Source organism: Dactylosporangium sp. NPDC049742 (assembly GCF_040674675.1).
In the GTDB taxonomy this organism is placed as follows: domain Bacteria; phylum Actinomycetota; class Actinomycetes; order Mycobacteriales; family Micromonosporaceae; genus Dactylosporangium; species Dactylosporangium maewongense.
The window spans coordinates 1-56,578 of the sequence record NZ_JBFANF010000071.1 but is presented as its reverse complement, the minus strand read 5'-3'; the positions used below and the strand labels follow the sequence as shown (position 1 = coordinate 56,578).

Below are 56,578 nucleotides of genomic sequence, written 5' to 3'. Positions count from 1 at the left end.
CTCGGCGGCGGCGTGCACGGGTTCAACTTCGGCGGCGCCTGCCCGGACTGCATGTTCGCCACGGCGTGGCCGATGATCTGGGCATCCGGGTCGAAGGTCCTCAACGAGGACGGCACCGCCGCGATGCTCAACAGCGCCGACGCGACGCGGGTCTTCCAGTTCTACCGCGGCATGTACGCCGACGGCCTCGTCCCCCGGTCGGCGAAGAACGAGAGCGGCCCGTCGTGGACACAGGCGTTCAGCGAGGGGCTGATCGGCATCCAGCCGATGGGCGCCACCGCCCTGCGCAACATCGAGGAGGCGTCGCGGCTGCAGGTCGGCGTCGCCGCGATCCCGGGCCTCGAAGGCGGCGCGTCGTCGTTCGTCGGCGGGGACGTGCTCGGCATCGGCTCCAACAGCCGGCACGCGGACCAGGCGTGGGACTTCATCGCCTGGACCCTGTCGGAGCAGGCGCAGGTCGACGTCGTGGCGAAGAACCGCTACGTGCCCGTCCGCAGCGACCTCGACAACAACGTCCACGCCCAGCAGGACCCGCGGCTGGTGACGTTCACGGCGATCGCGCGGAGGGGCCAGACACCGTACGCCGTCGCGTTCGGCAAGACGTTCAACGACCCCAACGGCCCGTGGATCGAAGCGGTCGCCGACGCGGTGTTCGGCCCCGGTGACGTCGGCGCCGCCCTCGACCGGCACAACGGAAGCATCACCACCTCACTGAGCGGGGGCTGAGCGTGCGGCGGTCGTCCGGATTCCTCTACGCCGTGCCGATGGCGCTGCTGGTGGCGGTGCTGTTCGTCGGACCGCTCGGCCTGATGGCGTGGATGTCGCTCAACGACTGGCCGCTGCTGGGCGCTTCGGCCCCGAACGGTGTGGCGAACTACGAGGCGCTGCGCGAGCCCCTGTTCACCCGGGCGATCGTCTTCAGCATCAAGTACACCCTGGTCGCCACCGTGCTCGTCGGGCTGATGGCGTTCGGGCTCGCCCTGCTCGTGCAGCGCCCCGGGCCGGCCGTGACCGTGTTCCGGACCGTGTTCTTCCTGCCCGCCGCGGTCGGGCTGGCCTCGGCGAGCCTGCTGTTCTACGGCATGTTCAACCACGACGCGTCGCCGCTCAACGCGTTCGCCGCGCTGCTCGGCAGCGACGGCGTCGACTGGCTCGGCGACGGCGACAACGCGCTCTACTCGACCGCGGTCATGATCACGTGGAAGTTCGCGGGCTACTACATGGTCATCATCATGGCCGGACTTCAATCGATCAATCCGCTCCTGTACGAGGCGGCGACCATCGAGGGCGCGACCCGCTGGCAGATGATGAGGCGGATCACGCTGCCGCTGCTGCGCCCCACCATGGCCCTCGTCCTCGTGCTGCTGGTGACCAGCTCGCTGCTCGCGTTCGACCAGTTCTTCATCCTCACCGGCGGCCGCCACGGCACGGCGACCGTCGTCATCGGCATCTACCGCGAGGCGTTCACCTCCCAGGACCTCGGCCGCGCCGCCGCCATCTCCGTGGGGATCCTCGCCGTCCTGTACGCCGTCAACGGCGCACAGGTCCGATTCCTCAGGAGCGCCCGATGAAGGCCCGCATCACCACCTGCGCCGCGCTCGCCGTGCTGTTCCTGACCCCGATGCTGTGGGCGCTCTGGGCGTCGGTGCACGGCCGCACCGGCACCGGGCAGCTGGGGCTCGACAACTATCGGCGGCTGCTGGTGTACGGCAGCGGCCTGCCCGTCTACATGCGCAACACCGCGTTCGTCGCCCTCGTGACGGTCGCCGTCACCGTGGTGGCCACGACCCTGGGCGGCTACGCGATCGCCCGCTTCTCGTTCCGCGGCAGGAACCTGCTCTTCATGGCCACCCTGACCATCCTCATGGTGCCGCACAGCACGATCCTGATCCCGCTGTACATCATGCTCGACTGGCTCGGCCTGCAGAACTCGCTGGTCGGCCTGGCGCTCGTGCTCGCCATGTTCCAGCTGCCGTTCGGGCTGTTCATGATGCGCAACTCGTTCGAGGCGCTGCCCGTCGAGCTCGACGAGGCGGCCCTCATCGACGGCTGCGGCCCGGCCGGCGTCCTGCGCCACGTCCTGCTCCGCGGCGTCGTCCCCGGCATCGTGACGGTCGCGCTGTTCTCGTTCCTCGCCTCGTGGAACGAGTTCGTCGCCCCGCTCATCTTCATCACCGACGACGAGAAGTTCACGCTGCCGGTCGCCCTGTTCAACCTGCAGTCCGGCAGCCTCGGCGCCGTCGACCACGGCACCCTGCTCTCCGGCGTCGTCACCGCCGCGGTGCCGTGCGTGCTCCTGTTCCTGTTGCTGCAGCGGTACTACGTGCGCGGCTTCGTCAAGGGTGCCCTGAAGGGCTGACCGGGGTACCATGGCGCATCGGTGCCGCGGCGCTCAGCCGGTCTCGTCGACGCTCGCCGGCGTGGTGACGCCGCCGAATCAACCGACACTCCAACCGCTGGCCCCCTGCACGACACGACCGGGAAGCTGGGCGGCTTCGGTCATGCCGCCCAGCTGGCGCTGATCGCGGCCCGGCTCCACGACCGCCGACGGCCGGTCACCGATGCAACCCGTTCGTCCCACCGCACGGCCCCGGGTCTACCGCGGCAGCATGGAACACACCGGTTCGACGAACCGGTGTTTCAATCCGTCGACGCCGGCGGATACAGCCGAGTCATCGCCCGGAGCGTTGCGGTGATGCGCGCGACCAGTTCAGGAGGGGCGAGTGCCTGCGCGTCCGCGCCGAGTCGGAGCAGGCCGGCGGCGGCGTGGTCCACGCTTTCCAGCGGGATGGTGACGCGTCGCCAGCCGTCCGGGTCGGCGGGTGTGAGGGTGCGCGCCGCCAGCCGGCCGGCCCGCGGGCCGAGGATGTCGGGTAGGGCGGCGATCCCCGCGGGCGACAGACGCACCACGGCGACCTCGGTCGTTTCGGCCCGCTCGTACCGTTCGACATGTGCCTGCCAGAATCTGGTCAGGTCGAAGCCGTCCGGGCGGATGAATTTCTCCGGCAGCCGCCGCAGTTCAACGATGGCGGAGACCCGGTAGGTGCGCGGCTCACCGCGCCCGGCGGCGATCACATACCAGACTCCCGCCTTGAGGACGAGCCCCAGCGGGTGCAGCCGCCGGCCGACCACGCCGGGCTGAGGCGCCCAGCGACGGTACCGGACCTCGATGACCTGGTCCTGCCAGAGCGCCTCCGCGACGGCGAGCAGGTGCGGCACCGCGTCCGGCTCCCGGTACCAGCCCGGCGCGTCGAGGTGGAAGCGCTGCCGGATTCGAATCGACGCCTCCCGGTACGGGGTGGGCAACGCCGCCATCAACTTGAGCTCGGCGGCGGCCACCTGAGCACCGAGTCCCAGCTCGGCGGCCGGCTGCGGCATGCCGGTCAGGAACAACGACTCGGCCTCGTCGGCGGTCAGGCCGGTCAACTGGGTGCGGTAGCCGTCCATCAGCTGGTACCCACCGGCGGGTCCCTGCTCGGCGTAGATCGGCACGCCCGCCGCGGCCAGCGCCTCGACGTCGCGGTAGACGGTCCGGGCGGTGATGCCGAGCTCCCTGGCAAGCTGTGCGGCGCTCATCCGCCCGCGATTCTGCAACAACAGCAGCAGGGACAGCAATCGGCTCGCACGCACCGAGACAGTCTTCCAGATCACTGACAGAAGATGTCAGGGGTCATGACTCATGATCGCCGCATGAACGACTTCGACTTCATCATCGGCTCGTGGGACGTGGTCAACCGGCGCCTCAGGACACTCTTCGCCGGCAGCGACGAGTGGGACCACTTCCCGAGCAGCGTGACCAGCCAGAGCATCTTCAACGGTGCCGGCAACACCGAGGAGATCGTCTTCCCGACGCTGGGCAGCCGCGGCTTCTCGCTGCGACTGTTCGACGTCGAACGCAAGGAATGGTCGATCTACTGGGCGAGCAGCACCACCGGCCTGCTCTACCCGCCGGTGGTGGGCACCTTCACCGACGGCCGCGGCGACTTCTACGGCGACGACACGCACGAAGGAAGACCGATCAAGGCGCACTTCATCTGGTCGGACATCACCCCCACGTCGGCGCGCTGGGAACAGGAGTTCTCGGCCGACGGTGGACACACGTGGGAGTCCAACTGGATCATGGAGTTCAACCGCGCCTGACAGAGCGGCTCGGCTCCCCGGCATCGGGATGGCCGGTGCCACCACAGTGGACAGTCGACGGACTCGGTTCCTCATCACCGGCGACTCCACCACCCAGGCCGATGCCGGGCAACGGCCCCGGATCATGTGGCGCGGCCGCCAGACCGGCCAGGACGACGGCATCGGCAGGGAGGTGGACCGGGCGGCGGTCGCGGACCAAACCGGACCGGGAGACCTTCCAACGCACCCGCTGCTCCGCCATCGACGTGACCTGTCTGCGTACTTCGGGACAGGACGGCCATTGACCCGGAATATCATTGACCATGGACTCGCAACCATCGGGTTTCGTCCGCGCCGGCAGCGCTGCGACCTACCTGCAGGCGTTCGTGCTCTGCGGCATCAGCACGGTCCTACTCACCCGGGCTTATCTGGCGGCGACCGGATATCCCAAGATCGGCGGCGGGGGGCTGCACATCGCCCACGTGCTCTGGGGCGGCCTGCTCATGATGGCAGCCGTCGGCGTTGCGCTGGTCTTCCTGGGCCGGGCCGCGCGGATCTGCAGCGCAATGCTCGGCGGGGCGGGATTCGGGCTGTTCATCGACGAGGTGGGCAAATTCATCACCGAGGAGACGGACTACTTCTACCGGCCTGCCGCCGGCATCATCTACCTCACGTTCGCCGTGCTGGTCGTCATCACACAGTGGTTACATGGGCCGGCCGAACGCACGGCGGACGAGCGGCGCGCCGACGCGGCCGACGCCGCGCTGACCGGAGTCATTTCGGGCCTGACGACACGGCAGCGGGTGGAGGCCATCGAGCTGGTGACAGGATCGGAGCGCGAAGTCGACCGCGCGCTGGTCCGGCTGCTCAACGCGATACCCGACGCCGAATCGGGACGCGTCGACCGCTCGCGTGCCGCAGCTGGTCGGCTTCGCGCTCGACTGGATGCCCTGCTTCGGCCATCGTGGACCCTGACAGCGGCGTCGTGGTATCTCATCATGCTGCCCACCTTGACGATCGTCGGCGCGCTGGCCGAATCCGTCACCGGCGACTTCGACCACGCCGGGGAGCAGCGAGCTGACCTGGTGGTCGTCGGTGCGGCGGCGTGCACGGCGCTGTTGAGCATCCGCGGCGCGGCGGCGCTGAGTGTCGACCACGCAACCGGCATCCGGTGGCTGAGACTCGCGTTGCTGGCCGACCTGCTCGTCGGACAGGTCTTCAAGTTCACTGTCAACCAGTTCGCCGCGGTATCGGCCCTTGCGGTAGACCTGGTGGTGTTGTGGGTGTTGGCCCGATGGAGCCGGCGCGTCTCACGGTGACCACGTCCTCCGTCGCAGGCGCGACCGGCGCTGATCGTCCACCCGACCGGCGTGTCGGCGGATACCCGCACTCCGCACGTCCGGCTGCCCGGCGACGGGGCTCGACGTCCCGGCGTCGTCGCCGAGCCGGACCCGGGCTGCGCGCATGCGGACGACGTCGTCGCCGGGCCACTGGCGGTCACCGTACGTTCGGCCGCACCTGTCCGGGCCGGGCCGCGGTCACCTGTTCAGGGCGCCGGCCGTGCCGATCTTCTGCGCGTAGAGGGCCGTCACGATGAGGGCCGTCTCGTCGTAGCCGAGGATGAGCACGGCGTCGGGGGCGGCGGACCGGACACGGGCGGCCAGGCCGGCGAAGTCCTGGCTGGTGCCCGGGTAGGTCACGAGTTGGACGGCATCCTCGGGCACGCCGGCGGTGACCAGGTTCGCCTTCACGTTCTTCTGCAGGCCGAGGCCGTAGGCGTCCTCGCGGGCCAGGATCATCACCTTGTGGGGGCCGTCGCGCATGATGACGTCGGTGAGGGCACGGGCCTGCAGGGTGTCGGCCGGGGCGGTGCGGAAGAACAGGCCGTTGTCCGCGACGGTGCTCAGCTCGTCCGAGGTGGACGACGGGGAGATGAGGATCCGGCCGGCCGCGGCGATCTTCGGGATGACGGCCTTCGTCACGCTGGAGGACGACGCGCCGATGATGACCTGCACGCCCAGGCCGACGAACCGGTCCACGGTGGCGGCGGCGACGGTGGCGTCCGTGCCGTCGTCGCCGTCGACCCACTCGACCGGCTGCCCCAGCACGCCGCCGGCGGCGTTGATGTCCATGACGGCGAGCTTGGCGGCGGCGAAGCGCGGCGGGCTGCGGAAGGCGAGCCGGCCGGTGTGCGGCATGAGCCCGCCGACCTTCAGCGGGGCCGGCCGCTTCGCGCCCGCCCCGAAGTTCGGGTAGGGGGTGAACGGCGGGGCGGGGGTGGTGGAGGCGAGCGACTCGTCGCCGGCGCCGATGAACTCGGTCATGTTGGCGTTGATGGTGTTGTCCCGGCCGAAGTGCAGGGTGCCGTAGGAGGCCGAGGACGGCTCGCCGCTGTCGCTGAGGCCGCTGCGGCGCATCGACACGCCACGGTAGGCGAAGTCCTTGCCGGCCTTGGCCAGCGCCAGGCAGGCCGCGGCGGAGTCGCAGGTCGTGCCGGAGGTCGAGGCGCCCACGACGTACTTCGCGACGGTCAGGGGCTGGGTGGTGCGGGCCGACTCGGCGGCGAGGGCGGCGAGCATGACCGCGTCGTAGGCCTCGGCGGCGTACCCGTAGTCGACCAGCGACGGGTCGACCCCGCGCAGCCGCCCCTGGAACGATTCGGGCAGCGCGAGCAGCGGCGTGGTGCCGACCATTCCGGAAAGTATCCCGGGATTTCCGGCGAGCTTGTCCTTGAGGGAGTTGGTCATGTTCGCGTCGGACCCGTAAAGCCGCACGACGAGTGGCCGGCCCGCGTCGGCGGCGGGGGTCGTGCCGCAGCCCGCCGCGAGGGCGACCACCCCGGCCAATGCCACGACCGTCCGGATCGTCCTGGATCCCACGACATCTGCCTCTCGTCCGCCTACGGGCCCCGCAGACCATAAGCAGTTCGCGGCGCCCGCCCGAGCACAGGAAACGGACCTTGAGGAAAACTTGCGCTAGGCGGGCGTCGCATTACCAGAGAGTGGCCAGTGATATTACTAATCGTCAATATGAAATTCCCGTGACGATTTCGCTACGCGGATACCCGCCGGTCGCCGCGCTCAGGGAGCGAACTGCTGCACGCCGAACGCGATCGCCGCGGCGATGTCGTCGTCGCTGGTGCCCCAGGCGGCCTGGATCGCCGCGCCCCAGGCGTGGCAGGCGCGGACCCCGAACTCCTTCGCCTCGGGCGAGCCCTCCCAGGTGGCGGGGTCCAGCTCGATGCCGCGCAGGTGCAGGTCGAGGCCGAGCAGCGCGAGGTCCCAGCCGCCGCCGACGCCGATCGTGCCGCCGGGGCCGTACTGGCGGACGAGCTCGTCCACGACCTCCGCGGGCGAGGAGTGCTCCAGCTCCAGCACGGTGCCGCCGCCGGGCCCGGGCGCGAGCCGCAGCTCGACCTCGGTGTCCATGCCGCCGCCGAAGGACCAGGTCACCGCGAGCAGGCGCGGCTCCTCGCAGCGCACGATCCGGCCGCCGGCGTTGTCCTTGATCTGGAACGTGCCGCCCAGGCGCAGGTCGCCGTCGACCTGCCCGAGCCACCGGCCGAGCCGCCCGGGATCGGTGCAGGCGTCCCACACGTCCGCGACGTCGGCGTCGTACGTGCGGCGCAGCAACAGCGAACGCCCCTCGCCGGTGCTGACCGGGTGGTTGCCGACCTCGCGGTGGACGGCGTTGATCTGGTTGACGATGTCGATCACGACGAAGGCCTTTCTGTTGAAGATCGCGAGCGCTTGCCCCGGGCGAGCTCGGTGCCGAGCGCGTCCAGGCGCTGCTCCCAGAAGCCACGGAACCGCTCCAGCCAGGCGTCGACCTCGCGCAGCGGCGCGGCGTCGACGGCGTACAGGCGCCGGGTGCCGTCGGCCCGGACGGTCGCGAACCCCGACTCGCGCAGCACCTTCAGGTGCTGCGACACCGCCGGCTGCGAGATCCCGAACTCGGCCCGCACGGTCTCGCTGACCGCACCGGCGGGCTGTTCCCCGTCGGCGAGCAGCTCCAGGATTCGGCGCCGCACGGGGTCGCCGAGCACATCGAACGCATGCACGGCACGTACAATGTCATCTGCTGCTTATATAAGTCAAGCCTTAAACAGGTCGCTGTGGACCGTCGCCGCACCGGCCGCGGTGACGCTCACGTCGAGCGAACCGCCGGCGATCCGCAGGCCGCGCACGTGGTAGGCGCCGACCGGGGACGGAGCCAGGGGGTCGAGCGTCAACCGGCCCGAAGGGGCGTCGACGTCGAGGCCGAGCAGGGCGGTCACCAGCGCGGGACCGGCGGCGGCGGCCCAGGCCTGGGGGCGGCAGGAGGCCGGGTACGGCGTCGGCGCGTCGTCGCCGCCGAAGAGCTCAGGCAGCCGGGCGTCGAAGCGTTCGCCGGCGGCGAGCAGGGCGCGGATCACCTCGGCCGCCTCGGCGCGGTGGCCGTCGCGGACCAGGCCGAGCAGGGCGATCGCGGTGTCGTGCGGCCACACCGAGCCGAGGTGGTAGGACAGGAAGTTGTACCCGCCCGACGAGGGCGCGATGGTCCGGATGCCGAACGGTGAGCGCAGCTCGGCGAGGTGGCCGGCGACCCGGGCGCTCTCCTCCGTCGAGAGCAGGCCGGTGCCGAGCAGGTGGCCGATGTTGGACGTGAGGCTGCCGACCTGCTCGCCGTCGCCGTCGAGGGCGACCGCGGGGTAGCCACCGGGGCACCAGAACGCCGCCCGGAACCGCGCCGCGAGCGCCGAGGCCAGGTCGCGCCAGTGCGCGGCGCCGTCGCGGCCGAACGACTCCAGGAGCCAGGCACCGTCCAGGAAGGCGCGGTAGGCGTACGCCTGCACCTCGGCGAGCGCGAGCGGCCCGCGCGCGATGCGCCCGTCGGCGTGCTGGATGCCGTCGCCGGAGTCCTTCCAGCCGTGGTTGGCCAGGCCCTTCGCGCTGGACCGGTAGGCGATGAAGCCGTCGTGCCCGGCCAGCCACAGCAGCGCCCGCTCGACGTGCGGCAGCAGCGGCTCGACCTCGGCGGCCGACAGCCCCCAGCGGTAGGCGTCGGCGGCGGTGCTGACGAACAGCGCGGTGGCGTCGACGGTGCCGTAGTAGACCGGCGGCAGCCAGTGGGCGGCGTCGGCGGGGCGGACCTCGTGCAGGATCTTGCCGGGCTCCTCGTCGGTGTCCGGGTCGTGCTTCGTGCCCTGGCGGCGGGCGAGGGCGCGCAGCGTGCCGGCGGCGACGCCGGTGCCGAGCGGGAGGGCCAGCCGGGCCGCCCACAGCGAGTCGCGGCCGAAGAGGGTGAGGTACCAGGGGCTGCCGGCGGTGTAGTAGTCGTCGTCGCCGTCGGCGTGCCGCAGCGCCGCGAGGTCCTCGACGCTCGCGCGCACCAGCGCGTCGAGGCGCCGGTCGTCGGCGGTGACCCGCAGCCCGGCCGGTGCGGCGGAGCGGGTGATCGGCGCGGCGTCGGCGCGGGTGAAGCGCACCGTGGCGGTCCAGCTCGCCCGCGGCTCGACCGTGACCAGCCAGCGCATCGGCCCAGCACCCGACACCTGGTCCGGCGGCGGGTCCGCCGTCACGGCGACGCGCATCCCGTTGGCGTCGGCCGCGTCGGTACCGACGCCGACGACCTCCACTGTGGACGTCGACGGGTGCCCGTCCTTCACGGCGCCCATGGTGGCGAAGTCGGTGCCGGCGGCGATCTCGATCTCCACGGCCAGGGTGGCGTGGGACAGGTTGGTCAGCGTGAGCGTCTCGGTGCCACCGCGGGGCGACGTGCGGCGGTCGCGCACGAGCGTGACGGTCGGGTCGGGGCCGTCGTCGCCGAGGGCGGGCAGCACCGCGGTGAACCGGGCCGACGCCGCACCCGTCCGGGTGACCTGGACCGGGACGGGCTCGGCACCGTCGACGGTGACGACCAGCCTCGACAGGACCCGGCGGTCGTCGACGTACAGGCCGTCGGCGCCGCCGCGGAGCTGGCCCGACGGGCCGGAGAGCCACGTGGCCGGGGCGGCGACACACGTCACGTGCTCGTGGAGGTAGGGCTGCCCCATATCGCTCCTCTTGACAAGCCGTTGGCGGGGTGAGAATGTCCGAACACCCATGTTGAACGTTCAAACGGGCATCCCGCAAGACCCGATTTGAACGTTCAACACCATCTCCCGTGGGAGGTCCCGTGCATCCGCCGACCGTCGAGGACGTCGCACGAGCCGCCGGCGTCTCCCGGCAGACCGTGTCCAACGTGCTCAACGCGCCGCAACGGGTGCGGCCCGAGACCCGGCAGCGGGTGGAGGCGGCGATCGAGCAGCTCGGCTACCGGCCCAACCGGGTCGCGCAGTCGCTGCGGGCCGCCACCTCACGCATGATCGGCTACCGGATCGAGCCGATGCACCCGCACGCGCTGGGCAGCATGCACGACCGGCTGCTGCACGCGCTCGCCGAGGCCGGCCGGGCCGCCGACCACCATCTGCTGCTGTTCACCGCCGACGACCCCGGCGACGAGGTCGCCAACGTCGACGCGCTGCACCGCGCCGGCGCGATCGACGGCGTCGTGCTCTACGGCATCCAGTCCGCCGACCCGCGCCCGGCGGGCCTGCGGCAGCTGCGGATCCCGTTCGCCGCGTTCGGCCGTACCGGCGCCGACGACGCCCACCAGTGGGTCGACATCGACAACACCGCCGGCACGGCCGCCGCCGTCGAGCACCTGGTGACCCGCGGGCACCGGCGCATCGCGTTCCTCGGCTACCCGGAAGGCGTCGCGGTCGGCGACCGGCGCGCCGACGGGTGGCGCACCGCCCTCGACAAGCACGGCCTGCTCGACGGCTCCCGCCACCTCGACCTGCGCGGCGAGGACTCCCTCGCCAACGGCGCGCGCCTCGCCGAGGCACTGCTGGACCACCACACCCCACCGACCGCCGTCGTCGCCGCCACCGACACGCTCGCCGCGGGCGTGCTGCGCACCGTGCGGCAACGGCACGCCCGGCTCGCCGTCGTCGGCTTCGACGACACCCCGACCGCCGGCGCGCTCGACCTGTCCAGCGTCCGGCAGCCGATCGAGGCCGTCGGACACGCCATGATCCGTGCCCTGCTGGGCCCCGGCGGCAACGAACCCGCCGGGCAACTGCTGGCACCCGAGCTGATCGTCCGGGCCTCCAGCGCTCTGCCCTGAGTTTCCCCGACCCCCCTGGGAGCGACCATCATGTTACGAACACCCCGCCTCCTGACCGCTCTGATCGCCACCGTCCTGCTGGTCGCCGCGTGCGGTGACGACGGCAGCGGCGGCGGCACCGAAGGCAGCGCCACCGGCGCGAAGCTGACGATGTACGCGTTCTCCTCCTCCCCCGCCGAGGACGCCGTGCTGCGCAAGGCCGTCGAGGACTACAACAAGCAGGGCCGCAACACCGTCGAGCTGAAGGTGCTGCCCGAGTACGACACGGCCCTCACCACCGCGCTCGCCGGCGGCGAACCGCCGGACGTCTTCTACGTCAACGACAACAAGCTGCCCGACTTCGGCAAGAACGGCGTCCTGGAGCCGATCGGCGACAAGGTCGACAACCCCGGCGACTTCTACGAGACGCTCAAGCAGTCCTTCACGTACAAGGGTACCTACTACTGCGCGCCGAAGGACTTCTCCACGCTCCAGCTGGTCTACAACACCGCCGACTTCACCGCCGCCGGCCTGAAGCCGCCCACGACCTGGGACGAGCTGACCGCGGCGGCCAAGGCGCTCACCAAGCCTGGCCACCCGGGTCTGGTGCTCGCGCCGGAGTTCTACCGCTGGGGCGCGTTCATGGCCCAGGCGGGCGCCTGGCCGACGAACGACGACGTCACCAAGATGACGATGGACACGCCGGAGATGCGTACGGCGCTGCAGTACGTCACCGACAACCACAAGGCCGGCTGGTTCGGCACCCCGGCGTCGGTCGGCGCGGGCTGGGGCGGCGAGGCGTTCGGCAAGGCCGCGACGTCGATGACGATCGAGGGCAACTGGATCGTCGGGGCGATGAAGAACGACTTCCCCAACGTCAAGTACGCGGTCGCCGAGCTGCCCGCCGGCCCGAAGGGCAAGGGCACGATGTCGTTCTCCGTCTGCTACGGCGTGGCGAAGGCGGCGAAGAACAAGGCCGCCGCGCTCGACTTCGTCAAGTTCCTCACCTCGCCGGACGAGCAGTTCGCGGTGACCAAGGAGTTCCCGGTCATGCCGTCGCGCAAGTCCCTGGCGGACAAGTGGCTGGCGGACAAGCCGGAGCTGAAGGCGTTCGTCGCCGGCGGCGACTACGCGAAGAAGTCGGTGTTCGTGCCGGGCTTCAGCACCGCGATCGACACGTTCAACGACGGCATCCAGGGCCTCGCCAAGGGCAACAAGCAGGTCGCCGACGTCGTCACCAGCACGCAGAAGGCCGGGACCGACATCCTCGGCTGACGTCACGGAGAGGGGCCGCCCCGGCGGCCCCTCCACTGAGGAGTCCGCATGTCACGCATTCACGGCCGGCAGGGGCTGGCCGGCTGGCTCTTCGTGTCGCCCGCGCTGATCGGGCTCGGCGCGTTCATGGTCGCGCCGATCCTCCTCGCCCTGTGGGTCAGCTTCCGCGACTGGAGCGGGCTCACCCCGCTCGGCGCCTCCGACCCCGCCGGCGCCGCCAACTACCAGGACCTGCTGACCGATCCCGGGATCGTCCGCGGCGACTTCGCCAAGAGCCTGCGCAACAACCTGTACTACGTGCTCGGCGTCGTCCCCGCGCAGACGGCGCTCGCGTTCCTCCTCGCGCTCGTCGTCAACGCCCGGCTGCTCAAGGGCCGCACGTTCTTCCGCACCGCGTTCTACTTCCCGTCGGTCACCAGCTCGATCGCGGTCGCGTTCATCTTCATCTTCCTGTTCAGCCCGACCGGCGTGGTCAACACGGTGCTGTCGGCGGTGCTGCCCGGCAAGGTCGACCTGGTGTGGCTCGACGACTCCGACGGGCTGCTGCACCTGCTGCTGGGCGCGGCCGGCGTCGACCGCCCGCCGGGCGCGCTGCGCGGCGAGTTCATGGACCTGTCGTGGTGGGACTGGCTCGCCGGGCCCAGCGTCGCGCTCAGCTCGGTGATGATCCTCGCGACCTGGACGACGACCGGCACGTTCATGCTGATGTTCCTCGCCGGCCTGCAGAACGTCCCGGAGGAGCTCGAGGAGGCCGCCGCCATCGACGGCGCCTCCGCCCGGCAGCGCTTCTTCCGGATCACGCTGCCGCTGCTGAAGCCGACGCTGTTCCTCGTGCTGACCCTCGGCGTGATCGGCACCTGGCAGGTGTTCGACCAGGTCTACGCGATGACGTCCGGCGGACCGCAGAAGACCACGCTCACCCCCGCGTACCTCATCTACCGCGAAGGCTTCCAGAACAGCGCGATGGGCCGGGCCGCGGCGATCGCGTTCATCGTGCTCGTCATCATCCTGGTGTTCACCGGCGTGCAGCGGCTCGTGCTGCGGAAGGAGCGCTGACATGCCGTTCTCGTTGCGCCGTGTGCTGCGGTACGCGCTGCTGCTCGGCTTCGCCGTCGTGTTCATCTACCCGTTCGTGCTGTCGCTGGGCACGTCGTTCAAGTCGCGGCCCGAGGTCGCCACGCATCCGGTGTCGCCGTGGCCGCGCTCCTTCGACCTGCGGGCGTGGTCGGACGTGCTCGTCCACAGCGACTTTCCGCTGTGGACCTTCAACTCGATCCTCGTCACGGTCGCCGCGACCCTCGGGCGGGTCTTCATCGACTCCCTCGCCGGCTATGCCCTGGCCCGGCTGCACTTCCGCGGCCGCGGCGTCCTCTTCGCCGGCATCATCGCGGTGCTCGCGGTGCCGCCGATCGTGCTGACCGTGCCGCGGTTCCTGGTGCTGAAGGAGCTGAGCCTGCTCAACTCGTACACCGGCCTCATCCTGCCGCTCGCGGTCGACGCCATGGGGATCTTCCTGATGCGCCAGTTCTTCGCCGAGCTGCCCAAGGAACTGGAGGAGGCGGCCCGCATCGACGGCGCCTCGATCTTCCAGGCCTACTGGCACGTGGTGCTGCCGCTGGCGCGGCCCGCGCTGCTGACGCTGACGATCCTGTCGTTCCAAGGGGTGTGGAACGAGTTCCTGATGCCGCTCATCGTGGTGCGGGCCAGCCCCTCGCACTGGACGCTGCCCTTCGGCCTGTCGACGCTGGGCCGCGGCGGCGCGGGCGGGCAGAGCTTCGACTACCCGGTGATGATGGCCGGCTCGATCCTCACCATCATCCCGGTGGCGATCGTGTTCATCGTCTTCCAGCGGTACTTCGTTCGCAGCGTCGCCAGCAGCGGCGTCAAGGGCTGAAGTCCCGCCGCGGGGCATCCGGGTCCACAGTGGACCGTCACAGCAGGCTCAGCACCGCCGTCACCGGGTCGACGTCGGCCGGGAGGGCGGGGCCGATGGCGCAGCAGGTGGCCGTGCCCGCGGCCACCTGCGTGCGTCCCGCGTCGTGGATGACCTGCACCGGCAGGCCCGCATCGACGGCGTGCCCGCACAGCTCGGCGAGCTCCGCCGCCCCGGCGACCTTCAGCACGACCTTCGGCTGCCCCGCCTGCAGCCACGCCTCGAACACCGCCCCGTGCGGCCCCTGCAGCACCGCGGACACGGCCGCGTGCGCGACCTGCGCCGCGATCTTGCCCCGGCCCATGCCGAGGTCGGTGCGCACGACAAGGACCATCTTCGGTTCGGTCTTCACGACCAGCGATGTTAATGCGTGGTCAGGTCCGCCAGCAGGCGCACACCCCCGGGCAGGTCGGCAGGCGCACGCACCTGGGCAGGTCAGCGGTCGCTCGCCACCAGGGCGGCGAGGCGGCGGGCGGACTCGGCCAGGCGGCTGCGGCCGGGGCGGGCCGCGAGGGCGGGCAGCTCCGGCAGGTCCAGGCGGGTGCCGGCCGGGCAGGCGTCGGCGGCCAGGGTCAGCAGGTCGGCGAGGCCGGGGCGGGCGGCGGCGGCGAGCAGTGCCGGCAGCGCCGCCGACGTCGCCTGCCACACGGCGGTGTGCGCGCCGGCCTTGAACGCCTCGGTGAGCGGCTGGACGGTGCGCTGCAGCACGATCCGTTCGTCGCTCGACAGGGCGCCGATCTGCTCGCCGGTCACGGTACTGTCCCAGCCGGGCCGGGCGGCGAGGGTGATCAGCGCGTCGGCCGCGGCGAGCCGCATCTCCTGCCGCGACGAGCCGAACAGGTACGCGAGGACCAGCGACATCGCCGGGCCGGGCGGGCCGTCGGCGGCGGTGAGCCCCTCGAGGAACGTGGTGCCGGGGCTGCCGTGCGGGGTGACGAGGTACGGCTGGATGTGCGCGGCCGCCACCTCCCGGTGCGACGGCGTGACCATCGGCCACAGGGCCAGGCGCGGCTGGTGGTGGACGGCGGCGACGCGCTGTGCCGCGGTGCGCGGGTCGGCGACGTCGGCCGGCAGCCCCGCCGCGTCCAGCATCGCGATCCGGCGGCCGGAGTGGTACGCCTGGCCCGGCACCTCCTCGACCCAGGTCCGCGGTTCGGCCGCGGCCGTGCGGAGGTGGTCCGCGAACCGGCGGCCCGCGGGCGAGGCGAGCCGCGCGGCACCCTCGACGACCGTGGCGTCGACGGTCCGCGGCAGCCGCAGCAGCGCCTGGGTCAGGTCGGCGGGGCCGGGCTGCCAGCCGTCGCGGTCGGCCTGGCGCAGCAGCGACAGGACCCGATCGGGGTCGACGTGCCCCGCGACCGTGGCCGGCGTGGCGAGCAGTGCCGGCGGCGGGTCGGTGGCCAGTCGCGCGGCGAGCTCGACGGACCGGCGCTCGACGAACGTGCCGAGCGTGGTGACGTACAGGTGGGCGAACGGGCTCTCGTACGGTGGCGGCGCCGTCAACCCGGTCGCGGCGGCGATCAGGTCGGCCCACGGGCCGGCCCACTGCGGCATGACGGCGGCGAGGACCCGGGCGGCGGCGGCCCGGTCGCCGCGGGCGGCGCGCAGCAGCCCGTCGAGCATGAGCTCGTGCCGGACCGGGTCCTCGTCGCCGTGGCGCAGGGTGGTGGCGAGCTCGCCGGCCAGGGCGCCGAGGTCCAGCGGCGCCGGGAACTCCGCCGGCAGCGCCACGACGAGGACCGGGACGGGCGGCGGCGGGGGTGCCGCCGTGCCGAGCAGCGCGGCCAGGCGCTGCCCGACGGCACCGTCGAGCGCCGGCACCTCGTCGCGGAGGCGGTCGCGGGCGGCGGCCGGCAGGTGCGGCAGCCGCGGCTCGATCAGGTCGAGGGTGCGCCCGGCGAGCTCCGCCACCGGGTGGTGCAGGCCGGCCACCAGACCGTCGAGGAGGTCGTCGAGCGGCAGCTGCCGCAGCCAGCCGAGGTGGGCGCGGACCAGCTTCTTCTCCGGCCGGCTGAGCATGCCGGCGGTGATCTCGGTGAGGGTCGCCGGGTCGAGAGGCGCTTCGTCGTGCAGCGCCCGCAGCGACGTGTACGCCCAGTCCGCGACCGTCGACAGCGGCGCGCCGAGCAGCCCCGTCAGCTCCTGCCGGTGCCCGGCGAGCTCACCGGCGGCCGGGGCGAGCTGCTTGAGCATGGCGAGGAACGGCTGCAGGATCCCCGGCCGGCCGCCGGCGCGCAGGCGGCGCAGGCACCCGGCGATCACGGTGCCCCGCTCGACCCGGCCGGTCGCGGCCAGCTCCAGCAGCGCCTCCGGCCAGCCCGACTGGCCGGCGAACGCGGTGGCGACCTGGACCTCGTCGAACAGGTACGGCAGCATCCGGTCGAACCACGGGTCCGCGGCGAGGAACTCGGCGAGCTGCCCGTCGCGCCGCATCCGGACGTAGCAGGCGACGGCGGCGGGCTCCTCGGGCGGTGGCGCACCGACAGCCCGCAGCAGCGCCTCCGTGAACGGCCACAGGGTCTCCACCGCGCGGGACCGCGACCGGCGCAGCATGCCGCGGCCGAGGGTCGCGCACCAGTCGGCGCCGCGCAGCCGCAGCAGGTGGGGCAGGGCGTCCGGCGCGAGGTACGGCGGCCGGCCGGTCGTCCACGGCGCGTGCAGCCGCTTGACCGCGTCGGCGGCGCCCACGCAGGCGACGACGGCGAGGGAGTGGGCGGCGTACCGCTGCTCGTTGCGCTTCCGAGCGGCCGCTTCGGCCTGGTGCCGCAGGAACCAGATGTTGCCGCGGTTGCGGCGCGCCTGCTCCTGCCGCCACACGGCCTCCTTGTCCAGCACCACGTCCTCGCCGTCCGGCCCTGTGAACATGGCCGTCGCCACGAGCCGCCGCGGCGTCGCCGGCCCGCCCGCAAAGGCGCGCAGGACGATGACGCCGGGGTTCGGTTCCGGTTCCGGTTCCGGCTCTGGTACCGGCTCCGGCAGCACCGGCGGCGGGGTGTAGGCGTCCAGCAGCGGCAGGAGAGCGGCCCGGTCCCCGGCGGACAGCCCGGCGAGGACCTCGGCCAGCGCATCGAGGTCGCCGTCCTCGATCCGCGCGAACACCTCACGCATCCCGTTCCCCCGTCCGCTCGGTGATGACGGCCGCGACGACGTGCTTGCACGGCCCGCGGCGGCCCTGATGCTCCGCCCACCAGGCGCAGGTGCACGCGTGCTCGTCGCCGCGCCGGTGGACGAGGTACGTGCGTTCGCCGGAGACGACCTCGAAGCCGTCGGCGGTGGCCACGACCTGGCCCGCCGTGGCGAGCATCCGGGCGGCGGCGAGCCGCGGGTGCAGCGCGGCGACGAGGTCCGCCCGGTAGGGCAGCGGCCGGTGGAACGAGGAGGCCGCCGTGACGTCGTAGCCGACCTGACCGGCGGTGGCGAGGGCGGCGAGCGCGGCGGTGACCCGGGACCGGTCCCAGCCGGTGCGGTCGGCGACCGCCGGGCGGTCGAGGACGGGGTTGGCGGCGAGCAGCCCGTCAAGGGTCTCGGCGTCCCCGGCCGGGTCTCCCCCGCCGCCCAGGTCGGCCAGGAGCCGCCCGTCGCCGGCGAAGCCGTGCTGGGTCGCGGTCGACAGCAGCAGCGTGAAGCGGGCCGTGCCGAAGTCCAGCACCCAGCCGCTGACCTGGGCGGGCGCGCCGGTGGCCGGCGGCGAGTACAGGGTGAGGGTGCGCGCGAGCGGCAGCAGCGGGCGCAGCGGCGCGAGCCGGAACCCGTCGGCGACGCACACCGCCCCGGGTGCCGGCCGGGTCGTGAACCGCCAGCCCGGCCCGGCCGGCATGAGCCAGCGGACCTGGCGGCTCCGCGCAGACACCTCGGCCAGCAGCGTGACGGCCCGCCCGGCGGGCAGCTGGAGCCGCGCGTCCAGCGGCAGCGCGTGCGCCGCGACCTCGGCGAGCCCGCGCAGCCACCGGGCCGGCAGCGGCACCCGCTTCTCGACGATCCTGCCGTCGAGGGTGCCGACGGACAGCTCGTCGGCGCCGACGGACAGCCGCAGCGGGTCCTGCCCGCCGACCCGGGTCAGCGCCTGGTAGAGCGGCGGGTTCACGTCGACGTTGGTGGTGCCGCGCCCGACCGGCGCGTCCTGCAGCTCGGCGGGGTCGAGGTCGAGCCGCCCGTACACGCCGCCGCACGTCGACAGCGCCTCGAGCCGCAGCCGCTCGCCGTCGCCGGTGACCACCGGGTCGCGGCCGCGGCCGGTGCGGGCCGGACGGAAGTCGGCGCCGGCGATGTCGGCGAGGGCGAGCAGGCCGCCGGCGACGACCCGCGGCGTGCGGACGAACCCGGCGTAGAACGTCTGCTCCCGGATCCGCTCCGGCGTGGAGGTGGCGAGGGCCAGGTGACCGCCGGCGAGCCCGGACGGCCGCGGGTACACCTGCGTGTCGACAGAGGTCTCCGGCACGCTGGGCATCCTGCCACGCCCCGCCCCCGCCCGCTGTCCCCCGCCGGGAGCCCGTTTCATCCCTCCGGGTGAGCGCCGGTGTGACGCCCGCGGAGAACGCTTGTCGGGTGGGCGGTGCTTCCATCCACGCTCCGAGCCGACATCGGAGGCGCGATGACAACCGCGATGACAGCTCTGTACAGCGAGCCGACGTTCCTGCACGGGCTCAAACTCGTCGTCCTGGCCGAACTCGAGATCGCCGGACGCCCGGAGCAGTCCGCCGGCGTGCCGCTCGACGAGCTCCTGTTCGAACGGGTGGACGCCGACCGCTACGAACTCGGCCTGCACGGCCTCCTCGACGCGGTCGTCGCCCTCGAGCGAAGGTGACCACACCAGCTGATCGGCGGAGTTCCGTCAGACCCCGCGCCGAGGCGGCGGCTGCCGGCGCCGAGCAGGTTTGGCCCTCCGCGAACCGGTGAGAACGCAGCGGTGTTGTCGAACCAGGCCCGGCCGGTCGTGCAGGCCACGCTTCCCGTCGTCGGCCAGCACATCGGGGAGATCGCGGACCGCTTCTACGCCCACATGTTCGCCGCCCGGCCGGACCTGGAGGACGGGCTGTTCAATCGCGGCAACCAGGCGGAGGGCTCGCAGCCCAAGGCCCTGGCGGGGTCGGTGGCGGTGTTCGCCTCGACGCTGCTGGAGGACCCGCTGCGGCCGCCGGGCCGGCTGCTGACGCGTATCTCGCACAAGCACGCGTCGCTGGGCATCCGGCCCGAGCAGTACGGCATCGTGCACGAGCACCTGATGTGGGCGATCGGCGACGTCCTCGGCGATGCCGTCACCCCGGACGTGGCGGCGGCCTGGGACGAGGTGTACTGGCTGATGGCCTACGCCCTGATCAACCAGGAGCGCGGCCTGTACAGCGCCCGCGGCGTCACCCCCGAGCGGGTGTGGCGGCAGTGGCGGGTCGCCGGCAAGTACCGCGAGACCGCCGACGTCATGGGCTTCGTGCTGCGCCGCACCGACGACCGGCCCGTCAGGACGTCGCTGCCGGGGCAGTACGTCAGCGTCAACCTCCGCATGCCCGACGGCGTGCGCCAGCCGCGCCAGTACAGCCTGACCCGCGCCGACGACGGCGAGCACCGCTACTTCGCGGTCAAGCGGGTCCACGGCGGCGGTAAGCCCGACGGCGAGGTGTCCAACCTCCTGCACGACGGCGTCCAGGTCGGCGACGAGATCGCCATGAGCGTCCCCTACGGCGACGTGGTCCTGGACGACTCCGGCCGGCCGGTCGTCTTCGCCAGCGCCGGCATCGGCATCACCCCGATGGCCGGCATGCTCTCCCACCTCGTCGCCGCCGGCTCCCGCATGCACGTCACCCTGCTGCACGCCGACACCGACGAAGAGTCCTTCCCGCTGCGCCGGCAGGTCGCCGGGGACCTGTCCCGCCTGCCCTCGTCGGTGCTGCACGTGTGGTACGAGCAGGGCCCGCACACCGACCTGCCGGGCGCGGGCGTCTCGGCCGGCATGATGGACGTCTCGCGGATCCCGCTGCCCGACGGCGCCGTCTTCTACCTGTGCGGCCCGCTGCCGTTCCTGCAGAGCGTGCGCAGCCAGCTGATCGACCGCGGCGTGCCGGCCCGCGACATCCAGTACGAGATGTTCGGCCCCGACCTGTGGCAGGCCGACACCGAATGACCTTCGCGGAGGTCAGCCGATGGTGTGGCCGCCGTTGACGGTCAGGCGGTCGCCGGTGATGAAGGCGCCCTCGTCCGAGAGCAGGAAACGCACCGCGCCGGCGACGTCGGACGGGTGGCCGATGCGCCGCAGCGGGACCTCGGCGGCGTACGAGTCCAGCGCCGTGGAGGGCACGTCGGCGTGGCGTTCGACGGGGATCCAGCCGGGGGCGACGACGTTGACGGTGATGCCGTGCGGGCCGAGCTCGCGGGCCCAGGTGCGGGCCAGACCGACCTGGGCCGCCTTCGCCGCCACGTACGCGGACCAGCCGGGCAGGGCGCGGTCGACCATGTCGGAGCCGACCAGCACGACCCGGCCGCGGCCGGCGGCGCGCATCGCGGGCAGGGCGGCCTGGACGAGCAGGGTCGGGCTCTTCACGAAGAACAGCAGCTGGCCGAGGTGGTCGTCCCAGGTGAGGTCCTCGACGGGGACCGTGGGCTGCGGACCGGTGGCGTTGGCGACGACGGCGGTGACCGGGCCGAGCCGGGCGGTGACGGCCGCGACGAGCGCGGCGACGGAGGACTCGTCGGTGACGTCGGCCTCGAAGGCCTCGGCGGTGCCGCCGGCGGCGCGGATGTCCGCGACGACCGCCGCGGCGGGTGCGGCGCCGTGCCGGTAGTTGACCGCGACGGCCCAGCTGCCGGCCGCGAGCGTCCGGGCGATCGTCGCGCCCAGGCCGCGGGACGCGCCGGTCACCAGTACCACACCCGCTGCCGTCACGGCGTGAACCTACACGTCGGCGGTCAGCTCGGCGAGGGTGGCGTTGGTGGAGCGCACGGCCGACAGGTAGGCCATGGCCATGTCCTCGGTGCCGGTCGTCTGGGTGGGCAGGCTGCCGGCCGGGGGCATCTCCGCGGACGGGGTCATGTACGCGCGGGCCGTGGCGAGCACGTCGCCGAGCGGGCCGCGGCCGGTGGTGAGGGCGTCGACGAGGACCGGGTCCAGCGGCAGCCCGTGCACCATGCGGTCGGCGGGCTCGTCGTAGAGGTCGGCGAGCGCCGAGAGCAGCCCGCCGATGTACGCGACGTCGCCGGGCACCCCCGCGGTGCCGGCCAGGAACTGGCTGAACCGGGCCCGGACGAGGACGTCGCTGAGCTGCTCGGGGTCGGCCTCGGTGAGGTCGGCGACGAGCATGAGGGTCACCCACTGCCGGATCCGGTCGAGGCCGAGCACGACGACGGTGTCGCGGACCGACGACACGGTCCGGTTGAGCCCGAGCGCGGCGGAGTTGGTGGCGCGCAGCAGCCGCAGCGTGAGCGCCGCGTCCTCGGCGACGAGCGCGGCGATCTCGTCGATGTCGGCGTCCTCGGCGGTGAGCGCCTGCAGCATCCGCAGCCGGGTCAGCCGCGCCGGGGCGAGCGTGACCGTCGAGTTGATGTGCGGGCGGCCCAGGATGTTGCCCTGGAAGAGCTCGAACCCGAGCGTGAACGCCAGGCGCAGCGCGTCGGGGGTCTCCAGGCGCTCGGCGACCAGCCGCAGGTGCCCGAAGCGGCGGCACTCGGCGACGGCGGCGCGGACCTCGGGCTCCGACGCGTGCAGCATGTCGATCTTCACGTAGGTGGCGAGGGGCAGCAGCGGCTCGTGGCCGCCGCCGGGCACGAAGTCGTCGAGGGCGACGGTGTACCCCTGCTCGACGAGCGCGGTGACGCCGTCGACGACCTCGTCGTCGACGGTGGTGGACTCCAGGATCTCCAGGACGGCCTGGCTGCCGTCGAACGGCAGCGGCAGGCGGCCGGTGAGGAAGTCGCGGGTCAGGTTGACGAAGCACAGCCGGTCGCCGGTCAGCTCCCTGATCCCGAACTCGGTGAACGCCGCGACCAGCACGCGGGCGGTGGCGACGGAGTCGCTGCGGTCGGCGCCCGTCGCGGTCGTCCGGGCCCGGAACAGCAGCTCGCCGGCGACCATGACGCCGTCCCGGTCGTAGATCGGCTGCCGGGCGACGTGCACGACATGATCGGTGTCCGGTCCCCTGAATGCCCCCGTGCGCTCCCTCACCCCGCCATGATCTACCCAAAACCAGGTCGAATGGTGCTGAACGGCATATATACCCTCACCTTCGGCGAGTGACGGCAGGGGTACGGTGGAGGCCGGCAGGCCGGAGGTCGAAAGGCGGGGTGGTGGGGATGCGGGCGTCGCTGACCCACGACGCGTTCTTCTACGACACCGACGAGGGGTTCACCGGCGGGCTCGTGCCGTTCGTCCGCGACGGCCTGCGCAGCGACCACGCCGTCGTCGCGGCCGTCACCGACGCCAATGCGGACCTGCTGCGCGACGCGCTCGGCCGCGACGCCGCCAGGGTGACGTTCATGGACCGCGACGGCTGCTTCCGGCGGCCGGCGAGCACCGTCGCCGGCTGGCGGAAGCTGCTCGCCGACGCGGCCAGCCGCGGGCACGACGCGGTCCGGATCATCGGCGAGGCCGGATCCGGGCCGCCGGCGCGGCACGTGACCTGGGCGCGGTTCGAGTCGGCGGTCAACGAGGTGCTCGCCGACGCCCCGGCCTGGATCGTCTGCCCGTATGACACGCGCGTGCTGCCGCACGAGGTGCTCGCCGACGCCCGGCGCACCCATCCCGGCAGCGACACGTACCGGCCGCCGGCGGAGTTCCTCGGCGCGGTGCCCGAGCCGGTCCCGCCCGTGGACGGCCCGCCCGCCGCGGTGACGCCCCTCGGCGACAGCGTGGCCGAGGCCCGCCACCTCGTCGGCCGGATCGCCACCGCGCACGGCTGGGCCGGCACCGACCGGCTCGACGAGCTGCTGCTGGTCACCAGCGAGATCGCCGCCAACGCCGTGCTGTACGGGGGCGCCCGCCGCGAGGTGCGGGTCTGGGTCACGCCGCAGGGCATGGTCTGCGAGGTCGGCGACGACGGGCCCGGCCCGTCCGACCCGCTCGCCGGCTACCGCCCGCCGGACGACCGGCTGCTCGGCGGCCGCGGCATGTGGATCGCCCAGCAGCTGTCCGAGGCGTTCGCCGTCACCCACCACGACGGTTGGACCCGGGTGCGGTTCATGCTGTCACACCCGTAGGCGACCGGGCTGTCGCACTCGTAGCTGACCGGGCTGTCGCACCCGGAGGTGACCGGGCGGGAAACTGGAAGCGAAATCCCGCCTGAGCAGGGCTTCTTTCGTGGTGGGGCGCACCGGGCGGCGTGACGATCGAGAGTGTGACCGAAACCACCGTGGTCCTCGTTCTGGTGATCGTGACGGCGCTCGGGTTCGACTTCACGAACGGGTTCCACGACACCGCCAACGCGATGGCGACCTCCATCGCCACCCGTGCCCTGCGGCCGAAGGTCGCGGTGCTCCTGTCCGGCGTCCTGAACCTGGTCGGTGCGTTCCTGTCCGTCGAGGTCGCCCTGACCGTGAGCAACGCGGTCGTGAAGATCCAGAACTCCAACGGCACACCGAAACAGGACCTCGTCGCCGACGGCGGCGCCGCGCTGCTGCTGATCATCCTGGCCGGGCTGGTCGGCGGCATCGTGTGGAACCTGCTGACCTGGCTGCTCGGCCTGCCGTCCAGCTCGTCGCACGCGCTCTTCGGCGGGCTCATCGGCGCCACGATCGCCGGGCTCGGCTGGTCCGGCGTCAACTGGAACGGCGACGGCAGCAAGCTCGACGGTGTCATCGGCAAGGTCGTCCTGCCGGCCGTCATGTCGCCGGTGATCGCCGGGGCCGTCGCCGCCACCGGCACCTGGCTGATCTACCGGATCACCACCGGCGTCGACCAGCGCTTCACCGACAACGGCTTCCGCTGGGGGCAGATCGGCAGCGCCTCGCTGGTCTCGCTCGCCCACGGCACCAACGACGCCCAGAAGACCATGGGGGTCATCACCCTGGCGCTGATCGCGACGGGGGCGTGGACGGACACGACGAACATCCCGTTCTGGGTCAAGGCCGCCTGCGCGCTGGCGATCGCGCTCGGCACCGCTCTCGGCGGCTGGCGCATCATCCGTACCGTCGGCAAGGGCCTGGTCGAGATCTCCCCGCCGCAGGGGCTCGCCGCCGAGTCCGCGTCCGCGGCGGTCATCCTGGCCTCCAGCCATCTCGGGTTCGCGCTGTCGACCACCCACGTCGCGACCGGTTCGATCCTCGGCAGCGGCGTCGGGCGGCCCGGCGCGCTGGTGCGCTGGGCGGTGGCCGGGCGGATGGTCGCGGCCTGGCTCATCACGCTGCCCGCCGCCGCGGTCGTCGGCGCGCTCATGTGGTGGCTCGGCAACGGCATCGGCGGCCTCGCCGGCGCGGTCACCATCTTCGTGCTCCTCCTCGCCGCCGCCGCGTTCATGTACCTGCGGTCCCGCCGGGCGCCGGTCGACCACACCAACGTCAACGACGACTGGGACGTCCGGCGCGAGCTCGCCGACGCGGACCGCTGAGAGAGGACCGCGAGATGCACAACCTCGGATTCGCGCTCGAGGCGGCCTGGCGGGTCCTGCTGGCCGGCCTGATCCTGGGCGCCGGCCTGCCGGCCCTGTTCGCGCTCGGCGTGCGGTCGCTCGCGTACGGCGCGGGCGGCCCGGGCCGGGCACCGCGCCCGCTGGGCACCGCCGGCGGCTACCTCTGCTTCGCGGTCGTGCTGCTCGGCGTCGCGCTGGGCATCACGTTCATCGTCGCGTCGGGCTTCGGCAAGGAGCTCAGCTTCGAGCACGTCTACCCGACCGTCGTGGACAAGTGAGAGGACACCATGGGTGAGCCCAGCTCGAACTTCCTGACCCGCACCGTGGAGTGGCTGCGGGCCGGCTACCCGTCCGGCGTGCCCCGCCAGGACTACGTCGCGCTGCTCGGGCTGCTGCGCCGCAAGCTGACCGACGACGAGATCCACAGGATCGCCCGGGCGCTCGCCGAGGAGTCGCAGCGCACCGCCGACCCGATCGGCACCGCCGACATCGAGAGCATGATCAACGACTCCGTGCTGCAGGCGGCGTCCGCCGAGGACGTCGCCCGGGTGTCGGCGCGCCTGGCCGCCGTCGGCTGGCCACTGGCGGATCCGCCGGCAGACTGAGCGTGTTCACCTGGCGGATCGACGCGCGCCATAGCTTCAGCGGATGCGACGACTCATTGTCCTGGCGGCGGCCGCGGTGCCGCTGCTGCTGGTCCCCACGGCCGCCCACGCGGCGCCGTCCCTGAAGACGGTGACCGCGGCCGTGGAGACCCCGCCCCTCTACGACGACGAGGCCGGCGGCGACGCCGACGCCGACGACCCGGCCATCTGGGTCAACGAGCGCGACCGCGGCGCGAGCCGGGTGCTGGCCACCGCCAAGAACGGTGGTCTTCGCGTATACGACCTCGCGGGCCGCGAACGGCAGGCGATCGCCACCCCGCCCGCGCCCGGCGAGGACGACGCCGCCGGCCGGTTCAACAACGTCGACCTGGTGCCCGGGTTCCGGCTCGGCGGCCGCACCACCGACCTGGCCGTCGTCACCGACCGGGGCCGCGACCAGCTACGCTTCTACCGCATCGACCCGGCCACCGGCACCCTCACCGACGTGACCGCGCCCGGCGTGCCGTTCGCGTTCAGCACCGACCAGGCGCAGGTCAACGAGCAGCGCACCGCCTACGGCCTGGCCACGTTCCGCGACTTCGACGGCACCGCGTACGCCGTCGTCAGCCGCCGCAGCACCGCCGAGGTCGGCCTGTTCCAGCTCGTCGCGACCGGCGGCACCGTCACCTACCGGCGGGTGGACCTGCTGACGCTGCCGTCGACGTTCCGGCTGCCGGACGGCTCGGCCTGGTCGCCGTGCGCCGACCCCGGCGACGGCCCGCAGGTGGAGGGCAGCGTCGTGGACCCGACGACCCGGATCGCGTACCTGGCGCAGGAGACCGTCGGCCTGTGGCGGATCCCGGTGTGGGGCGGCCGGTTCCGCGGCGCGCCGCAGTCCGTGGAGCGGACCCGCGAGTTCGGCGTCCCGGCCCGGTTCGACGAGGCCGAGGACGACTGCGTCGTCGACTACGCCGCCGACCCCGGCTACGGCGGCCGCATCGCCGCGGACGTCGAGGGCCTCACCATCCTGCAGACCGGCGCGCTCACCGGCACCCTGCTCGTGTCGAGCCAGGGCGACGACACCTTCTACACCTACGACCGGCTGACCCTGCGCCCGACCGGCCACTTCGCGGTCGTCTCCGGCGCCCGCACCGACGGCTCCGAAGGCTGCGACGGCGCCGCCGTGACCGCGACCCCGCTGCCCGGCTTCCCGCACGGCCTGCTCGTCGTGCACGACGGCTCGGACACGCCGGTGTCCGGCGACCGGGAGAGCACCAACTTCAAGTTCCTCGACGCCGGCTTCCTGCGCCAGCGCTGACCCGGCCATGACCACGAGGACCTCCAGCCCGCCGGCCTCACCGGTCCCCTGGAGGTCCTCTCGCCGGCCACCCCACCGGCTGCCCCTTCGACGCCCCGCGAGGACACTTCCGCCGCCGCGACGCAGCGAGTGGCGTGTTTGATCGGGGATGATGTTGTGATGACCAGTCACGACGGACGTCAGTTGACGGCCAGTGGCATCACTGTCTGGCCGAATTGATGGCCGTGCGTAGCCGTCCGCTGATGTACTTCGGGGTCGATCGGCACGACCCGGCGCTCCCCGGACAGGTTCTGCGTTGGGCGGTCCACCAGGCCGCGGCCGATCCTCAGAGCCTGGTCTCCCGGGTCGATGTCGTGATCGAATCGGACCTGGTGTTCTCCGTGCGGGACAACGGCGTGGGTCTTTCCGTCGATCGGATTCGGCCACAGCGGGAGCCGTGGGTGGCCGAGGCGTTGACCGCATTCTTCGGTCCCGGGCCATGCCCGGCAGGCACGGGTCTGGCCATGGTGACGGCCCTGTGCACCGCGGTCGTCGCGGATGTCTGGCGGGACGGGCGGCATTACCGGCAGTGGGCCGACTGGCGATATCCACCCCCGCAGCTGCAGGTGCTCGACGAAACCGAGGAACACGGCACCGAGGTCCTCGCCCACCTTGACGGCGCGTACTTCGGTCCCCACGCGCGGCTGCCCCTCGACCCGGCCGAACTGCTGTCCGACCCCTCCGGAGACCTCACCCTGCCGAGCGACGTCGACGTGACCGTGGTCGATCGGCGTCGCGTCCGAGCCGCCGACACCGACGCCTGACGCTGCCGCGACGACGGTCTGGACATCCTCGCCGGCGAACCGTTCCAGTGCGTGGATGACGGCGTTCTTCGACGATCGCGGTCCCGGTGCACTTCGAGGCTTCGGCCTCACGGTGGTGTCAGAGCGCCCGGATGTAGTGGCGGATCGGTTCGCCGTGCTCGTCGGTGGTGGTGCGGCCCGACAGGGTCCAGCCGAGGCGGCGGTACAGGCGGTCGGCCCGCGCGTTGCTCTGCTGCGTCCACAGCTGCGCCTGGGTGTAGCCGAGCCCGCGGGCCTCGGCCTGCGCGCGGGTGACGACGGCGGCGCCGAGGCCGAGCCCCCAGCGGGACGGGTCGACGGCGACCATCGTGACGTGGGCCAGCCCCGGGATCGGGTCGCCGGCGCCGTCCCGCGCGAGGGCCTGCACGACCACGGTCATCGCGGCCGGCTCACCCTCTGCCTCCGCCACCACCAGCAGCGACCCGGTTCCCGCCAGCATCCGCAGGGTCCTCGCCTCCGCCGTTGCCTCGGTCTGGTGCCCGGCCCCGGCAGCGGCGCGGCGGGCGGCGTCCGCGGCGGCCCACAGCCGGGCGACGACCGGCGCGTCCAGCGGTCCCCCGACACGTGTCGTCAGCATCCGTTCACGCTACCCGGCGCCGCGGCGCCGGGCGTGCCGCCGATGTGCGCGAATCCCGCGGCGGGGTCTGCCCGTCCGGCCGTGCCCCGCCGCCCCCGTTGCGTGCTCAGGTCGCGTGCTTCAGGCAGGTGGGTAGGTGAAGAAGACGGTGCTCACGGTCGTGCCGTTCCAGCTGGCGGTGACGGTGACGGTGGTCCACGGCGCGATGTCCGCGGCGACCGCGACCGGGAACCAGGCCGTCGCCCGGTCCGCCGGCACGGTCACCGTCGCGGGCACGCTCACGCCCGGCATGTCGCTGCTGAGCGTCACGACGGCGCCGGCCGGGTGCGCCGCCCGGCCCACGCCGAGCAGCCACGGCGCGGTCTGCCCGAGCGGCAGGCTGCCGTTGAACGACAGCGCGTCCGGCGCGACGACGGCACCGGCGAAGGCGCGCGACGTGCCGAGGTCGGCGGACGGCTGCGCGAGCACGGGCCGCTCCGCCCGGGCCCGCAGGCGCACCTTCGCCTGGGACCGGCCGGCCGGCACGACGACCCACAGGTCGTCGAGGGCCAGCGCGCCGTACTCGTAGGTGCTGTTCGGCCACAGCGCCACGGCGATGCCGCCGGGCGGGGCCGGCCGCAGCAGCTCCACGGTGCCGTCCACCGCGTCGCCGTCGACGACCTCGGTGGCGTTCACCCGGAACGCGGTGACCGCCTGCCGGGCCGGGTCGAGCGCCCGGACCTTGACCTGGGCGACCTTGGTGAGGTTGTGTCCGAGGGTCTGCGCCGACAGGTCGAGCGTGAAGGTGGCGTCCGGCGCGCCGACGTGGAACGGGAACGTCACGCTGCGCCGGCCGGCGGCGATGTGGACGCTGCCGCCGGTGGTGAAGTTGTAGATCCGGTCGCCGTGCACCCACACCGTCACGCCGCCCGCAGGCGCCGGCGCGTTGAGGGTGGTTGATCCACGATGTCCTCGGTTCGTAAGAAGTCAGCCGGCACCGGTCTCCGGCGGGCGGTCGTGCAGCGCCGCGGCGGTGAGGGCGGCGTCCAGCAGGCGGGCGTGCTCGGGGACCGCCGGGTCCAGACCGGTCATCGTGGTGATGCGGTGCAGGCGGTAGTCGAGCGTGTTGCGGTGGATGTGCAGGTCCAGCGCGGTCTGCCGGCGGTTGTGCCCGTGCGCGACGAAGCTGCGCAGCGTGTCGAGCAGGTACGGGTGCCCGCGCAGCGGGTCGAGCTTCGCCGCCAGCCGCCGCAGGCCCGGCCCGGGACGGGAGAGCTGGTACTCCACGAGGACGTCGTCCAGGCGGTACACGCCGGACGTGCGGCCGATCCGGGTCACCAGGTCCATCACCTCGCGCGCCTCGGCGGCCGCGGCCGGGATGCCGGCGGGCGTGTCCGCCGCCGCCGCGGCCGCGAGCACGGTGCTCGACAGCGCCTCACCCAGGCCCGCGGTCATCGACGCCGCGGTGACGCCGTCGGGCAGCAGCACGATGCCGGCGACGTGGTCGGCGAGGACGGGCGTGCCCGCGTGCGCGTCGAGGGCGACCTGCACGAGCCGGTCCGGCGGGCGGGGCGCGAACCGCACCAGCAGCACCGTGTGCCGCTGCCCGACCTCGACCCTGACGTCCTGCGCGAGGGCCGCGACGACATGGAACGGCTGCCCGTGCAGCAGCGCGGCGAGCAGCTCCCGCCGGGCCCGCGCCGACTCGCCCCGCAGGTCCTCCTGCGCCTGCAGGTGCGCGACGACGACGGCGGGCATCATGCCGGCCAGGCCGTCCAGCAGCAGCGCGCCGGCGGCGGGCAGCTCCGCGGGGGCGGCGACGGCCGACAGCGTGCGCCACCAGGTGCGGGCGCCGATGAGGTACGCCGCGAGCGCCGCCTCCAGCGGGACGTGGTCCCGGGCCCGGCGGGCGGACAGCTCCACCACCCAGGTCAGGTCGCCGGGCCGCAGCGCCTCCTCGTCGCGAAGCATCCTCAGCAGAAGGCCCAAGACGGTGCCGACCGACTCGCGGACCGGGCCGTCCAGGACCTCGGCCGGCAGCCCCCGGTAGAACGGCACGTCGGCGGCGCATCCGGCGACGATCTCACCGGTCAGCCCGGCGAGCCTGGGCGCCATCCGGTCGTGCAGGTCCCGCATGCCGGCATCGTCACATCGCCCAAACCCGCGCGTCAATCATTGCCGCAAGTGCGCACAGACACCGGCCGCGGCCGGCGCGACGATTCGAGGACCCCCAACCAACGAGGAGGCACGATGTCTCACCGTTACGGCCTCGCCGCGCTGCTGTGCGTGGCCGCGCTGCTGGTCCCCGCTCGACCGGCCGCCGCCGCGGACGCCTGGGACGCGCCCGGCCCCTATGCGACCGCCGTCCAGGTCGGTGTCGTCAACACCCTGTACTACCCGCGCGACATCGCCACCAGCCCCCGCCGGCACCCGGTGATCGTGTGGGGCAACGGCACCGGCGCCGTCCCGCTCGTCTACCGTGACCTGCTGCTGTACTGGGCGAGCCACGGCTTCATCGTCTCCGCCGCGAACACGCCCACCTCCAACCTCGGCGTCTCGATGCGCCTCGGCATCGACGCCCTCGCCCAGGCCGACGCCGACCCCGGCAGCGTCTTCCACCACCACGTCGACCTCGCCCACATCGGCGCGTCCGGCCACTCCCAGGGCGGCGCCGCGGCGATCGTCGTCGGCGCCGACCCGCGCATCGACGCGATCCTGCCGATCCAGCCCGGCCCCCTCGCCGACATCGACGCCGTGCACGTCCCCGCGCTGCTGCTCGCCGGCCAGTTCGACAGCATCGTGTTCCCGGCGCTGGTGAAGGCGTTCTACAACGACGCGGACCACATCCCGGCGATCTACGCTGAGCTGCGGGGCGCCGACCACTTCACCGTCGTCGGCGACCCGGGCCCGTTCGCCGCGCCGACGACCGCCTGGTTCCGGTTCCAGCTCATGGGCGACACCGCCGCCGGCGCCGAGTTCACCGGTCCACGCTGCGGCATCTGTACCGACACCCGCACCTTCTCCGACGTCCGCCGTAACGCCCTCGCCCCGTAACCCCGCACAGTTCGGAGGAACCACACCACATGGACAGCGTCGAGATCCCCACGCCGGACGGCCCGCTGCACGCCCTGCGGTCCGGCTCGCAGGACCCGGCGGCGCCGGTCGTGCTCGCCGCCCACGGCATCACCGCCTCGGCGATGGCGTTCGCGGCGCTGGCCCGTGCCCTGCCCGCCGGCTGGACGCTGCTCGCCGTGGACCTGCGCGGCCGGGGACGCAGCAACGGGCTCCCCGGCCCGTTCGGCATGGACCGCCACGCCGATGACCTCGCCACCGCCGCCCGCCACCTCGGCCGGCCCGTCGTCCTCGCCGGCCAGTCGATGGGCGCCTACGCCGCGCTGCGGGCCGCGGTCCGGGAGCCCGGCCTGTACCGGCGCCTCGTGCTCATCGACGGCGGCCTGCCGCTGCCCGTCCCGCCCGGCGCGGACCCCGACGCGGTCCTGGAGGCGACGCTGGGCCCGGCGATCACCCGCCTGAGGATGACGTTCCCGACCGAGGACGCCTACGTCGACGTGTTCCGCAACCACCCGGCGCTCGCCGCGGACTGGAGCGCCGACCTCGACGCGTACGCCCGCTACGACGCCACCGGCGACCCCGGCGCGATCCGCTCCCGGGTGTCCCCGGCCGCCGTGGCGGAGGACGGCCGCGACCTGCTCGTCAACGCCGGCAGCTTCGGCGACGACCTGCGCGCGCTGCGCCTGCCGGCCGACCTGCTGCACGCCCCGCGCGGCATGTTCGGCCAGGAGCCCGGCCTGCTCCCGCAGCCCGTGGTCGACCACTGGACCGCGCAGACCGCCCTGCGCGCCGAGCTTGTCCCCGGCTGCAACCACTACACGATCCTCACCACCCCCCGGGCCACCGCGAGGCTCGCCGAGGTCCTCACCGCCCAGTGACGACCGGAGCGCCGCGACGGCGCGGACCGTCTGGTCCGCGCCGTCGCCCTGTTCCTGAAGTTGCCTGGCCGAAGTCCCTCGTCGGGCCGCTACACGTGGTGGCCGCGGCGGGCGTAGAGGCCCGCGACCAGCCACACGCCGGCCGCGGCCAGCGCGACCTGGATGAGGAGCTCGATCCAGTCGATACCCGCGGTGTTGGCCACGCCGATCGCACCGGCGATGGCGGTGCCGATCAGGGCGGCGACGATGCCGATGACGATGGTCAGCCAGACCGGGATGTGCTGCTTGCCGGGCACGACCAGGCGCCCGAGCACGCCGATGATCAGGCCGATGATGAGCGCGGAGATGATGCCGCCGACAGCCATCTGATGCCTCCAGATTTGCGGGGTTGCGCTACGTCGGCGTACGTGCCCGGCAGGAGGAGCTACCAAACCGCCTGCGGCTGACCCGGCCGCTCATTCCTGCGGTCCGGGTTCGTATCCTCGGCAGATGGCGTCACTGCGGCGAACAGCGCCGGGTCGGACCGCCACAGCTCGGCAGCGAAGGTGTCGACATGGCGAGCGGCGGGTGGCGACGTCGACCAGGACCTCGCGTCGATGGTGGCCGCGTCGGCGGACCACCGACGTGCGGGGCGCTGGTCGGCGTGCCACCATCGTTGCGGCGCATCGACGATGCCCGACGTCGCCACGGGTGCCGGGTCCAGTTGCAGACTGTTGGCAATGTGGTGTGGAGCACCGGAGTTCATCGCGCCGGCGCGGGGGCCGGACGGCGCGGGGGAAGGAGCCGCAATGACTGATCCGTGGTTCCTTCCGCCGCCGATCGACCCGGTCCGGTCCGCCGCGACGGTCCGGGACCGCGACCGGCTCCGGGCCGTCGCCGCGACGGGGCTGGGGGACGCGCCGCACCGCCGGTTCGACACGATCGCCGAGCAGGTCCGCGCCAAGCTCCGCACGCCGGTCGCCCTGGTGGTGCTCGTCGAGGTGCACCGCCAGATCTTCCCGGGCGCGGCCGGGCTCCCCGAGCTGTGGCAACACAGCCGCCAGACGGCGCTGACGCACTCGTTCTGCCAGTACGTCGTCGGCACCGACGACCGGCTCGTCGTGCGCGACGCCCGCCGTCATCCGCTGCTGCACACCAACGACGCGATCCGCGACCTCGGTGTCGTGGCCTACGCCGGCACCCCGATCACCTCCCGCGACGGACAGGTCCTCGGTGCCCTGTGCGCCATCGACAACCAGCCCAGAGACTGGACCTCGGAGGAACTCGCCGACCTCGACGCCCTGGCCACCGACTGCAGCGCGGCCCTGCACGCGCTCTCCCACGCCACGGCGACGCACCGCCCGCCACCGCCGGACGAGCGTTCCGGCAGCGACGGCCGCGACAGCGACACCAGTCAGGACGGTCCGGCCCGCGACGGACTGTGGTCGACCGCGGGACTGCCCAGCGGCCTGGTGTTCGACGGCCGGCCGCCGCTACGGACCACGGCCACGTTCCTGGTCAGCTCCGCGCGGCTGCACGGCGAACCCGTCGCCGTCGGTTTCCGTCTCGTCGACACCGACGCGGCACGCCGCAGCCTGCACCGCCACATCGACGTGGCCCGGGCGTTCGACCGCCACCGGCCGCCCGTCGTCGTCGGCATGTACCGCTGGAGCGACGACGACCGCGTCCTCATCCTCACCCGCGCCATCGGTGACCCGCTCCGCGACGGCCCGGACACCGTCAGCGATCTCGACATCGAGCAGGTCCGCCGGATCATCCACACCGCCGCCCTGCTGTCCACCTGGCGGCCACCCGGCGACGCGCTGCAGCGCTGGCACGTCGACTACGAGCGCAGCATCGCCGCGCACCACCGCGCCGGGCACCTCACCGACGACGACGCCCGCCGCACCCTCGCCCTCCTGCGACGCTGCGACGACGTCCGCACCTTCACCCACGGCAACCTCGTGCCCCACAACATCCAGCAGCTGCCCTCCGGCCGGCTCGGCCTGCTCGACTTCGGCGCCGCCGGTATGTACCTCACCGGCCTCGACCTCGCCACGCTCTACCTCACCACCGCCCATGACCCCGAAGCCCGCCGCGAACTGCGCAACCGCGTCACCGACGCCGACATCCTGGATCCCTTCACCGTCAACCTGATGCTCGCCACCGCCCGCATGGCCGCCCACCACCACCCGACCGCGCCCAGCGCGGTCCTCGCCCGCCGCCGCGACGCCCTGATCCGCGGCCGCCGCACCGCCCGGCGGCTGCTCGCCGCCCTCACCGACGCGTGAGCGGCCCCTGGCGTGCGCGCGAGAGCCGCGGCGCGGGTGCGGATGGTTCAAGATGGGGTGGTGATCGTGCCTGCCGTGTCGACGGTTGACTACCACACGGCCGGGGAGCCGTTCCGGATCGTGGCGGCGCCACCGGTGGCGCTGCCCGGGGAGAGCGTCGCGGAGCGGCGGGTGCGGGCGATCGACAGCCCCGACGCGCAGCGGCTGCGGGAGCTGCTGTGCTTCGAGCCGCGGGGGCACGCCGACATGTACGGCGGGTTCGTCGTGCCGGCCGACGACGACGGGGCGCACCTGGGGGTGCTGTTCTGGCACAAGGACGGGTTCTCCACCGCGTGCGGGCACGGGACGATCGCGCTCGGGGTGTGGGCGGTGGACACCGGGATCGTCGAGGCGCCGCGCGACGGCACGGTGGACGTGGTCATCGACGTGCCGTCGGGCCGGGTCACGGCGCGGGTGCACCGGGAGGCCGGGCGGAGCGTGGCCGTCGACTTCGTCAACGTGGCGAGCTACGTCATCGCCCGGGACGTGCCGCTCAGCACGTCCCGGGGCGAGCTCGCGGTGACCGTCAGCTACGGCGGGGCGATCTACGCCTGCGTCGACGCGGCGACCGCCGGGCTGCGCGTCGACCCGGGCCACTACCAGGACCTGATCGCGCTGGGGCGGGAGGTGAAGTGGGCGCTCAACGACAGCCCGCACGCCGTGCACCCCAGCGACCCGCGGCTCAGCGGCGTGTACGGCACGATCCTGTTCGAGGACCTGGGGGTGGCCGACGGCCAGGTGCACCAGCGCAACGTCACCGTGTTCGCGGACGGGGAGGTCGACCGGTCGCCCTGCGGGTCGGGCACCTGCGCCCGGCTCGCCGTGCTCGCCGAACGGGACGGCGCGGTGACGCTGCGGCACGAGTCCATCGTCGGGTCCGTGTTCGCCGGCACGGTGGTCGCCGCCACCACGATCGACGGGCGGGCGGCGGTCATCCCGCAGGTGACGGGGATGGCGTACCGGACGGGTGAGCACACGTTCGTCGTCGACCCCGCCGACCCCCTCGTCCCCGGGTTCGTGCTGCGGTGACCGGCCCGCTGGTCCTCGACGCCGACGCCGTCCGGGACGCGTGCGACCCCGCCACGGCCGTCGCCGCGATCACCGCCGCGCTGCAGGCCGGCCTCGACCCGGCCGCCGACCCGCCCCGGCACGCCGTCGCCATGCAGGCGGGCCAGTTCCTGCTCATGCCGTCGGAGGCGACCGGCACCCACGCCGGCATCAAGGTGGCGACCGTCGCGCCCGGCAACCCGGCCCGGGGGCTGCCCCGCGTCCAGGCGTCCTACCTGCTGTTCGACGCCGAGTCGCTGGGCCTGGTCGCGGTGCTGGACGGCACGGCACTGACGACGCTGCGCACGCCTGCGGTGTCCGTCGCCGCCGTCCTGCCGCGGCTGCGGGCGATGCCGGATCCGCTGCGGGTGGCGGTGTTCGGGGCGGGGCCGCAGGCGCACGGGCACGCCGAGACCCTCGCCGCGGTGCTCCCCGTCGCGACCGTCACGCATCTCACCCGCGGCCGTACGGGCGACCGGCCGGCCGAGGACGTGCTGCGCGAGGCCGACGTCGTCGTCTGCGCCACGACCGCGCGGGAGCCGCTCTTCGACGCCGGCCTGATCCGCGACACGGCGACCGTCATCGCCGTCGGCTCGCACGAGCCCGACGCCCGCGAGGTGCCGTCCGAGCTGTGCGCCCGGACGACGGTCGTCGTCGAGGACGCCGCCACCGCCCTGCGCGAGGCCGGCGACGTCGGCATGGCCGTACACGAGCGGCGACTGCGGCCCGAGGACCTGATCGCGATGCGTGACGTCGTCACCGGCCGCGCCCACCCGCCCGCCGACCGGCCGCTGCTGTTCAAGAGCGTCGGCATGGCCTGGCAGGACCTCGTCACCGCGGAGGCCGTCCTGGCCGCCGTCAATGCGCGTTCGCGGCGCGACCCTCGGTGACCAGCAGCACGACGGTGCTGTCCGGGGCGGCCCGCAGCGACCGCAGCGCGGCGAGGGGTGCGGCGCCGCACGGGCCGGCGTCGACGCCGTGGGCGGACAGGTCGCGCATCGCCGCGGCGGCCTGGGCGTCGGTGACGGTGGTGCACGCGTCGAGGCCGCCGCGGATGTACGGCCATGCGAGGCTCGACACGGTGCCGCAGTTGAGCCCGGCCATGCTGGTCGTGCCGGTCGCGACGGTGACCGGGTGGCCGGCGGCGACGCTCGCCAGGACGCACGCGGCGGAGTCCGGCTCGACGCTCACCACCGCCGTGCCGGGCTCGGCGGTGCGGCTGCGGTAGTGGGTGAGCGCGGCCTGCAGCAGCGAGCCGACGCCGGCGGGGACGACGACCAGGTCGGGCCGGACGGGCAGCTCCGCGAACAGGGTGGAGTACCCGTCGACGATCCACCCCGGCACGTCCTCGTAGCCGTCCCACGCCATGTCCTGCACGAGCAGCCGATCCCCGCCGTCCCTGCCGGCCGTGGCGGCGGAGGCGGCGGCGACGGCCGTGTCGTAGTCGCCGGGGACGTGGGTGACGTCGGCGCCCTCGTCGCGGATCGCCCGCACCGCCGCCGGGTGCACGCCATCGGGCACGTAGACGGCGGCGCGGTGGCCGAACTGCCGGGCGAAGCGGGCGACGGCGCGGCCGTGGTTGCCGTCCGTCGCGGTGACGATCGTCGCCTGCCCCGCACCGCGCCGTGCGCGCAGCGCCCGGTGGATCGCCCAGGACGCGCCGAGCGCCTTGAACGCCGGCAGCCCCAACCGCGTCGACTCGTCCTTGGCGTAGACCCGGGCGACACCGGCCGCGGCGGCCAGCTCGGGCAGCTCGGTGAGCGGGGTCGGGGCGTACCCGGGAAGCCGTCGGTGGAAGTCCAGCACCTCGGCGGGTGCGGGCTCGCAGCGCCAGGCCGGGTCGCGGAGCGGGTTCGCGGCCGTCATGCGGCGGTGGGCAGCGCGGTGCGGACCAGGTTGACGTAGTACGCGACGCCGGTGCTCAGGACATCGTCGTTGAAGTCGTAGTCGGCGCTGTGCAGCGACGGGCCGTCGGCGCCGTTGCCGAGCAGTGCGAAGCAGCCGGGCACCTGGTTGCTGAACGCGCCGAAGTCCTCGCTGGCGGTCCACGGCGGGGTGTCGCCGTCCACGCGGTCCGCGCCGACGGTGAGCCGGGCCGCGGTCAGCGCGGTCGCCACGGCGGCGGGGTCGTTGACGGTCGGCTCGAACTCGTGCGTGTACGTGACCTCGGCCGTCGCGCCGTGCGCGGCGCAGATCCCGTCGGCGAGCTGCCGGATGCGCTGCTCCAGCATCGCCTGTACGTCCGGCGTGAAGCTGCGCGTGTCGCCCCGGATCACGGCCCGGGAGGGGATCGCGTTGCGGGCCCCGTCGGTGGTGATCTCCGTGCACGACACGACGGCCGGGTCGGTCGGGTCGAGGTTGCGCGCCACGATCGTCTGCAGCGCCAGGACGAGCTGCGCGGCGACCACGATCGGGTCGACGACCATCTGCGGCCGGGCCGCGTGCCCGCCCCGCCCGGCGATGCGGATCTCGAAGTTGTCCTCGCTGGCCATCAGCCCGCCGGCCCGGGTGGCGAGGCCGCCGGCGGGGTGCCCCGGCATGTTGTGCAGCCCGAAGATCGCGTCGACGGGGAACCGCTCGAACAGCCCGTCGGCGATCATCGCCTTCGCGCCGCGGCCGTGCTCCTCGTCGGGCTGGAACACGAAGTGCACGGTCCCGTCGATCCCGGCCCCGGCCCCGGCCAGCGACCGGGCCGCGCCGAGCAGCATCGCCATGTGGCCGTCGTGCCCGCAGGCGTGCATGACGCCGTCGTGCTCGGACCGGTACGCGCGCTCGCCGCGCTCCGTCAGCGGGATGCCGTCCATGTCGGCCCGCAGCGCGATCGCGCCGTCGCCCGTGCCGGACCGCAGCGTGGCGACCAGGCCGGTGCCGCCGACGCCGCGGGTGACCTCCAGGCCCATCCCGTCCAGCGCCGCGGCCAGGTAGTCACTGGTGCGGTGCTCCCGGAAGCCGAGCTCCGGGATGCGGTGCAGGTCGTGCCGCCACTGCCGCAGTTGCGCGTTGAACTCCACCGGTCCAGCTTCGGCGCCGCATGACACATTCGTCCAGTGGATCTTCGGTTCTGCCGACGGTTCGGGGTGCCGGGTGCTCGAGCTGCGAGGAGCTCGAGCACGTCCGGCGGCGGGGCGGGGCGTGGCGCACGGCACACGCCACGCCCCGGCGGTCGTACGGCTCAGGCGACGGGCCGGAGCAGCCACTGCTGCGCCCCGCCGCCGTTGCAGGTGTACTCCCAGATGGTGGTGTTCGGCGCCGACGACCCGTTGGCGACGTCGAGGCACTTGCCGGACAGCGGCGTGGTCAGCCTGACCACCGACGTCCCCGGCGCGCCGGACAGGTACTCGATCGTCCAGTACTCGGCGAGCATGTACGGCTGCGTGGCGACACCGTGGCAGGCGTTCTCCTGGATCAGGGTGCCGTCGGCCTGTGCCGCGTTGAGCACGTCGATGCACTTCGTGGGCGAGGACACGGGGTGGATCGACAGGTACTGGGCGCCGCGCCGCTCCACCGTGAAGTACTGGTTGTTGACCGCCGCGCACGGCTGGCCGCGCAGCTTGCCGTCCGCGTCGACCTGGGCGCACGTCTGGCCGGCCACGTTCATCAGCTGGAACTTGCCCTGGTTCGGGCCCACCGTGGTGTCGAGCGTGAGCGACCCCGCGCCGACCGGACCGATCCCGCCGTTGACCGCCTCGACGGGCGCCGGCAGGGTCGTGCCGGTGGAGGCGGAGATCCACACCTGGGACTGGTACGGGCCGCAGCACCGGTAGACCAGGCCCAGGTCGGCCTTGCCGTCACCGGTGTAGTCGCCCGCCACCGGCTGGATCGCCGACGCGTTCCAGGCCCAGGTGCCGCTGTTCCACCCGAAGCTCCAGCTGCTCATGGTCGAGTTGGCCGCCTGGGTGGCCAGGATCAGACCCACGGTGGAGTTGCCGTAGTCGTAGACCGTGGCGATGTCGGTCCTGCCGTCGCCGACGAAGTCGCCGGACACGAACGTCGCGTTGGGCCACGCGAAGTTGCCGACGCCGGAGTCCCACTCCAGCTGGCCGCCGCTCAGGACGAAACCGGTCGAGTAGTGCATCCACAGCTTGGTCTGCGCGCTGCCGTAGTCGTAGAACTCGGCCACGTCGGCGAGGCCGTCGCCGTTGAAGTCGCCGGCGACGATCTTGATCCGGCTCCAGTCGGAACTGCCGGCCGGCGCCGCGTTCCAGACGACGGGCGCGCCGAAGCTCAGGTTGCCGGGCCCGGTCGAGCCGTTCTGGAGGATCCGGTACTCCCAGTTCACGGCGCCGAGGTCGTACAGCACCGCAAGGTCGTCCTTGCCGCCGTAGCCGTCGAAGTCGCCGACGACGACCTTCATCTTCGAGATCGACCAGCCGGTCAGGGTCTGCAGCGGCGGCGAGCTCAGCAGCTGGTTGCCGTCGGAGCGCTGCACGGAGAGCGTCACGTTGGTCCCGGACTGCGCGAACACCGCCTGGTCGGCCAGGCCGTCGTTGTCGAAGTCGCCCGGGACGGCCAGGGTGCTGCCGTTGGTGAAGATCCCGGCGTTGCCCTGCGGCGCCACCGGCGGCTTCAGCCCGGCACCGGTGGGGTTGGAGTCCCACCGCCACAGCACGCTCTTGCCGCCGCCCACGTCCGACAGCGCGGTGAGATCCGCGCGCCCGTCGCCGGTGGCGTCGCCGCGCGCCGGGGGCGTGGCGATGGCCGGGTTCACCCTGAACCGCGCCGAGGTCGTGGCGCCGGCGGTGCCGTCGGCCTTGACCGCGGTGACGACGACGCTGTTGTACGACACGGCGGCGAGCGGCACGACCGCCGCCGTCGTCGAGGTGCTGCTGCCGTTCGCGGGCACCCAGATCGTCGGGACCGCGTCGGCGTCGGCGGCCACCCCGTAGCGGTAGCCGACGATCGCGCCCGCGTCGGCCGCGGCGGGGGTGAACGTCACCGCCGCGGTGCGCCGCACCACCGCCGTGGGTGCCGCCGCCGGCGGGATCCCGAGCCCGACCCGCAACGCGAGGTCGGTGCTGGCGACCCCCGGCGGGCTGGGCGCGGTGTTGTCCACCAGCAGATAGCACGCCGGGCTCCACCCGCCGGCCATGGCGTTGTCGGTGTCGATGCCCCGCACCTGCCAGGAGATCGCCGCGCCGTTGGTGAACGCCGCCGCCGGGATCGTCGCCTGATGGTTCGACCCTGACGTCAGGCCCGCCGTCTCCGCGGCCGGCACGTACTGTGCCGCCACGCCGGTGACCGCCCACTCGGCCTTCACGAGGTCGCCGGCGGCGGCGTCCGCGTCGGTCAGCACCGCGTTGAGCGTCAGGCCGTTGGTGGTGTTCACCCGGGTCGGGGCGCCGGCCGTCAGCCCGCAGCTGGTCAGCCCGGTCGGGCCGACCTTGAGGTCCGACAGGGTGGGCGCGTTCGGCGCGTGGTCGTAGCGGATGTGCAGGACCGCGGTGGTCGAGTCGAACCGTTTCCACTGCAGGTTCGAGCCCTCGTTCACCGCCTGCAGGCCCACGCTGATGTCGCCCCAGCCCTGGCTGAACGCGTACTGCACCATCCCGGTGGTGTCGAAGCTGACCGTGCCCGCGCCGATGCAGCCGTTCGCCGAACCGACCGCGTGGTTGCCCGGGGCGGTCGCGGTGTGCGCGCCGTCCCACGCCGGCTGGTTGTTCCACGTCGTGTTGTTGTTGAACCCGCCGATCACCCACAGCTTCGCATCGGAGGCGGTGTTGCAGGTCCACGACCACTTCTGGGTGATCTCGAAGTTGGAGCTGATCACCGTCGCGCCCGCGGCGCCGTAGGTCTCCATCCGGAACAGCGACCGCACCTTGTACGTGGTGCTGGTGCACGTGTTGCCGCTGAAGCTGTCGCAGGTCAGGCCCGCCCCGGCGTCACCGTACGTGCCGCTGTTGTTCATGAACGTCGTCTGCCAGAACTTCGAGTTCGCCAGGTCGGACCGGGACGCCACGACCGCCCACGCGTTGCTCGCCTTGCCGCCGGTGAACGTCGGGTCGATGTAGACGGGGTACCGCGTCGCGGGGTCGGTCAGGAATCCGGCGTCCGGCACGACGGTGAGCCTGCTGCCGGTCAGCGACTCCCCCATCGCCTTGAACCGCGGCGCCGCGCGGCCGGCCGTCGGCACGGTCGCGGACCGGGCCGCGGCCTGCTCACTGACCGGCGCGTCGGCGGTGTCCCACATCACGGCCCGCGGTGAGGTGAACACCGCCGCGCCTTTCGCGTCGACCGCCCGTACCCCGCCGTCCTCGGCGGTGCCGAGCGTCGCACCGGCGACGTCCAGGTCGAACGCCAGCCGCGCCAGCGCCGGGTTCTTCGCCGCCTGCGCCGTCTTGACCACGAGGACCTCGGAGAAGCCCTGCGGCAGCGCCGTCACCCGCAGGTCGACGTCGGGCAGCACCTCGGCGTACGTCGCCGTCGCACCGGACAGCACCGGTGCCGGCAGCCGCTTGCCCGACCACGTCATCGACAGCTTCCGGGTGCCGTCGGTCAGCGTCGCGAGTGGGCCCGTCCCGCCGGGCGAGAACGTCACCGGCAGCAGCGTCGCCGCCGCCGTCAAGGTGTCGCCCTCCAGCCGCAGCGTCGTGTCCAGGTCGGTCCACGAACCGTTGGCCCTGCGCACCCAGCGCGGGCTGACGTGATGCTCGACGGTGGCCGTGCCGTCCGGGCCGACGAGGGTCCGTGACGACGGCGTACGCCGGTCCAACGCCTCGACCGGACCGCCACACGCCTTCGCCGACCGCAGCGCGGTCGAGACGTCCGCGCCGGATGCCGCACACGCCACCTGCGCGCTCGCGGCATCGACGCCGACGAACTGCAGCACCGTGGCTAGCAGACCGGCCGCGGCCGCCCCGGAAACGAATCTGCGCACACCAAAAGACGACCTACTGGATACCATCGATCCCCCGCCATCGCTGAATGTCGACAGCAAGCTACGGCAGCGCCCATGCCGGCGCAATGGACCGCGAACACACTGCACGGCAGGGAACACGGACCGTCAACCAGCCGGTTCCGGCGCCGCGCCCATTGACCATGCATGATCACGTACCGCAGCGGCCGCGGCGGGACAGACCGCCGAAAATATTCACCAAGGGTGATCACGTCAATTCGGACATGTCGCTGGCGCCCACCGCGCTTCGAAGCGCGGCTCGCTACCGCCCACCGTCCAGCCAGGGCCGGCGTCCCGGTCCGGTCGGGTGGGTTCCGGTGACGCCCATGACGACGGAGTAGAGGCTCGTTTCGGCGGCGATGAAGAGGCGGTTGCGTTTGGCGCCGCCCCAGGAGATGTTGGCGACGGATTCGGGGACCCGCAGCCGTCCGAGCAGCGTGCCGTCGGGGTCGTAGCAGTGCACGCCGTCGTTCATCGCGGCGGCCCAGAGCCGGCCGGCGTCGTCGAAGCGGAGGTTGTCGAAGCGGGCCCGGTCGCGGGCTGCCGCCTCGGCGAAGACGCGGTCCTTGGACAGGGTGCCGTCGTCGCGGACGTCGAAGACCCGGATGACGCCCGCCCGGGTGTCGGAGACGAACAGTTGCCGCTCGTCGGCGGAGAAGACCAGGCCGTTCGGCGCGCCGAAGCAGTCGGCGACCAGCCGCACCTCGCCGGTGGCAGGGTCGATGCGGTAGACGTTGTTGGCCCCGATCTCGCTGTCTGCCCGGTAGCCCTCGTAGTCGCTGGTGATGCCGAAGTCCGGATCGGAGAACCAGATCGACCCGTCGGACTTCACCGCGGCGTCGTTCGGGCTGTTCAGGCGCTTGCCCTGCCACCGGTCCGCCAGCACGGTGACGGTGCCGTCGGGTTCGGTCCGGGTCACCCGGCGGTTGCCCTGTTCGCAGGTGACCAGCCGGCCCTGACGGTCGAGGGTGTTGCCGTTGGGGTGCCCGGCGGCGCGCCGGAAGACGCTGACCGTGCCGGTCTCCTCGTCCCAGCGCAGCATCCGGTCGTTGGGGATGTCGCTCCAGATCACCTGCCGCCAGGCGGGAAGGTAGATCGGCCCTTCCACCCACCGGCAGCCCGTGTGCAGGACCTCCAGCCGTTCGTCACCGTTCATGCACCGCCCCGCACGGAACCGGTCGTCGAACATCTCGTACAGCGCGGGGGAATCGCCGCTCATGGAACTTCCTCCCAAGACCGTCAAGGCACCGAACCAAATCTTGCAGTTAGTTCAGCGTGCAGGATCCTGTACGGTGAACGCAAGGCAATGCCGAACGGAGGACCGTGGACCAGGTTGACAGGACGCTGCTGGCGAAGCTGCAGGAGGACGCCGGCCAGCCCTACGCGGAGCTGGGCCGGGCCGTCGGGCTGTCCGCCGGCGCGGCCCATGAACGCGTGCGGAAGCTGCGCGAGCGCGGCGTCATCCGGCGCACCACGGTCGAGGTCGACCCGGCCGCCGTTGGCGGCGGCGTCCTGGCCTTCGTGATGGTCGACTCGGACTCCTGGATGGGCGACTCGGCGGAAGCGTTCGCGGCGCTGCCGGAGATCCTGGAGGCGCACGTCATCGCCGGCAGCGCGTCGGTCATGGTGAAGGTCAGGACGACAACCACCGCGCACCTGCAGGACGTGCTCCGCCGGATCTACGCGATCGACGGGGTCAGCGGCACGCAGGCCACCGTGGTGCTGGAGACCTTCTTCGAGCGCCCCGTCTCGCCGCGGGTCTGACCGGGCGCTTCAGAATCCGATGGGTTCGCGCAGCAGCAGGACGGTGCCGCGGCCGGGTTCGAGCTCCGCGTTGAGGATGAGCACGCGGTTGGCGGCGCTGGGCCGGCCGTAGGCCGCCTGGGCGCGAGCGCTCTCCAGCGGCAGGCAGTGCGCCTCGACGCGGTGCAGGGCGGCGCTCAGGTCGGGCACGACCTTCTGCGCGCCGACGATCCAGATGGCGTGGCCGGCGGCGCCGGCGTAGCCGGGCAGCTGGGAGCCGCTGGCCGAGGCTACGACGAGGGAGCCGGTCTCGGTGACCGCGGCGACGCTGCCCACGATGACGTCGGGGCTGGCGATCAGCCGCCAGATGTCGCGGGTGCTGGTGGCCCGGTCCATCGTCAGGGTCCGTGACTTGACCGCGTCGTAGCGGCCGCCGCCGTTGATGTCGGCGTCGATGCCGGACAGCCGCAGCGTCTCGCTGGCGCCGGTGAACACGCTGGCGCCTTCGGGGATCAGCCCCTCGACGCGGGCCCGGGCGGCGGCGGCGTCATCGAGGACCTCGACGGCGAAGTTGTTCGCCCGCAGCGCCGCCGCGGTCCGCTGCAGCCGCGCCTCGGACGCCGCACCGGTGAAGGTGGAGGCGGCGGTGTCCGCGTCCGTGGCGGTGGGCGCCGAGCCGGCCAGCGGGCTGGTGTCCAGGTACCTGACCTCGTAGACCCGCTCCGCGAACTTCCAGCCGTCGCCGGTGCGCCGGTAGCGGTCGTGGTAGATGGCGAAGTTCTGCCCTTGGCGGCCGTCGCGGGTGCGCGCGATCTCCTGGATGTAGGTGCGGCCGGTCGCGGTGTCGCCGTCGAGCTGGACCGTGCCGGGGTGGGTGTTCTGCACGAAGAACTCCCACTGGGCCTGCAGCCGCTCACCCCCGGCCTGGATCTGCGCCGGCCCGACCAGCTCGACGGGGATGTTCGGCATCCGCAGCACGCCGTCGTCGGTGAACAGCGCGGCGAGGCGGGCGCGGTCGCGCATCATCGCCGCGTCGGTGAACTCGCCGCGCAGCGCCTCGATCTCGACGCGGTCCGCGATCGCCTGGAAGTCGGTCATCGGTGTCCCCTGCCCGTTGGATGATGGGTTCGTCTCACCGGGTTCGACAGCGCAGCCCACCGGAGTGTGAGGCGACCCGGCCGACCTCACAATCCGGGCGGCTGCCGTGTCGTACCGGTAAAGCACCTGCCACCGAGGGAGCCGTTGCGCCATGACCACCCCAGCGATCATCAGCGAGCGCCGTCAGCTGATCAATCTGGCCTACCGGCTGCTGGGCTCCCTCGCGGAGGCCGAGGACGCCGTGCAGGAGACGTATGCCCGCTGGTACGCCATGCCCCACGAGCAGCGGCAGGCCATCGAGTCGCCCGGCGCCTGGCTGACGACGGTCGCCAGCCGGATCTGCCTCAACCTGCTCGGCTCGGCCCGGGCCCGGCGGGAGCGCTACGTCGGCGAGTGGCTCCCGGAGCCGCTGCCCGACCGCACGGAGTGGACCGGCGGCGCCCCGGCCGACCCCGCCGACCGGGTCACCCTCGACGAGTCCGTCAACATGGCGTTCCTCGTGATGCTCGAGTCGATGACGCCGGCCGAACGGGTCGCGTTCATCCTCCACGACGTCTTCCGCTACCCGTTCGCCGAGATCGCCGAGATCGTCGGCCGCACCCCGGCGGCGTGCCGCCAGCTGGCGTCCTCGGCCCGCCGCCGCATCCGCGCCGCGCAGCCTCCCGCGACCCCGCCGGCCCGGCAGGCCGCCGTCGTCCGGGCCTTCAAGACGGCCTGGGAGGCCAAGGACGTCGACGCGCTCATCGGCCTGCTCGACCCCGGCGCCACGGCGGTCGCCGACGGCGGCGGCCTGGCCACCACCTTCCTCCAGCCGATCGAGGGCGGCGCGCGGATCGCCCGCGCCTGGATCGAGATCGCCGAGCGGGCCCCGCGGGACACGACGTTCCTGGAGCGCACCGTCAACGGGCGGCCCGGCCTGGTCGCCCGGCACGCCGGCCGGACCCTGACGGTGTTCGCGTTCACCGTCACCGGCGACCGGATCACGCGCATCTGGGTGGTCCGCAACCCGGAGAAGCTCCGGCAGTGGATGACCGGCTGAGGCGGCGGCACCGGCCAACATGTGGTACTCCTGTCGATGGTCGCATCGACGGAAGGGGCACCCCTTGATCGAAGATCAGGTCACCGCCGGCGCCTTCGCCGGGCGGCTCCTGGACGACGACCTGTCGCCCCGGGCGTTCGGCGAAGGCCCGCCGGCGAGCGCGTGGGCCGGGGCGGGCGACGCGCTGCGGCAGCTGGGGCTCGGTCCCGGCGCCGAGGTCCGCGTGCGGGACCTGGTCGCGGTCCTCGAGGGGCGGCACGCCCGGACGTCGGCGCGGGTGCTGCGCGAGCCGGTCTTCTACGACCTGGTGTTCATGGCGCCGCGTTCGGTGTCGGTCGCCTGGTCGCTGCTCGGCGCCGACGGCCGGGCCGGCATCGAGCAGGCCGTGCGGGCCAGCGGCCACACCCTGCTGACGCACCTGACGCGGACCGCGCCGCTGGCCGGCGGCGCACGGGTGCCCCGGTCGTTCGTCGCCGCGCTGGTGCTGCACGCGGTCGGCACCCGGTCGTCCGTCCCCGGTGCCAGCCCCGGGGCTGGCACTGGTGCCGGCCCCGGCGCGGTCCCGCCGGTCCTGCACGTGCACGGCTGCCTGTTCGCGGTGCAGGACGGCGACGGGTCGCTGACCGCGCCGCACGAGCCGACCCTCGCCGGCGAGGACCTCCAGCGCGAGTGCGACGCCGTCGCCGGCGCCGACCTCGCCCACCGGCTGAGCGTGCTGGGCTACCAGGTCAGGAACACCGCCCTCGCCGGCACCGGCCACGCCTTCGAGCTCGACGGGGTGCCCGCGGCGCTCATCGACGACGAGGCGTACTGGAGCAACACCGGCTGCGCCGCCGGCGCGTCCTGACCCGCCGCACGCAGCCCCCGGAACCATCGACGGCAGTTCGAAGCACTTGACATGCCGGAGACGCCGACCTGACACTTCGGGCAGTGCTGAGAGCGCTCTCACCGCCATGACGGGCGCCCGGCAGATGAGCAGAGGGAGCTGGTAGGCATGCGTGCCATACCGAGATCGCTGTACTACGCGGCAATTGTGACAACGTTGACAGGAGTGACGGCGGTCGGCCTCGCCATGGCCAGCGCCGACGCGGCCGTCGTGGGCAACCCGATCATCGGGCCCGCAGGCAAGTGCGTCGACGTGTCCGGCGACGACACCGGCGTCAACGGCACCGCCGTCCAGCTCTGGGACTGCCAGAGCGGCGCCGCCGACCAGCACTACACGTGGAGCGGCAGCGCCCTGACCGCGATCGGCCGGTGCCTCGACATCACCAGCGGCGGCACCGCCAACGGCACCAAGCTGCAACTGTGGGACTGCAACGGCACCGGCGCGCAGCAGTGGGTCGCGCAGGCCGACGGGTCGCTGCGCAACCCGCAGTCCGGACGGTGCATGGACTCCCCCAGCGGCGCCACCGCCAACGGCACCCGGCTGCAGATCTGGGACTGCAACGGCACCGGCGCCCAGAAGTTCGCCATCACCACCACACCGCCGCCGAGCGGCACCTGCCCGACCTACTCCGACACCCCGGACCTCGGCCCCAACGTCCACGTGTACGACCACGGGATGAGCGACGCCGCGATCCAGTCCTCGCTCAACAGCGTCTTCGAGGCGCAGAAGAGCACCCAGACCGCGCAGTTCGCGACCAGGCGCGACGCGCTGCTGTTCAAGCCCAGCGCCACCCCGTACACCGTGGGCGCCAACATCGGGTTCAACACCTCGATCGCCGGTCTCGGCCTCAACCCCGACGACACCAGGATCAACGGCGCGGTCACCGTCGACGCCTTCAACGCCAGCGACGCCGGCAACGCGACCCAGAACTTCTGGCGCTCGACGGAGAACCTGTCGGTGAACACGCTCGGCGGCACGAACCGGTGGGCCGTCGCGCAGGCGGCACCGTTCCGGCGGATGCACATCATCGGCGGGCTCAACCTGTTCCCCGCCAGCTACGGCTGGGCCAGCGGCGGCTACATCTCCGACTCGAAGATCGACGGCAACACCGAGTCCGCGTCGCAGCAGCAGTGGTACACCAAGGACAGCACGCTCGGCAGCTGGAGCGGCTCGAACTGGAACATGGTCTTCTCCGGCACGCCCGGCGCGCCGGCGACGAACTTCAACACCAACCCGGCCGCCGGCCCGCGGTACACCACCCTCGGCACCACACCCGTCTCGCGGGACGTGCCGTACCTGTACATCGACGGCGCCGGCAAGTACCGGGTGTTCCTGCCGTCGCTGCGCACCAACGCGTCCGGGCCCAGCTGGGCCGGCGGCTCGACGCCCGGCTCGTCGCTGCCGATGAGCACCTTCTACGTCGCCAAGCCCAGCGACTCCGCCGCGACCATCAACACGGCGTTCGCCAACGGCTGCAACGTCCTCTTCACCCCCGGCGTGTACCACGTCAACCAGACGCTGCACGTGACGAAGGCCAACACGGTCGTGCTCGGCCTCGGGTACGCCACCATCATCCCCGACAACGGCGTCAACGCGATGGACGTCGCCGACGTCGACGGGGTGCGGCTCAAGGGCCTGCTCTTCGACGCCGGCACCACCAACAGCGACACGCTGCTGAAGGTCGGCCTGGCCAAGACCGGGGTGTCGCACGCCGCGAACCCGACCACGATCCAGGACGTGTTCTTCCGCATCGGCGGCATGGTCGCCGGCAAGGCCACCAACAGCCTGGTCGTCAACACCAACAACACGATCATCGACCACATCTGGGCGTGGCGCGCCGACCACGGCAGCGGCGTCGGCTGGACCGTCAACACCGCCGACAACGGCCTCACCGTCAACGGCGACAACGTCCTGGCGACCGGCCTGTTCGTCGAGCACTACCAGAAGAACGAGGTCGTCTGGAACGGCGCCGGCGGCAGGGTCGTGTTCTTCCAGAACGAGATGCCGTACGACCCGCCGAACCAGGCCGCGTGGATGAACGGCTCCACCCAGGGCTACCCGGCGATCAAGGTCGGCGCCGCGGTCACCACGTTCGAGGCATGGGGCCTCGGCAGCTACTGCTTCTTCAACGTCAACAACAGCGTCGCCTCCGCCCGCGCCTTCGAGGTCCCGGCCGTGGCCGGCGTCAAGTTCCACAACATGGCGATCGTGTCCCTCGGCGGCGTCGGCACCATCTCGCACGTCATCAACAACACCGGCGCGGCCGCGAACTCCACGACCAACAACGTGTACCTGCTCAACTTCCCGTAAGACGCCTGGACATGCATCCGCGAGTCCCAGCCATGGAAGGCCGCCGGTCCGCGCGCTGAGATGGATGCATGACAACACTTGTCCTCGGCGGCACCGGCAAGACGGGACGCCGCGTCGCGCAACGCCTGCGCGACGCCGGCGTCCCGGTCCGTATCGGCTCCCGCACCGCCCCGCAGCCCTTCGACTGGACCGACCCGGCGACGTGGCAGCCGGTCCTGTCCGGCGTCCGCAGCGTGTACGTGTCGTATCAGCCGGACCTCGCAGTGCCCGGCGCGCCGCAGACCATCCAGGCGTTCACCGACCTCGCCGTCGCCGCCGGCGCCACCCGGCTCGTGCTGCTGTCCGGCCGCGGCGAGGACGAGGCGGCCGCGTGCGAGGAGATCGTGCGCTCCGCCGGCGTCGAGTCGACCGTCCTGCGCTGCAGCTGGTTCAACCAGAACTTCAGCGAGGACTACCTCCTGGAGCCGGTCCTCGCCGGCGAGGTCGCGCTGCCCGTCGGCGACGTCCCGGAGCCGTTCGTCGACGCCGACGACATCGCCGACGTCGCCGTCGCGGCGCTCACCGAGGAGGGCCACGACGGCCAGGTGTACGAGCTGACCGGACCGCGCCTGCTCACCTTCGCCGACGCCGTCGCCGAGATCGCCGCCGCGACCGGCCGCGACATCGCGTTCGTCCAGGTGCCGGCCGCCGACTACGCGGCGCAGTTGCCGCCGGAGCTCGCCGACCTGCTGATGTACCTGTTCACGACCGTCCTCGACGGCCGCAACGCCCACCTGACCGACGACGTGCGGCTCATCCTCGGCCGGGAGCCCCGGGACTTCGCCGACTACGCCAAGCAGACGGCCGGCACCTGGATCATGTGACCGTTCAGTACACGTACGGCCAGCCCGCCGCGTCGTAGCCGAGCCGGTTGATGCCCAGCAGCGACGCGCCGTTGTCGGCGTAGTAGTGGTACACGAGCTGGTCTCCGTCGCTGTCGGCGAGGACCGCCTCGTGGCCCGGGCCGTGGACGCTGCCGTGCGACGCCAGCACCTGCGTACCGCCGCCGGACGTCATCGCGAGACCGGCCCTGTCGACGTACGGGCCGGTGGGGCTCGCCGACCGCCCCACCATCACCCGGTACGTGCTGCTCGCACCCTGGCAGCAGCGGTCGAACGACACGTACAGGTAGTACCAGGCGCCGCGCTTGACGATGAACGGCGCCTCGATGCCCGGGCCGTAGCTCGCGAGACCGTGCATCGTCGTGCCGGACCGCTTGCCGGTGGCCGGGTCGAGCGGGACCAGCTTGATGCCGGTCCAGAACGACCCGAACGACAGCCACCACCGGCCCTGGTCGTCGACGAGCAGGTTCGGGTCGATGGCGTTGAAGTTGTCCGACGTCCGCGACTCGACGACGAGCCCCTGGTTGGTCCAGCTGCCGGACGCGCCGGTGGTGCTGGTCGCCAGGAAGATCGCCGAGCGGTTGGAGCCGAACGTCGACGCCGAGTAGTACAGGTAGTAGCGGCCGTTGCGGAACGAGAGGTCCGGCGCCCACAGGTTCCGGGAGCCGCCCGTGTACGGGGTGGTCCACGACGCCCCGCCGGGGAAGACGGACCCGGCGTTGCGGAAGGCGACCCGGTCCGTGGACGTCTTCAGCGCGATGTTGGTGCCGGTGTGCGCGACCAGGTACGTGCCGTCGGGTCGCTTGACCACGGCCGGGTCGTGCACGCCGGTGTCACCGGTGACCCGCGCCGGCATCGGATACGAGGCCGCCGCGGCACCCAGGACGGACCCGCCCGTCGCGGCCGACGCCGGTGGCAGCGCGTACACCACCCCCAGCAGCGACACGGCCGCCGCGAGCGTGACCAGTCGCTTCCCCATCACGCCCACGCCGGCGCGGGGACCCAGCTCACGTCGTCGGCCCACAGCCCGGTCGCGTCCCAGGCGTTCGAGCCGCCGTTGCTGGCGATGTACACGTTGTTGTTGTAGTGCCGGATGAACCGGTCCGGGAAGTTCGCCGACGCGAACGAGTTGCCCTGCCCGTTGCGGCCCGTCTGCGGGCAGAAGGTCGCGTCGGAGGCGAACAGCGCCGAGCCGTCGTTGGCGTGCAGGAACAGCTGGTAGTTCTGGTGCCGCAGGTAGCTGCCGGCGGCGTTGCGCGCCTCGAACGAGACGCAGGCGCTGTTGGCCAGGCCGGCGCGGACCGTGAACGACGCGTTGCTCTTGTCGGTGGCGGAGCTGGACGCGCTGACCACCTGGGTGGAGACGGTCGCGCCGGAGTGGCTGATGTACCGGGTGGTGCAGCACGCGGTGGTGGCGCGCAGCGACACGTTCGAGCCGACCGCGGGGCCGCCCGTCGAGCCGGACGTGCCGTAGCCGGCGGCAACGATGTTGGCCTGCACCGCGTTCTCCGTCGCGTCCGACGGGTAGCCCGACGTCATCACGCCCTCGTAGAAGGTGCCGGCGGCGCCGACGCTGTTGTCGCCGCCGATGCCGAGGATGATGGCGCCCTCCTTCTTCATCGGGTTGTAGCCGGCGACGTTCGGCCGGGCCCCGTCGTAGAACGTGCCGAGGGCGCCGGACTGGGCGTTGCCGCCGCGGATCGCCCAGTGGTTCGGCTCGCCCTTGACGATCGCGGTGAGGAACCGGTGGCTGATGCTCGGGTCGCCGGCGTTGTAGCGCTGGTTCACGCCGGAGAACAGGCCGTTCTCCAGGTCGGCCATGATCCACGGGCCGTTGCCGGCGCCGTAGCCCCAGACCTTGTTGCTGCCGAAGTAGATGGCCTCCATGGTGCCGTTGCCGTTGTCCCGGCTGTTGGTCTCGGCGTTGCCGTAGTCGAAGCAGCAGCCGCCGTTGTAGTGGGTGCCGTCGAAGATCGCGTACATGCCCTCCGGCTGGTCGCCGCGGGCGATGCCGTTGGTGGCGTTGTTGCGGTACCCGGTGCCGGGCGCCACGAACACGCCGTACACCTTGTGCCCGCCGACCGTGACCGGCGCGGCCGTGGCGTTGGCGAGGTTGTCGTAACCACCCGCGGCCGGGCCGTTGAAGCCGCCGGGCGGCGCCTGCGTGAGCCGATTGTTGCGGCCCGTCTGGTCGTAGATGATCGTGATCAGGCACGACGTGCCGGCGCAGAAGCTGTCCTGCGTGGCGGCGTCGGCGTAGCTGCCGGCGCTGACCGGCGCGATGTCCCTGGTGGTGTTGTCGGAGGCGCGGCGGACCTGGTAGAGCGGGCCGCTGTACGTGCCGTAGAGCGCGCGGGTGGTGCTGTGCGCCGCGACGCACGGGGTGCCGCCGGCGGCGTAGATGTCGCACGGCTGGCTGGTCGCCGCCTGCGACGTGCCGGCGCCGGCGACGAGGACGCCGGTGAGCAGCGCCCCGGCGAACGCTCCGGCGAGGGCGGCGCGGCGCAGGCGCCGCCGGGTCGGTCGTTGAGTCATCATGACCCCTTCCGTCAGTGGTCGCCAACGCGCGGCGGACGGTTGGCGGATGCGATGTTATCGCTCACATAGACGATGTCAAGCACATCGATCTCCGCACCTTGAGCTGCTCATGACGGATTGGTGAGCGCCAACATTCACGACCGTGAAACTTCCGCCGCCAAGAACGTGTTATTCGAGCGACCTCGATGGCATCTACCAGGCGTGGCTACCTTCAGATCCCTCCGCCGCAGGGCAGCTCTCTGCGGGGCCGCGCTGGCGACGGCCGCCGGCGTCGTCACGTCCACGCCGCAGGCCCAGGCCGCCGACACCCCCGCCGCCGGCGGCACCTACACCATCGCGGCCAACCAGTGCCTGACCACCGGCGCCTCGTGCACGGGCCAGCAGTGGCGCGTCGAGGCCCGCGGCACCCGCTTCGGCCTCGTCGACACCGCCACCGGCCGGTGCCTCGCCGGAACCGGCGGCATCACCACCGCACTCACCGCCGTCACCTGCAGCGCGTCCGCACCCGACCAGCAGTGGTCGTTCGTCGCCAAGTCCGGCGCGTACCAGCTCAAGAACGGCAAGTCCGGCTGGTGCGCCCGAGCCGCGAGCCCAGCCGCCCTGGACGCCTGCACCGGCGACGCCAACCGGCTGTGGACGTTCACCAAGGCCGGCGCCGCCGCGCACGTCTACGTCGCCGGCGACTCCACCGCCTCCATCTACACCACCAAGGAAGCGCCCCGCGCCGGCTGGGGCCAGGCCCTCCCCGCGTTCGCCGGCCCGAACACCACCATCGTCGACGCCGCCTGGTCCGGCGCCAGCTCCAAGAGCTTCATCGACGGCGGCCGGCTCACCTGGATCCTCGCCCGCATCCAGCCCGGCGACCACCTGATCATCTCGTTCGGCCACAACGACGAGAAGACCGACGACCCGGCCCGCGGCACCGACCCGCAGACCACGTTCAAGTCGTACCTCACGCAATACATCGACAAGTCCCGCGCCAAGGGCGCCAGACCCGTCCTCGTCACCCCCGTCGAACGGCGCCGGTTCAACGCCGCCGGCGCGGCCCAGCCCTCGCACGGCGCCTACCCGCAGGCGATGCGAGAACTCGCCGCGGCCAAGAACGTGCCCCTGGTCGACCTCACCGCCGCCAGCCTCGCGCTGTGGAACCAACAGGGCGTCGACGGCACCAGACAATCCTTCATGACCCTGCCCGCCGGCCAGTACCCCAACTACCCGAACGGCATCGAGGACAACACCCACTTCCAGGCCCGCGGCGCGATCGAGGTCGCCCGGCTCGTCGCCACCGCCCTCGACAACCAGGGCCTCCCCGGCGCCGGCGCCTGGCAGAAGCTCACGTCCACCATCCCGACCACCGCCGTCATCTGGCCGGCCACCGCACCGACGTACTGACCGCACCTCGGCCCAGACGTGCCCCGGCGTGCGGTGGGAGCCGCCGGGGCACCCCGGGCCCGGAAATTCGCTGGCGCCGGGGGCGCGCGCCGGTGTTGCCTGGCCACGTGATCATCATCGGCGCCGCGAACGGCGCGCTCGGCCGGCTCGTCATCGACCACCTACGCACCCACCACCCGCACCTGCCCCTCGCCGCCGCGGTCCGCGACCCCACCCGCTGCGCCGACCTCACCACCCTCGGCGTCGACGTCCGCCACGGCGACTACGACGACCCCGGCACGCTGCGCACCGCCTTCCAGGGCGCGGACCGGCTGCTGCTCATCTCCTCCCCCGAGCTCGACCCCGACCGCCGGACCCGCCAGCACCGCAACGCCCTCGACGCGGCCGTCGCCGCCGGCGTACGGGCCGTCGCCTACACCAGCTTCCTCGGCGCCGACCGGTCCGGCGACGGCCTCAACGCCGCCCACCACGCCACCGAACGCGCGATCGCCGACAGCGGCCTCCCCGCCACGATCCTGCGCAACCCCTTCTACTCCGAGGCGTTCGTCAACCCGACCCTCCGCGACGCGACCACCCTGCCCGACGGCACCGGCGGCCGCGCCCTCAACACCGCACCACGGTCCGACCTCGCAGCGGCGGCGGCGTCGGTACTGGTGGACGACGCGCACCTCGGCCGATCCTACGACCTCACCGGTCCACTGTGGACATACGCGGACCTGGCGGCGGCCGTCACCGACCTGACCGGCCGCCACGTCGACGCCGTCGCCACCGACGACGTGCCCGGCCCGCTCGGCTTCCTCATGCGCCTCGCCAAGGCCGGCATGCTCGAACGCCAGACCCCCGACCTCGAACACCTCCTGGGCCGCCCGCCCACCACCCTCCGCGAGGCCACGGCCGCAGCGCTCGGCGCCGCTCCCGCCGGACCGCGCTGAACCCACCTCTCAGCGGGTGGGCAGGTGCTGCCGGTAGGAGCGCATCAGCAGCGCCCCGCACACCATGCCCACCCCCGCGAGTCCGAGCAACAGCGCGCGCGAGCTCCCGATGGTGGCGAACGACGCGGCGGGCGCGACGTCGGTGCTGGTGAGCACCACCTGCGACGAGAGCCGGACATCGTTGCATGCAAGGCAGCGCGTGACGGTCGGCACGTCGCGTATGGTTTCCTAGGATGCTAGGAACCGAGGTACATGAGGGCCTCGGCGGCGACGGGGCGGAAGCCGGCGGCCTGGAAGGCGCGGACGCTGCGGGCGTTGCCGGCCGCCTGCTGCGACCAGACGGGCTCCCCCGCCGGGACGAGGTGCCGGGCCGCGGTGGCCAGGGCGCGGCCCAGCCCCCGGTGCCGGGCGTCCTCGTCGACCTCGATCGCCGTCTCCCAGCGGCCCGCCACTCCCCGGCCGAGGACGACGATCCCGCCGTCGGCGGACCACACCCGCACCTCGTCGCGGTGGTGCAGCGCGCGCCGGACCCGGGGGTGGTCCGGATCGGTGAGCTCGCGGAGCCGTACCGGCGGATCCCCGGGCAACGGGGCGGCCACGGTCAGCAGGTCGATCGTGTCCATGGCGCGCGACGTGCGCTCGAGCAGCGCCGCGAGGAAGCGCGGGTGCATGGCGGCGGCGAGGGGGTCGCAGTCCAGGGCCGCGAGGGCCGCGCGCACCCAGCCCGGGTCCTCGTCGGTGAACACCACCGAATGGGCGGTGAAGGCGACCACCCCCGCGTCGCGGGCGGAGGGCTGCGGCACGACCGTCACGCCGCCGTCCGCGGGCGGGAACCGGCCGCCGGCCGCCGACGCGAGAAGCTGAGCGAGATCCATCCGGCATGTATAGCGCCGTGGGCCTACCGGCGGCGGAGGCGGCCGATGACGACGAACGCGGCGGCGGCGAGCAGCACGTACACCGGCACCAGGAGAATCGCGTCGGGGGTGGCGAGATCGGCGGACCACCCGGCCCGGCGCTCCCCGCCGAAGAGCGTGACCCGGTTGACGGTCAGGAACGTCAGGTGCGCGCCGACGCAGGTCCAGATCGTCGCGGACACGGTCGCGGTGCGGGCGGTCACCAGCATGAACCCGAACACCAGCAGGAGCACGACGTAGTGCAACGTTCGTTAAGTCGGAGGTAGGTTGGGTTTGTAGGGCGGGGTTGAGGTGTTCGGGGGTGAGTGTCGTGCCCATGTTCTTGGCTGCCCGTCCTCCCGTGGA

At 72.8% G+C, this 56,578-nt stretch carries 53 protein-coding genes (1 of these 53 cut by a window edge); 29 read left to right on the top strand and 24 right to left on the bottom strand.

Annotated features, from left to right (window positions below; translation table 11 throughout):
* The 3 genes in view from AB0J72_RS49550 to AB0J72_RS49540 are tightly spaced (at most 38 nt apart) and all read left to right on the top strand, a layout consistent with a single transcriptional unit that may run on beyond the window.
* Window positions 1-726, top strand: the 3' portion of a protein-coding gene (locus AB0J72_RS49550) for a sugar ABC transporter substrate-binding protein (protein WP_363413090.1). 558 nt of this gene lie to the left of the window's left edge; 726 of the gene's 1,284 nt are visible here — the last part of the coding sequence; its start codon lies off the left edge, out of view; the stop codon is at window positions 724-726.
* A 38-nt stretch (window positions 727-764) separates the two neighbouring features.
* The gene (locus tag AB0J72_RS49545) at window positions 765-1,571 is read left to right on the top strand and encodes a sugar ABC transporter permease (RefSeq protein ID WP_363413088.1); all 807 of its coding nucleotides are present in this window, start codon (window positions 765-767) and stop codon (window positions 1,569-1,571) included.
* Complete coding sequence (locus tag AB0J72_RS49540) at window positions 1,568-2,359, top strand: carbohydrate ABC transporter permease (RefSeq protein WP_360564494.1); 792 nt, start codon at window positions 1,568-1,570, stop codon at window positions 2,357-2,359. The genes AB0J72_RS49545 and AB0J72_RS49540 overlap by 4 nt, the downstream gene beginning before the upstream one ends.
* Before the next feature lie 281 nt (window positions 2,360-2,640).
* Here the strand turns inward: AB0J72_RS49540 and AB0J72_RS49535 are convergent, their stop codons facing one another.
* Window positions 2,641-3,630, bottom strand: coding sequence for a WYL domain-containing protein (locus AB0J72_RS49535; protein ID WP_363413106.1), 990 nt, complete (start codon window positions 3,628-3,630; stop codon window positions 2,641-2,643).
* A gap of 60 nt (window positions 3,631-3,690) precedes the next feature.
* Between AB0J72_RS49535 and AB0J72_RS49530 the strand changes: the two genes are divergently transcribed.
* On the top strand, window positions 3,691-4,140 hold the full coding sequence (locus AB0J72_RS49530) for a hypothetical protein (protein ID WP_363413086.1): 450 nt from the start codon (window positions 3,691-3,693) through the stop codon (window positions 4,138-4,140).
* Between the two features lie 302 nt (window positions 4,141-4,442).
* Window positions 4,443-5,438: a hypothetical protein gene (locus AB0J72_RS49525; protein WP_363413084.1), complete on the top strand. Its 996-nt coding sequence runs from the start codon at window positions 4,443-4,445 to the stop codon at window positions 5,436-5,438.
* A 219-nt stretch (window positions 5,439-5,657) separates the two neighbouring features.
* Here the strand turns inward: AB0J72_RS49525 and AB0J72_RS49520 are convergent, their stop codons facing one another.
* The 4 genes from AB0J72_RS49520 to AB0J72_RS49505 all read right to left on the bottom strand — a co-directional run bounded on the left by AB0J72_RS49520 (window position 5,658) and on the right by AB0J72_RS49505 (window position 10,153).
* A complete protein-coding gene (locus AB0J72_RS49520; RefSeq protein ID WP_363413082.1) occupies window positions 5,658-6,998 on the bottom strand; it encodes an ABC transporter substrate-binding protein in 1,341 nt (446 codons plus the stop codon).
* A gap of 201 nt (window positions 6,999-7,199) precedes the next feature.
* Window positions 7,200-7,835 (bottom strand): SRPBCC family protein, encoded by a 636-nt coding sequence (locus tag AB0J72_RS49515; protein ID WP_363413080.1) that lies wholly within the window; start codon window positions 7,833-7,835, stop codon window positions 7,200-7,202.
* The gene (locus tag AB0J72_RS49510; protein WP_363413078.1) at window positions 7,832-8,179 is read right to left on the bottom strand and encodes a metalloregulator ArsR/SmtB family transcription factor; all 348 of its coding nucleotides are present in this window, start codon (window positions 8,177-8,179) and stop codon (window positions 7,832-7,834) included. Before AB0J72_RS49510 ends, AB0J72_RS49515 begins: the two co-directional genes overlap by 4 nt.
* 33 nt (window positions 8,180-8,212) lie before the next feature.
* A complete protein-coding gene (locus AB0J72_RS49505) occupies window positions 8,213-10,153 on the bottom strand; it encodes a glycogen debranching N-terminal domain-containing protein (protein ID WP_363413076.1) in 1,941 nt (646 codons plus the stop codon).
* Window positions 10,154-10,275: 122 nt separating this feature from the next.
* Between AB0J72_RS49505 and AB0J72_RS49500 the strand changes: the two genes are divergently transcribed.
* From AB0J72_RS49500 to AB0J72_RS49485, 4 genes are read left to right on the top strand one after another with little or no spacing between them, the layout of a single operon-like run.
* Entirely contained in the window at window positions 10,276-11,268 is a 993-nt protein-coding gene (locus AB0J72_RS49500) for a LacI family DNA-binding transcriptional regulator (RefSeq protein WP_363413074.1), read from the top strand.
* 30 nt (window positions 11,269-11,298) lie between these two features.
* Window positions 11,299-12,522 (top strand): extracellular solute-binding protein, encoded by a 1,224-nt coding sequence (locus AB0J72_RS49495; protein WP_363413072.1) that lies wholly within the window; start codon window positions 11,299-11,301, stop codon window positions 12,520-12,522.
* A gap of 48 nt (window positions 12,523-12,570) precedes the next feature.
* Window positions 12,571-13,578 (top strand): sugar ABC transporter permease, encoded by a 1,008-nt coding sequence (locus AB0J72_RS49490; RefSeq protein ID WP_360564481.1) that lies wholly within the window; start codon window positions 12,571-12,573, stop codon window positions 13,576-13,578.
* A 1-nt stretch (window position 13,579) separates the two neighbouring features.
* Window positions 13,580-14,416: a carbohydrate ABC transporter permease gene (locus tag AB0J72_RS49485; RefSeq protein ID WP_360564479.1), complete on the top strand. Its 837-nt coding sequence runs from the start codon at window positions 13,580-13,582 to the stop codon at window positions 14,414-14,416.
* 37 nt (window positions 14,417-14,453) lie between these two features.
* Here the strand turns inward: AB0J72_RS49485 and pth2 are convergent, their stop codons facing one another.
* The 3 genes from pth2 to AB0J72_RS49470 form a co-directional block, all read right to left on the bottom strand.
* Complete coding sequence (gene pth2, locus AB0J72_RS49480; protein ID WP_363413070.1) at window positions 14,454-14,807, bottom strand: peptidyl-tRNA hydrolase Pth2; 354 nt, start codon at window positions 14,805-14,807, stop codon at window positions 14,454-14,456.
* 83 nt (window positions 14,808-14,890) lie between these two features.
* Entirely contained in the window at window positions 14,891-17,563 is a 2,673-nt protein-coding gene (locus AB0J72_RS49475; protein WP_363413068.1) for a hypothetical protein, read from the bottom strand.
* Entirely contained in the window at window positions 17,556-18,893 is a 1,338-nt protein-coding gene (locus tag AB0J72_RS49470; RefSeq protein WP_363413066.1) for an SWIM zinc finger family protein, read from the bottom strand. The genes AB0J72_RS49475 and AB0J72_RS49470 overlap by 8 nt, the downstream gene beginning before the upstream one ends.
* Window positions 18,894-19,058: 165 nt before the next feature.
* Here AB0J72_RS49470 and AB0J72_RS49465 point away from each other — a divergent pair, with 165 nt between their 5' ends.
* Both AB0J72_RS49465 and AB0J72_RS49460 read left to right on the top strand, forming a co-directional pair.
* Window positions 19,059-19,259, top strand: coding sequence for a hypothetical protein (locus tag AB0J72_RS49465; protein ID WP_363413064.1), 201 nt, complete (start codon window positions 19,059-19,061; stop codon window positions 19,257-19,259).
* Window positions 19,260-19,361: 102 nt separating this feature from the next.
* Window positions 19,362-20,570, top strand: coding sequence for a globin domain-containing protein (locus AB0J72_RS49460; RefSeq protein WP_363413063.1), 1,209 nt, complete (start codon window positions 19,362-19,364; stop codon window positions 20,568-20,570).
* Between the two features lie 12 nt (window positions 20,571-20,582).
* Here AB0J72_RS49460 and AB0J72_RS49455 read toward each other — a convergent pair whose 3' ends face one another.
* Entirely contained in the window at window positions 20,583-21,329 is a 747-nt protein-coding gene (locus AB0J72_RS49455; RefSeq protein ID WP_363413061.1) for an SDR family oxidoreductase, read from the bottom strand.
* A 9-nt stretch (window positions 21,330-21,338) separates the two neighbouring features.
* Window positions 21,339-22,604, bottom strand: a complete 1,266-nt coding sequence (locus AB0J72_RS49450) for an HDOD domain-containing protein (RefSeq protein WP_363413059.1) — start codon at window positions 22,602-22,604, stop codon at window positions 21,339-21,341.
* Window positions 22,605-22,732: 128 nt separating this feature from the next.
* Here AB0J72_RS49450 and AB0J72_RS49445 point away from each other — a divergent pair, with 128 nt between their 5' ends.
* The 6 genes from AB0J72_RS49445 to AB0J72_RS49420 all read left to right on the top strand — a co-directional run bounded on the left by AB0J72_RS49445 (window position 22,733) and on the right by AB0J72_RS49420 (window position 27,707).
* Entirely contained in the window at window positions 22,733-23,635 is a 903-nt protein-coding gene (locus tag AB0J72_RS49445; RefSeq protein WP_363413057.1) for an anti-sigma factor RsbA family regulatory protein, read from the top strand.
* Between the two features lie 137 nt (window positions 23,636-23,772).
* A complete protein-coding gene (locus AB0J72_RS49440) occupies window positions 23,773-24,981 on the top strand; it encodes an inorganic phosphate transporter (protein WP_363413055.1) in 1,209 nt (402 codons plus the stop codon).
* Window positions 24,982-24,995: 14 nt separating this feature from the next.
* On the top strand, window positions 24,996-25,280 hold the full coding sequence (locus tag AB0J72_RS49435; protein ID WP_363413053.1) for a hypothetical protein: 285 nt from the start codon (window positions 24,996-24,998) through the stop codon (window positions 25,278-25,280).
* A 9-nt stretch (window positions 25,281-25,289) separates the two neighbouring features.
* Window positions 25,290-25,607, top strand: a complete 318-nt coding sequence (locus AB0J72_RS49430) for a DUF3349 domain-containing protein (protein ID WP_363413051.1) — start codon at window positions 25,290-25,292, stop codon at window positions 25,605-25,607.
* Between the two features lie 43 nt (window positions 25,608-25,650).
* Window positions 25,651-26,904: a phytase gene (locus AB0J72_RS49425; RefSeq protein WP_363413049.1), complete on the top strand. Its 1,254-nt coding sequence runs from the start codon at window positions 25,651-25,653 to the stop codon at window positions 26,902-26,904.
* A gap of 503 nt (window positions 26,905-27,407) precedes the next feature.
* A complete protein-coding gene (locus tag AB0J72_RS49420; protein WP_363413047.1) occupies window positions 27,408-27,707 on the top strand; it encodes a hypothetical protein in 300 nt (99 codons plus the stop codon).
* A 118-nt stretch (window positions 27,708-27,825) separates the two neighbouring features.
* On the opposite strand, the gene AB0J72_RS49415 is transcribed toward AB0J72_RS49420, so the two are convergent.
* The 3 genes from AB0J72_RS49415 to AB0J72_RS49405 all read right to left on the bottom strand — a co-directional run bounded on the left by AB0J72_RS49415 (window position 27,826) and on the right by AB0J72_RS49405 (window position 30,438).
* Window positions 27,826-28,323: a GNAT family N-acetyltransferase gene (locus AB0J72_RS49415; RefSeq protein WP_363413045.1), complete on the bottom strand. Its 498-nt coding sequence runs from the start codon at window positions 28,321-28,323 to the stop codon at window positions 27,826-27,828.
* 120 nt (window positions 28,324-28,443) lie between these two features.
* Entirely contained in the window at window positions 28,444-29,226 is a 783-nt protein-coding gene (locus AB0J72_RS49410) for a hypothetical protein (protein ID WP_363413043.1), read from the bottom strand.
* 63 nt (window positions 29,227-29,289) lie between these two features.
* Entirely contained in the window at window positions 29,290-30,438 is a 1,149-nt protein-coding gene (locus tag AB0J72_RS49405; RefSeq protein WP_363413041.1) for a helix-turn-helix domain-containing protein, read from the bottom strand.
* A gap of 114 nt (window positions 30,439-30,552) precedes the next feature.
* On the opposite strand from AB0J72_RS49405, the gene AB0J72_RS49400 reads away from it, so the two are divergent.
* Window positions 30,553-31,356, top strand: a complete 804-nt coding sequence (locus AB0J72_RS49400; RefSeq protein WP_363413039.1) for a hypothetical protein — start codon at window positions 30,553-30,555, stop codon at window positions 31,354-31,356.
* Window positions 31,357-31,385: 29 nt separating this feature from the next.
* Entirely contained in the window at window positions 31,386-32,252 is an 867-nt protein-coding gene (locus tag AB0J72_RS49395; protein ID WP_363413037.1) for an alpha/beta hydrolase, read from the top strand.
* Window positions 32,253-32,341: 89 nt separating this feature from the next.
* On the opposite strand, the gene AB0J72_RS49390 is transcribed toward AB0J72_RS49395, so the two are convergent.
* Window positions 32,342-32,617: a GlsB/YeaQ/YmgE family stress response membrane protein gene (locus AB0J72_RS49390; RefSeq protein WP_363413035.1), complete on the bottom strand. Its 276-nt coding sequence runs from the start codon at window positions 32,615-32,617 to the stop codon at window positions 32,342-32,344.
* 423 nt (window positions 32,618-33,040) lie between these two features.
* Here AB0J72_RS49390 and AB0J72_RS49385 point away from each other — a divergent pair, with 423 nt between their 5' ends.
* The 3 genes from AB0J72_RS49385 to AB0J72_RS49375 all read left to right on the top strand — a co-directional run bounded on the left by AB0J72_RS49385 (window position 33,041) and on the right by AB0J72_RS49375 (window position 36,498).
* Window positions 33,041-34,522, top strand: a complete 1,482-nt coding sequence (locus tag AB0J72_RS49385; protein ID WP_363413033.1) for a GAF domain-containing protein — start codon at window positions 33,041-33,043, stop codon at window positions 34,520-34,522.
* Window positions 34,523-34,597: 75 nt separating this feature from the next.
* Window positions 34,598-35,590 carry a proline racemase family protein gene (locus AB0J72_RS49380; protein ID WP_363413031.1) on the top strand — a complete coding sequence of 331 codons (993 nt, stop codon included), beginning with the start codon at window positions 34,598-34,600 and terminating at the stop codon, window positions 35,588-35,590.
* Window positions 35,587-36,498: an ornithine cyclodeaminase family protein gene (locus AB0J72_RS49375; protein ID WP_363413029.1), complete on the top strand. Its 912-nt coding sequence runs from the start codon at window positions 35,587-35,589 to the stop codon at window positions 36,496-36,498. The genes AB0J72_RS49380 and AB0J72_RS49375 overlap by 4 nt, the downstream gene beginning before the upstream one ends.
* On the opposite strand, the gene AB0J72_RS49370 is transcribed toward AB0J72_RS49375, so the two are convergent.
* From AB0J72_RS49370 to AB0J72_RS49355, 4 genes are all read right to left on the bottom strand, one after another.
* Window positions 36,467-37,474 carry a pyridoxal-phosphate dependent enzyme gene (locus tag AB0J72_RS49370; protein ID WP_363413027.1) on the bottom strand — a complete coding sequence of 336 codons (1,008 nt, stop codon included), beginning with the start codon at window positions 37,472-37,474 and terminating at the stop codon, window positions 36,467-36,469. The genes AB0J72_RS49375 and AB0J72_RS49370 overlap by 32 nt on opposite strands.
* Entirely contained in the window at window positions 37,471-38,619 is a 1,149-nt protein-coding gene (locus AB0J72_RS49365; RefSeq protein ID WP_363413025.1) for a M20 aminoacylase family protein, read from the bottom strand. Before AB0J72_RS49365 ends, AB0J72_RS49370 begins: the two co-directional genes overlap by 4 nt.
* A gap of 161 nt (window positions 38,620-38,780) precedes the next feature.
* The gene (locus AB0J72_RS49360; RefSeq protein WP_363413023.1) at window positions 38,781-42,482 is read right to left on the bottom strand and encodes an RICIN domain-containing protein; all 3,702 of its coding nucleotides are present in this window, start codon (window positions 42,480-42,482) and stop codon (window positions 38,781-38,783) included.
* A 280-nt stretch (window positions 42,483-42,762) separates the two neighbouring features.
* Entirely contained in the window at window positions 42,763-43,719 is a 957-nt protein-coding gene (locus AB0J72_RS49355) for an SMP-30/gluconolactonase/LRE family protein (RefSeq protein ID WP_363413021.1), read from the bottom strand.
* A 104-nt stretch (window positions 43,720-43,823) separates the two neighbouring features.
* On the opposite strand from AB0J72_RS49355, the gene AB0J72_RS49350 reads away from it, so the two are divergent.
* Window positions 43,824-44,264 carry an Lrp/AsnC family transcriptional regulator gene (locus AB0J72_RS49350; RefSeq protein ID WP_363413020.1) on the top strand — a complete coding sequence of 147 codons (441 nt, stop codon included), beginning with the start codon at window positions 43,824-43,826 and terminating at the stop codon, window positions 44,262-44,264.
* 9 nt (window positions 44,265-44,273) lie between these two features.
* Here the strand turns inward: AB0J72_RS49350 and AB0J72_RS49345 are convergent, their stop codons facing one another.
* Entirely contained in the window at window positions 44,274-45,341 is a 1,068-nt protein-coding gene (locus AB0J72_RS49345) for a nuclear transport factor 2 family protein (protein WP_363413018.1), read from the bottom strand.
* A 151-nt stretch (window positions 45,342-45,492) separates the two neighbouring features.
* Between AB0J72_RS49345 and sigJ the strand changes: the two genes are divergently transcribed.
* From sigJ to AB0J72_RS49325, 4 genes are all read left to right on the top strand, one after another.
* Window positions 45,493-46,380, top strand: a complete 888-nt coding sequence (gene sigJ / locus AB0J72_RS49340; protein WP_363413017.1) for an RNA polymerase sigma factor SigJ — start codon at window positions 45,493-45,495, stop codon at window positions 46,378-46,380.
* 64 nt (window positions 46,381-46,444) lie between these two features.
* On the top strand, window positions 46,445-47,227 hold the full coding sequence (locus AB0J72_RS49335; protein WP_363413015.1) for a relaxase domain-containing protein: 783 nt from the start codon (window positions 46,445-46,447) through the stop codon (window positions 47,225-47,227).
* Window positions 47,228-47,413: 186 nt separating this feature from the next.
* On the top strand, window positions 47,414-49,576 hold the full coding sequence (locus AB0J72_RS49330; protein WP_363413013.1) for a ricin-type beta-trefoil lectin domain protein: 2,163 nt from the start codon (window positions 47,414-47,416) through the stop codon (window positions 49,574-49,576).
* Between the two features lie 68 nt (window positions 49,577-49,644).
* A complete protein-coding gene (locus tag AB0J72_RS49325; protein ID WP_363413011.1) occupies window positions 49,645-50,439 on the top strand; it encodes an NmrA family transcriptional regulator in 795 nt (264 codons plus the stop codon).
* A 4-nt stretch (window positions 50,440-50,443) separates the two neighbouring features.
* Here AB0J72_RS49325 and AB0J72_RS49320 read toward each other — a convergent pair whose 3' ends face one another.
* Both AB0J72_RS49320 and AB0J72_RS49315 read right to left on the bottom strand, forming a co-directional pair.
* Window positions 50,444-51,436: an arabinan endo-1,5-alpha-L-arabinosidase gene (locus tag AB0J72_RS49320; protein WP_363413009.1), complete on the bottom strand. Its 993-nt coding sequence runs from the start codon at window positions 51,434-51,436 to the stop codon at window positions 50,444-50,446.
* On the bottom strand, window positions 51,436-52,995 hold the full coding sequence (locus AB0J72_RS49315) for an alpha-L-arabinofuranosidase B (protein WP_363413007.1): 1,560 nt from the start codon (window positions 52,993-52,995) through the stop codon (window positions 51,436-51,438). Before AB0J72_RS49315 ends, AB0J72_RS49320 begins: the two co-directional genes overlap by 1 nt.
* Before the next feature lie 201 nt (window positions 52,996-53,196).
* Here AB0J72_RS49315 and AB0J72_RS49310 point away from each other — a divergent pair, with 201 nt between their 5' ends.
* Both AB0J72_RS49310 and AB0J72_RS49305 read left to right on the top strand, forming a co-directional pair.
* Complete coding sequence (locus AB0J72_RS49310) at window positions 53,197-54,387, top strand: GDSL-type esterase/lipase family protein (protein WP_363413005.1); 1,191 nt, start codon at window positions 53,197-53,199, stop codon at window positions 54,385-54,387.
* A 107-nt stretch (window positions 54,388-54,494) separates the two neighbouring features.
* Complete coding sequence (locus AB0J72_RS49305) at window positions 54,495-55,319, top strand: NAD(P)H-binding protein (protein WP_363413003.1); 825 nt, start codon at window positions 54,495-54,497, stop codon at window positions 55,317-55,319.
* 9 nt (window positions 55,320-55,328) lie between these two features.
* Here the strand turns inward: AB0J72_RS49305 and AB0J72_RS49300 are convergent, their stop codons facing one another.
* From AB0J72_RS49300 to AB0J72_RS49290, 3 genes are read right to left on the bottom strand one after another with little or no spacing between them, the layout of a single operon-like run.
* On the bottom strand, window positions 55,329-55,532 hold the full coding sequence (locus AB0J72_RS49300) for a hypothetical protein (RefSeq protein ID WP_363413001.1): 204 nt from the start codon (window positions 55,530-55,532) through the stop codon (window positions 55,329-55,331).
* A gap of 23 nt (window positions 55,533-55,555) precedes the next feature.
* Complete coding sequence (locus AB0J72_RS49295; RefSeq protein ID WP_363412999.1) at window positions 55,556-56,194, bottom strand: GNAT family N-acetyltransferase; 639 nt, start codon at window positions 56,192-56,194, stop codon at window positions 55,556-55,558.
* A 23-nt stretch (window positions 56,195-56,217) separates the two neighbouring features.
* On the bottom strand, window positions 56,218-56,466 hold the full coding sequence (locus tag AB0J72_RS49290; protein WP_363412997.1) for a hypothetical protein: 249 nt from the start codon (window positions 56,464-56,466) through the stop codon (window positions 56,218-56,220).
* Window positions 56,467-56,578: the final 112 nt, after the last annotated feature.

Coding starts and splice junctions, on each gene's coding strand:
- AB0J72_RS49545 (WP_363413088.1), top strand. CDS start 765: ATGGCGCTGCTGGTGGCGGTGCTGTTCGTCGGACCGCTCGGCCTGATG.
- AB0J72_RS49540 (WP_360564494.1), top strand. CDS start 1,568: ATGAAGGCCCGCATCACCACCTGCGCCGCGCTCGCCGTGCTGTTCCTG.
- AB0J72_RS49530 (WP_363413086.1), top strand. CDS start 3,691: ATGAACGACTTCGACTTCATCATCGGCTCGTGGGACGTGGTCAACCGG.
- AB0J72_RS49525 (WP_363413084.1), top strand. CDS start 4,443: ATGGACTCGCAACCATCGGGTTTCGTCCGCGCCGGCAGCGCTGCGACC.
- AB0J72_RS49505 (WP_363413076.1), bottom strand. CDS start 10,153: ATGGGGCAGCCCTACCTCCACGAGCACGTGACGTGTGTCGCCGCCCCG.
- AB0J72_RS49495 (WP_363413072.1), top strand. CDS start 11,299: ATGTTACGAACACCCCGCCTCCTGACCGCTCTGATCGCCACCGTCCTG.
- AB0J72_RS49490 (WP_360564481.1), top strand. CDS start 12,571: ATGTCACGCATTCACGGCCGGCAGGGGCTGGCCGGCTGGCTCTTCGTG.
- AB0J72_RS49485 (WP_360564479.1), top strand. CDS start 13,580: ATGCCGTTCTCGTTGCGCCGTGTGCTGCGGTACGCGCTGCTGCTCGGC.
- AB0J72_RS49475 (WP_363413068.1), bottom strand. CDS start 17,563: ATGCGTGAGGTGTTCGCGCGGATCGAGGACGGCGACCTCGATGCGCTG.
- AB0J72_RS49465 (WP_363413064.1), top strand. CDS start 19,059: ATGACAGCTCTGTACAGCGAGCCGACGTTCCTGCACGGGCTCAAACTC.
- AB0J72_RS49445 (WP_363413057.1), top strand. CDS start 22,733: ATGCGGGCGTCGCTGACCCACGACGCGTTCTTCTACGACACCGACGAG.
- AB0J72_RS49435 (WP_363413053.1), top strand. CDS start 24,996: ATGCACAACCTCGGATTCGCGCTCGAGGCGGCCTGGCGGGTCCTGCTG.
- AB0J72_RS49430 (WP_363413051.1), top strand. CDS start 25,290: ATGGGTGAGCCCAGCTCGAACTTCCTGACCCGCACCGTGGAGTGGCTG.
- AB0J72_RS49425 (WP_363413049.1), top strand. CDS start 25,651: ATGCGACGACTCATTGTCCTGGCGGCGGCCGCGGTGCCGCTGCTGCTG.
- AB0J72_RS49420 (WP_363413047.1), top strand. CDS start 27,408: ATGGTGACGGCCCTGTGCACCGCGGTCGTCGCGGATGTCTGGCGGGAC.
- AB0J72_RS49415 (WP_363413045.1), bottom strand. CDS start 28,323: ATGCTGACGACACGTGTCGGGGGACCGCTGGACGCGCCGGTCGTCGCC.
- AB0J72_RS49405 (WP_363413041.1), bottom strand. CDS start 30,438: ATGCGGGACCTGCACGACCGGATGGCGCCCAGGCTCGCCGGGCTGACC.
- AB0J72_RS49400 (WP_363413039.1), top strand. CDS start 30,553: ATGTCTCACCGTTACGGCCTCGCCGCGCTGCTGTGCGTGGCCGCGCTG.
- AB0J72_RS49395 (WP_363413037.1), top strand. CDS start 31,386: ATGGACAGCGTCGAGATCCCCACGCCGGACGGCCCGCTGCACGCCCTG.
- AB0J72_RS49390 (WP_363413035.1), bottom strand. CDS start 32,617: ATGGCTGTCGGCGGCATCATCTCCGCGCTCATCATCGGCCTGATCATC.
- AB0J72_RS49385 (WP_363413033.1), top strand. CDS start 33,041: ATGACTGATCCGTGGTTCCTTCCGCCGCCGATCGACCCGGTCCGGTCC.
- AB0J72_RS49370 (WP_363413027.1), bottom strand. CDS start 37,474: ATGACGGCCGCGAACCCGCTCCGCGACCCGGCCTGGCGCTGCGAGCCC.
- AB0J72_RS49355 (WP_363413021.1), bottom strand. CDS start 43,719: ATGAGCGGCGATTCCCCCGCGCTGTACGAGATGTTCGACGACCGGTTC.
- AB0J72_RS49345 (WP_363413018.1), bottom strand. CDS start 45,341: ATGACCGACTTCCAGGCGATCGCGGACCGCGTCGAGATCGAGGCGCTG.
- sigJ (WP_363413017.1), top strand. CDS start 45,493: ATGACCACCCCAGCGATCATCAGCGAGCGCCGTCAGCTGATCAATCTG.
- AB0J72_RS49325 (WP_363413011.1), top strand. CDS start 49,645: ATGACAACACTTGTCCTCGGCGGCACCGGCAAGACGGGACGCCGCGTC.
- AB0J72_RS49320 (WP_363413009.1), bottom strand. CDS start 51,436: ATGGGGAAGCGACTGGTCACGCTCGCGGCGGCCGTGTCGCTGCTGGGG.
- AB0J72_RS49315 (WP_363413007.1), bottom strand. CDS start 52,995: ATGATGACTCAACGACCGACCCGGCGGCGCCTGCGCCGCGCCGCCCTC.
- AB0J72_RS49295 (WP_363412999.1), bottom strand. CDS start 56,194: ATGGATCTCGCTCAGCTTCTCGCGTCGGCGGCCGGCGGCCGGTTCCCG.